Consider the following 54,265-nt stretch of genomic DNA (forward strand, 5'->3'; position numbering starts at 1 on the left):
AGGGCGGCACTTATACCTTCTATGTCGCCACCGAGGGCAGGCCGTACATCCTCAAGACCGTCTACAAGGGCGCCGACCTCGACACCACCACCACGTTCAGTGCCTTCGACGAGCCCCTGGCCGTACGGCCCCCGGCGAAGGTCATAGGTTGATCGCGTACGCCTTGCGCAGCGTCTCGTGCACCGTCCACGTCGTACGGTCGCCCTCGCGCAGCACCGCCATGTCCCCGGGCCCGACCCTCAGCGTCGCCCCGCCCTCGACCTCGATCGTGGCCGAGCCGCTGATCACGACGAACAGCTCGTCCGCCTCGGTGTCGGTGACGATCCCGGGCGTGATCTGCCAGATCCCGCGGACCTGACGACCGTCGTCCGACTCCCACACCACCTTGCCGGTCACCTCGGGCGTCCCGGAGACGATCTGCTCCGGGGCGAGCGGCTCGGGGGCGAGTTCGGCGTCGGGGATGTGGAGTACGAAGCTGTGGGTCATGGGGCGACCCTAGCGAGGGTGATCGTCGGGCGGCGCCGACACAGTGTGGGGGATCGGGCCACGTGGACGGACACTTCGTCGTGTGGCGAGTGGCGGGGACGAAGGTGCCGGGTGATCGTTTACGGGACACTTCGTACGCCCGTGAAATGAGCACCCATGGTGGCCGAACCGGCGTCCCTCCCCGCAACGTCCCCGCACGACACGCGGTCGGCCGTGCTGTTCGGGGGCGTCTACGGATCCGTGCTGGCCTGCGCCATGGTCGCCGCGCTGACCCAGTACGGCCACGCATCCCGCGCGAGCCGCCGCTACGACGCCCTCTGGCTGCTGGTGACCGCGCTCGCCTCCGCCCTCGCGCACGGCTACGCGCACATCATCGCCGAGCGCGGACCGCACCGCGGCTGGGCCGCCCTGCGCTCGGTGCTGCGCACCCTCCTCGACGAGTGGCCGCTGGTCACGGCCGTACTCCCCACCGTCGTCATCCTCGCCGGAGCGGGCTGGGGCTGGTGGCCCCCGAACGGCGTCGAGTACCCGGCGTTCGTCCTGAACATCACCCTCCTCTTCACGCTGGGCCTGGTCACCGCCCGCTGGGCGGGACGCGGCTGGGGCTCCGCCCTGTTGATCGGCGTGGCGGACGCGATGCTCGGGCTGGTCGTCGTCGTGGCGAACGCGGTCATCAAGTAGGGCCCTCTCGCCCGTCGGCCTTCCGGCCGGACACCGTCCAGGCCCGCGCAGTGAGCCGGACGGAGCCGTCCGGCGAGCTGGGGACAGCGGCCCTGAGCCCGTCCCGCAAGCGGTCCCGGTCGGCGGGGGCGAGGGCGGCCACATAGCCCGGCGCGGGCCCCTGTCCGGCGAGGAACGGCTGCCACAGGTCGGTGAAGTCGGCGAAGACGGTGGGCACTTCGACGGGAGCGACGGATACGTCCACGAGGCCCGCGCCGGTCCACAACGCGCGGAGCGGTTCCGGGCGACAGACGGGGAAACGGCGGCCCTCGTCGAGTGCCACCGCTGCCGGGTCCAGCGCGACGGCGGTGTCCCAGAAGCGGCGCAGGAACTGCATGCCTTCGGCGTAGTCCCACACATAGGCCGCGGCCAGACCGCCGGGCCGCAGCGCCCGGACCATCTCGGCGACCGCCCTGGCCGGCGTCGGAAGGAAGTTCAGCGTCAGACCGCTGACCACCACGTCGTACGCCGCACCCCGCACCGGAAGGGACAGCGCGTCCGCCACGACGAAGTGCACCGGGCCGGGAACCGTCGCGCGGGCCGAGCCGACGAACTCCCGCGACCGGTCGCACGCCACGATCCGACGGGGCCGGCGCCTGGCGGCCACGACCGCCGACAGTGCGCCCGTACCGCAGCCCACGTCGAGCCAGCGCAGGGCGTCCGCGCAGTCGAGCCCCGCGACGAACTCCTCCGCCACCGGTCGGCTCCACCGGCCCATGTACCGCTCATAGGCGGGCCCCGCAGCCCACACGTCGAACCGCCGCCGGTCCTTCATGGCTCCACGATCCCGGGAATTCCGGTCGCGAGCGCCACGCGGCCCTGAAATGAATGATCCATCCATGGTTCGGTTGACTTTCGGCTGAGCGATCCAGAGGATTCCAGGGGTGACCCACATCGAGCGCACGCCCCTCAGCCCGGCTCTGCCCTCCGACCTGGACGAGGCGGTCCACCGCTGCCTCGTCGCCGGCTTCGACGGCACCACGTCCGTCCCCGACACGCTCAAGCGGCTCATCGACCGCGGCCTCGGCGGGGTCATCCTCTTCACCCGCAACGTGCGGGACGCGGCGCAGGTCCGCGAACTCACCGACACGCTCCGGGCGTTGCGCCCCGATCTGCTGGTGGCCATAGACAACGAAGGCGGCGGCATCGGGCACCTGGTGAGTGCCGGCGCACCGGAAGCACCCGGCAGCTACGCCCTCGGCGTCGTCGACGACCCCGAGCTGACCGCCCGCTGCGCCGACGCCCTCGCCGGCCATCTCGCTTCGCTGGGCATCACGGCCTCGTACGCCCCGGTCGCCGACCTTCAGCACCAGCCCCTCAACCCGATCGTGCGTACGCGTTCCTTCGGCGCCGACCCCGGCGTGGCCTCCCGGCACCTGGGCGCCTGGATCGCTGCGACCGAGGCGCGTGGGATCGCCTCGTGCGCCAAGCACTTTCCCGGGCACGGGGGCACGGTCACCGACAGCCACCACGAGACGGCCGTCGATCCGCGGCCGTACGACGAACTCGACCTTGCGCCGTTCCGGGCCGCGGTCGCCGCGGGGGTGCCGATGCTGATGAGTGCGCACGTCGTCTTTCCGGCGTTGGATGCCGACCGGCCTGCCACGCTCAGTCCGCGCATCCTGAGCGGGCTGCTCCGGGACGAACTCGGCTTTGAGGGCGTGCTGGTGAGTGATGCGCTGGAGATGAAGGCGATCGCCGACCGGTACGGGGAGGCCGCGGGGGCGCGGCTCGCCCTGGATGCCGGCGCGGATCAAGTCATCGTGGCTGTACCGGATTTGGGGGTCACGTTGGCCTGTCGGGATGCGGTGCTCGATGCGCTGCGGAGCGGGGACCTGCCGGAGGGGCGGGTGCGGGAGGCCGCGGGGCGGGTGCGGTGGCTGGCGGAGCGGTATGCCACACCCCGTGGAGTGGTCGCCGAGTGGGATGCCGGGGTGGGGCTGGAGGGGGCTCGGCGGGCCGTGCGGGGGCGGGGAGCGCCGATGGGGGTGCGTGGGGCGTATGTCGTCGATCTGTTTCCGCCGCCGCATCCGGCGCTCAACTGGGGTGGGGAGGATTTGTTGAGCGCGGTGCGGGGGGTCGACGGTACGGCTTCGGGGGTGGCGGTTGCTGGGGAGCCGGTGGATCACGGTGCGTTGGTGGACGAGGTCCTGCGGACGGCTGGTGACTCGCCTGTCGTCGTTGCCACGTGTGATGCCGGGTTGTATCCCTGGCAGGAGCAGGTGCGGGATGTGTTGGTGGGGCGGCGGTCGGATGTGGTGCGGGTTGACACCGGGCTGCCGGAGGGGGGTGCGTTGTGTTCGTTCGGGCGGGGGCGGGTCAATTTGCGGGCGGTGGCTGAGGTGCTGTGTGGGGTTGTGTGAATGGTGCGGGCCGGTGGGGGCTGGTCGCGCAGTTCCCCGCGCCCCTAGGCAAGCTGGTGTGTGCCTTCGTTCAATTGGGCCGTACCACCTCCTTGATTCCCCGCTCCGCCAAGTAGGTGCCGTCCTGCGCCCGTTCCGCCAGTACCACCGCCGGGCGTGCGCCCTCCTCGCGCATGCGCATCCACGCCTCGAAATACGGGCCTCCCGGACCGGAGACAGAGCGTGTCGACGGCGTGCACTCCAGCAGCAGGGCCGCTTCGCGCGGCGGTGCTGAAGGCGGCTCGGCGCGCAGTTCGGCGACCGTGTCGGCGAGTGCCCTCGCGATCGGCTTTGGCCGGCCCGACGCGTCGAACAGGCCCAGGGTGTATTCCAGTTCGGGGTAGTCGGCCAGGGCGCGGTCCACGTCGTGGGAGCTCCACCAGGTCACGCCCCACAGGCCGGCGCAGTCGGCCGCGTTGAGCAGGGTCGCGCGGGCGAAGGCCGGGGCGTCGGCTGCGGGGATGTGGGGTTCGGGGGCGCCCGTCTCCTGTACCCAGACCGGCCTCGCCGGGTTCTCGGCGTAGGCCTTGGCGAGTTCCGTGCCGTACTCGGCGAGGCGCAGCACCTGGGGCGATCGGGGGCCGTAGCGGCGGGCGCAGTCGCCGGAGAAGACCCAGGGGTGGACGGTCGTGACGTCGCCCTTGCGGGCGGAGGCCTCGGGGGTGAAGGGGTGGTCGTCGCCGTACCAGGCGGCGTCGTAGGCGGAGTGGGTGACCAGGTGGTCCGCGGCGGGCAGGGACTCCCCGGCGGCCGTGAGGAGGGTGTCGAGGTAGTGGTCGACCTCTGCGACCGTCACCGGGTTGTGCTCGACCAGGTTGTTGAGTTCGTTGCCGAGTTGGAGGCCGATGAGGTTGGGGCGGTCGGCGAGGGCTCGGCCCAGGGTCCGTAGGAGCTGTGCCTGTGCCTCGATCGCCTCGGTGTCGGTGAACACGTTGCGGTGATGCCAGCTGCGGGTCCACTCCGGATAGAAGTCGAAGCTGGAGAGGTGGCCCTGGACGCCGTCGACGAGGACGTCGAGGCCCGCCTCGGCCGCGAGGTCCACCAGCTCGACGAGCTGGTCCACGGCCGTGGTGCGGATGAGCGTGCGGTTGGGCTGGAGCAGTGGCCAGAGATGGAAGACGCGGACGTGGTCGAGGCCCAGCTCCGCTATCTGGGCGAGGTCCTCGCGGGCGTGTTCCGCGTCGAAGTCGTGCCAGGAGTGGAACCAGCCGCGGCGGGGTGTGTAGTTGACGCCGAAGCGGGGCGTGGGTGCGCTCATGGGTCCTCCTCGGACGGCGTCGGGCCTTGTCTCCGGCGAATGTATCAACCACCATGGTCGGCGATGAGCAATAATTTGAACCAGCATCTCGTGGTCGGCCTGGACGCCGGCGGCACCAGGACGCGCGCCGTCCTGGCGTCCGCCCGCGACGGTCTGCCGCAGGGCGAGGGCACCGGCGGACCGGGCAACGCCCTCACCGTTCCCGTGCCGGAACTCACCGAGCACCTGGCCGAGGCCGTCGCCCAGGCGGTGCCGGAGGCCCTGCGTGCCCGGGTCGGGGCCGTCGCGGGCGGCTTCGCCGGCGCCTCGCGGACCGCCACCGACGAGCCCGGGCGGCTCAGGGCGCAGTCCGCCCTCACCGCAGCGCTGGGGCAGCTGGGCATCGCCGCGGTGTCGGTCGAGATCTACAGCGACATCGAGGCCGCGTTCGCCTCCGCCCCGGGCTTCCCCGCCGACGGCCTCGCCCTGGTCGCCGGCACCGGCGCGGTCGCGGCCCGGATCACCGGACGCCGCTGCATCGCGACCGCGGGCGGCGACGGCTGGCTGCTCGGCGATGACGGCAGCGGCTTCTGGATCGGCCGCAGCGCTGTCCGGGCCGCCCTGCGCATGGCCGACGGGCGCGGCAGCCCGACCCTGCTGGCCGCCGCGATCGGGCGGGAACTGGGCCTGCCGGACGAGGTGCTCCCGTACGGCGACGAGGAGTGGACCCGGGAGCAGTGCGAGGTCTACCGCATGCACGTCCTGCCCGCCGTCATGGCGCGGCCACCCGTGCAGCTCGCCCGCCTCGCCCCCTTGGTAGTGGAGGCGGCCGGCGAAAAGGACGCCGTCGCCGAGGCGATCCTCCAGGCGGCGGCCGACCAACTGACCCACACGCTGGGCGCGTTGGAGCCGCGCCGGAGCGAGCGGATCGTCGTCACCGGAGGGCTGATTGATTCGCTGCTGACATCCCTGACCGACCGGTTGCCCGGCTTCACGGTCGACCAGGTTGCCGACGGCTGCCCCGGAGCAGTCGCCCTCGCCCGACTGGGGCACGGACGGTGACGACGTACCGAGACCCGTCCGCCCCCGTCGACGCCCGCGTCCGCGACCTGCTCGCCCGTATGACGCTGCGGGAAAAGGCCGGTCAGCTCAACCAGCGCATGTACGGCTGGGACGCCTACCGCCGCACCCCCGACGGCGCCTTCGAACTCACCGACGCCCTGCACGCCGAGACCGAGCGCTTCGCCGGACTCGGCGCCCTCTACGGATTGCTGCGCGCCGACGCCTGGTCCGGCGTCGACCACACGACCGGTGCCGGTGCCGCCGACAGCGCGGAACTCGCCGATCTGGTGCAGCGGCACGTCGTCGAGGCCAGCCGACTCGGCATCCCCGCACTGTTCGTCGAGGAGGTGCCGCACGGCCACATGGCCCTGGACGGCACGGTCTTCCCGGTCAACCTGGCCGTCGGCGCCACCTGGCACCCCGAACTGTACGAGCGTGCCGCCGCCCACGCCGCCGCCGAACTGCGCGCCCGCGGCGGCCATGTCGCCCTCGTCTCCGCGCTGGACATCGCCCGCGACCCCCGCTGGGGCCGCACCGAGGAGTGCTTCGGCGAGGACCCGTACCTCGCCGCCCGCCTCACCGAGGCACTCGTCCGCGGCATGCAGGGCCAGGGAGAACGCTTCGCCGCCGACCGGGCCCCCGTCGTCCTCAAGCACTTCGCCGGACAGGGCGCCACCGTCGGGGGACGCAACTCGGCCGAGTCCGAACTCGGGCAGCGAGAACTCCACGAGATCCACCTCCCCGCCGCCCGTGCCGGAATCCGCGCCGGAGCCGCCGCCGTCATGGCCGCGTACAACGAGGTCGACGGCCTGCCCTGTGCCGGAAACCGTCCGCTGCTCCACGGACTCCTGCGCGAACGCTGGGGGTTCGAGGGGCTGGTCATGGCGGACGGACTCGCGGTGGACCGGCTCGCCCGGATCACCGGCGACAAGGTCTCCGCGGGAGCCCTCGCCCTCAACGCCGGGGTCGACCTGAGCCTGTGGGACGAAGGCTTCACACACCTGGAGGAAGCGGTCGAGCGGGGACTGGTGAGCGTGGAGGCACTGGACGCCGCCGTCGCGCGAGTCCTGCGCCTGAAGTTCCGGCTCGGGCTGTTCGAACAGCCCTACCCGTCAAGGCAGTTGGCGCCATCGGACGGCCGCCGGCTCAGCACCGCCCTCGCCCGGTCCGCCATCACCCTCCTCCACAACGACGCCGACGTCCTGCCCGTCCGCCCCACGGTCTCCCGTATCGCCGTGCTGGGCCCGCACGCCGCCACCAGCGCCCACCAACTCGGCGACTACACCGCCCCGCAGCGCCCCGGCACGGGAACGAGCGTGCTCGACGGCCTGCGCCGCCTCGCCCCGCCCGGCCTCGACCTCCGCCACGCCCGCGGCTGCGCCCTCACCGGCGACGACCTGTCGGGCATCCCCGAGGCGGTCGCCGCGGCCGCCGCCTCCGACCTGGCCGTGCTGGTGCTGGGCGGCAGCAGTGCCCGCACCCCCGACACCGAGTTCGCCGCCAACGGCGCCGCCCTGACGGCGGTCTCCGAGATGACCTGCGGCGAAGGCGCCGACCTCGCGGGACTGCGGCTCGGCGCAGCCCAGCACGCCCTGTTGGACGCCGTCGTCGCGACCGGTACTCCCACGGTGGTCGTCCTGATCCAGGGCCGTCCGCATGCCGTCCCCGAGGCCGGACGTGCGGCGGCCCTGCTCACCGCCTGGTACCCGGGCCCCTGGGGCGGCGACGCCATCGCCGAGGTGCTGCTCGGGCTCGCGGAGCCGAGCGGTCGGCTCCCCGTCTCCGTCCCGCGCTCGGCCGCCCAACTCCCCGTCCACTACAACCACAAGGACACCGAGTACGGCGGGTACGTGGACGAAAGCGCCGAGCCGCTCTACTCCTTCGGGCACGGGCTGTCGTACACGAGCTTCGAGTACGGCGCACCGCGCCTGTCAGGGCGGACGGTCGAGGTCGACGTCACCAATACCGGGGACCGGTACGGGCGTACGGTCGTGCAGGTCTATGTGAGACGCCTGATCACGTCCGTCTGGCCGCGCACCCTCGAACTGTGTGCGTTCGAGGGTGTGGGCCTTGCGCCGGGCGAGCGCCGTACGGTCAGACTGGCCCTCGGTGCCGACCTGACGGGCGCCGTCGAGATCCGCGTCGCCGAGTCGTCGCGGGCTGCGCTGAGAGCCGTACCGCTAGAGCTTCACTGCTCCTGACGACACACCCTTGTAGAACCACCGCTGGGTGATCACGAACAGCACCAGTACCGGGATGACGGAGATCACCGACCCGGCCATGACCATCCGCTGGTCGTAGCCGAAAGACGAGCTCTGAAGCCGGGAAAGCCCCAGCGTCAGAGTCATGTTGCTCTCCGAGCGCAGCACGATCAGCGGCCACAGGAAGTCGTCCCAGGCGCTGATGAAGGTGTTGATGACGACCACCAGGATCGCGCCCCACGCGGACGGCAGATACAGGTGTCTGAAGCGCTGCCACTCGTTCGCGCCGTCGAGCATGGCCGAGTCCTCGATCTCGCGCGGTACCGCCAGGAACGCCGCGCGCATCAGCAGGACGTTGATGGCGCCGACGAAGCCGGGCAGCCACACGCCCGCCAGGCTGTCGACGAGCCCCAGGTCGCGGATGCTCAGGAACAGCGACACCATGATCGACTCGAAGGGGAACATCATCGAGGCGACCAGCACCACCCAGACCGCCTTGCGGCCCTTCCAGCCGGGCTTGGAGAGCATGTAGCCGGCCGTGGTGGAGAACACCAGCTGGCTGGTGACCGACAGGACGACCACGATCATGCTGTTCCGGATGTACGTGCCCACCGGGACCTGCTCGAAGACGGTCCGGTAGGCCCGCAGGGTCGGGTCGTGCGGAAGCAGGGTCGCGTTCGCCCCGAAGACGTCCTCACCCGTGCTCTTCAGCGAGGCCAGCAACTGCCACAGCAGCGGCCCGACGGTGAGACCGAGTACGAGGAACAACAGCAGGTAGCGGACGACCAGTTCCCGGGGGCGGCCGTAGTCCCGCCAGCGCGGCAGCAGGCGCCGACGCTTGGCCGAAACAGCGGTCGTCGTCATGCGTCGTCCTCCTTCGTCAGGCGCTGCGCCAGCAGGGTCAGCCCCAGCGTCAGCAGGAACAGGGCCACGCTGACGGCCGAGCCGTAACCGGCGTTGCCGGTGATCGGGTCCAGGCCCACGTCCCGGATGTAGAAGGGCAGGGTGCGGTCGGCGCCGCCGGGGCCGCCGGTGGAGCTGCCGAGCATGTAGATCTCGGTGAACACCCGCAGCGAGCCGATGCCGGTGAGCGTGCCGACGAGCATCATGGCCTGCCGGACGCCCGGCATGGTGATGTGCCAGAAGCGGCGGATCGCGCCGGCGCCGTCCATGGCCGCCGCCTCGTGCAGTTCCTTGGGCACGTTCCCGAGGGCGGCCAGGTAGAAGATCATGTACCAGCCGAGCCCCTTCCACAGCGTCAGGCCCATCGCGGACAGCAGGATCAGCCATGGGTCGGACAGGAAGGGGATGGCGTCCCGGATCAGATGGGCCTTCTCCAGCCAGGTGTTGACCAGCCCGTCGTCGGCCAGCAGCCACTGCCAGCTCAGGCCCACGACCACGCTGGAGGCGAGGACGGGCGTGTAGAAGGCAGAGCGGAAGAAGCCGATGCCCGGCAGGTTCTTCTCCACCAGGACGGCCAGCATCAACGGCAGCAGCACCATCAGCGGTACGACGATCAACGCGTACAGGATGCTGTTGCGGGTCGCCAGCCAGAAGTCGGAGTCGTCCAGCATCCGCGTGTAGTTGTCCAGCCCGACGAAGCCCGCGGCGCCGCCGAGCGGTTTGGCATCGGTGAACGACAGCAGGAGGGTGTTGAGGAACGGGAACACTCCGAAGACCACCGCGCAGCCGATCGCGGGAGCGGTCCACAGCCAGGGCAGCCACCAACGGCGGTACATGGCCGCTCCGTTGGCACCGGGAGCGGGCCCGGGCAGCAGGGCCCGGAGCCGGGAGGGGTTCGCGCCCGGCGCGGAGTCCGTGCGCTCCGCACCGGGCACGGACACCGGCTTCGTGATCTGCGTCGCCACCGTCAGCCTGCCTGCTTCAGCAGCTCGTCGACCTTGTCCTGGGCGTCCTTGACGGCCTGTTCGGGGCTCTTCTTGCCCTGCATGGCCAGCTGCACCTGGCCCACGATGGCGTTCTGCGCGGCCGTGGAGAGGTTGGTCTGGTAGGCGGTGGCCGTCTTGAGCTGCTCGGCGACGAGCTTGCGGGCCTCGGAGAACGGGTCGTCACCGCTGACCTGCTGGAAGAACGGGTCGTCCAGCGAGGCCGTGGTCGTCGGGAAGATCACCACGCTCGGGTCCTTGCACCAGGCCGTCTGGTTCTCGGCGTTGGTGAGGAACTTCGCGAACGCCAGCGCCGTGGGCGCGTTCTTGCTGGTCGCGGCGGCCGCTATGTACTGCGGGGCACCCGTGGTATGGCCGAGCGCGTCGAAGGGTTGCTGACCGACGCCGGTCTTCGCGTAGATCGACGGGCTGTTCTGCTTCACGAAGCGCACGAAGCTCGGGTTCGTCGAACCGTAGGCGACCTTGCCCTGGCTGTAGAGCGTGGAGGGGTCGTTGCTGGAGGACAGCGAGTCCTTCGGCATGGCGCCCTCCTTGTACAGCTTCGCCATCCACTCGACCCACTGCACGGTCCGCGGATCGTCGGCGAAGACGGCGGACTTGCCGTCGGCGGAGAGCGTCTTGATGTTCATCTGGTCCCAGTCGGCCGGGATCCGCCACACCGGGTTGGCCATCGTCGCGTAGTACTTGCCGTCGGCCGCCTCGGCGATCTTCTCGTAGTCGGCGAACAGCCCGAACAGGGACGTCGGGGGCTTCGCAGGGTCGATGCCTGCCTTCCTCAACAGGTCGGTGTTGTACGTCAGGAGGACGCCGCCGGTGTACCAGGGCAGCACGCTGTGCACCGAGGTGCCCGAGGAATCCTTCATGGTGCTGGACTTCCAGAACGCCGGGACGAACGGCTCGGCCGCGTCGGGGTCCTTGACGCCCAGGTTCAGCAGATAGCCGGCCTTGGTGAGGGCGGTCGCGGTGGGGGAGTCGACGTTGATCACGTCCGGCAGGGTGCAGGCCTGGGCATCGGCGACGGTGCGCTGGTTGAAAGTCGCGTCGCCGGGGTCGTCGATCCACTTGACCGAGGCGTCGGGGTGGGCCTTCTCGAACGCCTCGATCACTCCGTTGAAGAAGTCCCCGAAGTCTTTCTTGAGGTTGGTCGTCTGGAAGGTGATCTGGCCCTTGACCTCGCCGGAGAGCTTTCCCGATCCGATGTTTCCCTTGTCGACCGAACAGCCGCCCGCGGTGGCGCCCCCGTCGTCGGAGCCGCCGGACAGGCCGCAGCCGGCGGCGGTGAGGATCAGGGCGACGAGCCCCGCAACGGATCCGGTCAGTCTTGTAGCGCGCATCGCTGCCCTCCTGCGACCAGCAAGCTGCTGGTTCAATTAACCAACTTCGACTCCGATTGATGAAAAGGTGGACCAGAATTCATCGGAGGTCAATGGGTTGCCATGTTGCTTTTAGGTTCCGCCGGTGTTGAGTTGGGCGGTCAGTGCCGGTGCTCGTGGTCCGGATGGGAGGGGTCGCCGGGGTGCTCGTGGCCTTCTGCGTACTCCACGCCGGCGCGCGCCCGGTCGAACCAGTCGAAGAAGGCCCGTCGCCCTGCCGCGCGCCCCAGTTCGCGTGCGATGTCGTCGCGGACGCGCGCGTACGGCAGGACATCCTCCGGCGCCGTCGTGCCGAACGGGTCGACGCCGCGTCGCAATGCCTCCGGTGTGAGGAAACGGTCCCGGTTGCGGGCGTAATAGTCCCGCAGTGCCTCCTCCGGTACCTGTTGCTCGGCCTCCAGTTGGGCGAGCAGGGTGCGTGCGGCCGGGGAGTGGGCGAGCGTTGTTGCGACGATGCTGCCGAGGTCGGCGACGTCTGGCTCGGCCACGGTGAGCACGCGCGTCGGTGATGCCTCCTCGGGGGGCGTCAACCCCCGTTCCTTGCATGCCCTGCGGGCCAGCTCGTCCGCGACGACCACCTGGGTCGCCCAGCGTCGTCGTTGTCGTTCGTCTGCGGATTCGTTGTGGCTGGTCGCGCCCACGCGGCGGAGCCGCATATCGACACTGCCCGCGCCCCTAAAGGGCGCTGTCGAACCGGAGATCGCCAAGAAGGCGTTCACCCGCTGCTTCGGGAGCACTTCGCCGTGCACTAGAGCCGCGTGTTCCGTCATGGGGTTACCTCCAGCTCCACCGCCTCCGTATAGGCCACGCAGCCGTGCCACGCGATCTTTGCCATCAGCCAGTACGAGCCCGGCGGCATCGCCGCGCCGTCCACCTCGATCACGCATTCCAGATGCTCCCCGGCGGCCACCGTGAAGCCCTGGCAGCCGGGGGTGACTCCGGACCAGGTTCCCCAGGAGGACACGGCCCACAGGGTTCCGTTGACGGGCCCGCGGGTGGTGTTGTGTACGGTCACCGGAACTCGGACGCGTTCACCGCGATGTACGACGACCCGCTCAACGCCCAGGTCGGACACGAGAGTTGGACCCGGACGGACGCCCGGTACATCGAGGGCCACGACATCCTCGTACACCTGTCCGCCGTGCGACAGCCGGGCCGCGAGCCAGTGCCGTCCCGGCTCGGCGTCGGGTGGCGGTGTCACCGTGACCTCGGTGAGGGTGAACCCGCCGGGGCCCAGTGTGTACGGCAGTTCGGCGGGTGTGGTCGACCAGCCGGGCGGTACGTGCAGGGTCACGGTGCCCCATGCGGGCGCGTCGGTGAGTTCCGAGCCGATCCGGACGGTTGCCGTGACGGGGCCGGTGGCGGTGAGTGCGGTGGGTGAGAGGTAGACCGAGACCGGCATGTTGCCGCGGGGGGCGGGGCCGGAGTTGTGGAGCCAGTAGCGGGTGTGGATCGGCTGGGCGGGCTCGTGGGCGGCGATGGAGGGGCCGCCGGATGTCCGGGCGGCAGTGGCCTTGGCCAGGACCGTGGCGACCTCGAAGCCGGTGAGGTCCAGGTCGAGACCTCCTTCGCCGTCCGGTGTCAGGGGTTCGCCCGGCGTCTCGAGTACGTTCGCCCGCGCGCCTTCCGTCCAGTCGCGTGGCCCCTCCACGCGCGCGTGCACCGGCCGTCCGTTGACCTCGTGCATCCGCACGACGACTCCGCGCCCCGGGTCCGCAGGTGCCGCGCTGCCCCGGGCGAGCGGGGAGCCGAGCGGTTTGAGTGCGTCGAGGAGCACCTCGCCCGCGGGTTCGAGGGAGAGGAGCGTCGCCTTCCTCGGTATCCCGGGTTCGTCGGAGGACCGGCGGATGCGCGCGGTGAGCGGGTGGTTGAACTCATGCCCGGCACGTGGCAGCCCCAGCTCACGCCAGTCGCCCTCACCCGCGACGACGGCGTACTGGAACGTGTGGGACCAGCGCTGGAGTTGGAACGCCGAGCCGTCGGGGGTGGTGCGGCGCGGTGGGTCGATCCAGATGCCGGACGGCCAGCCCGTGCAGGAACGCATCAGGGACATGTAGAGGTCGCCGGAGGCGGTGACCACGCAGCCCGGCGTGCCCCGATTGAGGACCGCGAAGCCGTGCCCGTCCCAGGTGTCGCCCGGCGGCAGTGCCTCGCCGCCGCCCGCGGCCGTGGCCTGTACGACCGCGTCGTCCAGGTCGGCGATCAGGGCGTCGACCGCCTTGGCGTCGTCCTCGGGGCGGGCGCCCGCCACCACGAGCAGCGGCAGCCGTTCGAGGTCGCGCAGGTCCGCTCCGGGCACCCACTCCTCGCGCAGCCCGGCACGCGGCGCCACCCACACGACCGCGACCCCCCGCTCGGCCAGCTGTCGCCGCAACTCGCGCCCGGCGGCGGGATCCCAGCCGAGGGCCTCGGCGGCCAGGGAGTTGCGGTCGGGGCCGCCGACGGCGATCCGGATGTCGGGCAGGTTGGAGTCCACCTCCAGGTCCCCGTACCGAGGCCCGTCCGCGATCGTCGACGTCGCGGTGACACCGGCACGCACGAGGGCCGCCGCGAACGGGGTGCCCAGCTCCCCGGCCTCGTCCCAGTCCGCGTACACCAGCTCGGCGACCCCGATCGACCGATGCCCGATGAACCGTCCCGTGTCGTCGCTCAGCGCGACCCGTGCGGTGGACCCCAGGCCGAACCACGTGTTCGCCGGGTTGTCCAGCGTCCATGGGAACCGCTCGCTGTCCACCTCCACGAACCCGAAGCCCCGCCCGATCACGGCATCCGCCACCTCGTGCACCGGCAGCCCGCCCTGGACGTTCGACGGCCAGCGGACCCGGATGAGCCGGTCGGCGCCGTCGTACCCGTCGATGGTGGTGGACACGTCCAGCCGGTCGACGCCCTTCCACAGCAACAGCCGCTGCGTGTAGCGGAAGAGGCCGAGGTCGGCGCTGACGGTGATCCGCGACCCCGCGGGGGACTGCTCGACTTCGATGCCGGCGCGTACGTCCCGGCTGCGGGCGGCGGTGGTACCGGTCGGGGTGAGATGCCAGGGGCCTTCACCGAAGCGGGGGTGCCTCGGGTACTCCTCCTGGACGACGAGTTCGTTGCCGATGTCGCCGGGGCGCAGCAGCTCCCGGCCGCCCTCGGTCAGTGCGCGCAGGCTGCTGACGGCGCCGCCGCGCGCGGGGTCGACCGTCACCTCGTAGAACTCGTTGCGAATGGTGGTGCCTTCGCGGCTGGTCCACCCGGGCACCGTGCCCTCGGCGAGAGGGAGCGCCTTGAGGCCCATGCCGGGCAACTCCGGTACGACGATGTGCAGTTGGCCGTCCTCGCGTACCGCAGGCAGGGGCCGGCCGGTGTCGTCCAAGGGGATCAGCCCGGGATCCCCGACCGTAAGTACATCCCTTCGCTCCCAGGTCGCCGAGTTGAAGACGACCAGGTCCGTCGCCTCGCCGGGCGTCACGGCGTCGGCGAGGGCCTGCGTCGCGTCGGCGTGCACGGTCTCGGCGAGGTCGTACAACTCCCGCCAGCCGGTGAGCAGATCGATGTAGACCTGGTCGGACTCGGAGCCGGTGATGGCGTCGTGATGGGCGCCGTAGACGAGCTGCCGCCACGCCTTGTCCAGGGCGGCGTCCGGATAGGGCCGCCCGGTGATGAGCGAGGCGAGCGTCGCCCAGGCCTCGGCGTCGGCGAGCAGCGTCTCGCCGTACCGCTGGGCCTGCTTGGTGTCGATGTAGGAGACGTCCTTGCCGGTGTAGACGGGGTTCATGTCCCGCGTCTGCGGCGAGGCCTTCCGTCCCTCCGCCGCCAACTCGGCCCGCACGGCGGCGAAGAAGTCGCGCGGCACGGCGCTGATGAAGCGCGGCCAGACGTAACGGGCGTTCCAGTCCCGGTGGATGTCCATGACCCAGCGGCACGGCGGGGCGTAGTCGCCGCCGACCGGGAGCAGGACGTTGCGGGTGAGCGCGACCTTCTTGAGCCCCTGGAAGAGCTTGTACGCGGCCGTTTCCGCCTCCGGCAGCGTGGGCGCGTTGTCGATCGCCCAGCCGGCGCCGTAGTGGTTGACCATGTACGCCGTGAGGAGCCCGCGCCCGGACGGGGCGATCCAGCTGAACTCGGCCGGGAACTGCATCCGTCCGGGATCCCGGGGCTCCTCGCCGAACACGGAGAGGGTCGGTCCCCACTGATGGAACGGCCCACGCGCCCAGGAACTGGAGGAGATCCCCGCGTCCGCCATGAGCCCTGGGAACTGCGGATCGTGCCCGAAGGCGTCCAGCTGCCAGGCCGTCTCGGGGGAGGCCCCGAGAATCCCGCGCTGGAAGCCGTCGCCGTAGACCGCGTTGCGGATGGTCGCTTCCGCACCGGTGAGATTGGTGTTGGGCTCGTTGTAGGTGCCGCCCATGATCTCGATCCGCCCGGTGCGCAGCAACTGCCGTAGAAATGCGCGCTCTTCGGGGAAGGCGTCCCAGTAGGGCTTGAGGTAGTCGACCTCGGCGAGCACGAAGGTGTACGCCGGATCGCGCCGCGCCAGATCGCAGTGGGCCCGCACGAGACTCATCCCGGACTGGCCGCGTGAGTCGAAGGTGCGGGCCGGGAGTCCGGTCGTCGCCGGGTCGTCGGCCACGTCCCAGGTCTCGGTGTAGGCGGCCTGGGTGTTCCACCAGACGGGGTCGTAGTGGAAGTGGCTGACCATGAACATGGTCCAGCCGGACTCCGCCACCGTGAACTCGGCGGTGTGCCGCGCCAGTTGGTCTCCGTCGGTGGCGGTCACCGTGATCTCGCGACGGTCGCCGGGCGCGAGGCCGTCGGTGGTCACGGGTATCTCGACGCGTACGGTGCCGTCCTCGCCGACGGTGGCGAGCGCCTCCCCGCTCACGTCCGCACCCGCTACGGCGAGGCGGACCGGCCTGCCAGGGACGTGCTCGACCCCGGCGCTCACCACCTGGTGCGGCTGCTCGACAGTACCGACGAAAAGTTCGGTCGACTCGACGATGAGGACGCGCATGGGGCTCCTACGAGTGCTCGGCGGAGCCCCATCCTGGCACCGAGGGGATGATTCAAACAACCATCCTTATGTTTTCTCGGTGGTTCATCCATGCAGAGTCGATCGCGCTCAGCGGGTGCGCCGGGACTTCACCGCATGCTGCGGAGTGATGTGGTCGGTCAGCGCCAGGGAGGCGCTCGCCCGCTGGTAGGAGAGCTGGGCGACCCGGACGTACAGACAGTCGATGAGGAGCAGGGCGGAGTGCCGGCTGCCGATGCTCTCGGTGCGGAAGCTGGTCTCCGAGGGGGAGATGATGAGCCGGATGTCGGCGGCCTTGGCGAGCGGGGAACGGGGGTCGGAGGTGACCGCCACCGTGGTGGCGCCGCGCTCCTTGGCCAGCTCGAACGGCTCGATGGTCTCCCGGGTCGCCCCGGAGTGCGAGATACCGATGGCGACGTCCGCCGGGGTGAGCAGGGCGGCGGAGGTGGCCGCGGCGTGCACCTCGGTCCAGCCGCGCACCGCGCAGCCGATGCGGAACAGCCGGGTCTCGGTCTCCTGTGCCAGGGCCCCGCTGCCGCCGACGCCGTACACGTCGATACGGCGCGCACGGGCGGTGGCCTGGGCCGCGCGCTCGACGGCGTCGAGGTCGATCCGGTCGATGGTCTGCTGGACCGCGCGCAGGTCCGCGGTGCCGACGACCTGCACGACCCGTTCCAGGCTGTCGTCGGGGGAGATGTCGGGGCCGATCTCGGCGGTGCCCCAGTCGGAGACCTCGCCGCGGCCGCGCTCCTGGGCGAGTTCGATCAGCAGATGCTGGTAGGAGTCGAGCCCGATGGCCCGGCAGAAACGGGTCACCGTCGCCTGGGAGGTGCCGGTGCGGCGGCCCAGCTCGGCGGCCGAGCAGTGGGTGACGGCGGCCGGATCCTCCAGGATCAGCTCGCCGACCTTCCGCAGCGAGCCGGCCAGCCGGGGCAGCTCGGTGCGGATCAGTGTGGTGACGTCCGTCGGAGGCATGCGAAGAAGGTATCAGCCACCCTTGATGGCACGATTTGAATTGCAGGACCCATCGACGGGCCGGCGGGGCGCTCGTTGCCCGCGGCCCGGGGGGTGTGATTTATTGATTCACCTGTGGTGTTGTGTGAGGTGGTTCAATCCACCGGTGGGGAGTGTCCCGTGTCCGTCGAGTCCGTGAACGCCAACGGCTTCGCCCGCGAGAGTATGACCGTCCTCGACCGCATCACCGAGTCCGCCCGCGGCGAGGTGACGCGCGCCGCCGAACTGATCGCCGCATGCGTGCGCTCGGACGGCGTCATCCAGGCCTTCGGCACCGGCCACTCCCAGGCCATCGTCCTCGAACTCGCGGGCCGCGCCGGGGGGTTGGTACCCACGAACCGGCTGAGCATCGCCGACCTCGTCCTCTACGGCGGTGACGCGCCGAGCGTCCTCGACGACCCGCTCCTGGAGCGCCGGGCAGGAGTCGCCCAGCGGCTCTACGACCTCGCCGCCCCCCGCCCCCAGGACCTCTTCGTCATCATCTCCAACTCCGGCGTCAACAACGTAGTCGTGGAGATGGCCCTGCACGCCAGGGAACAAGGCCACCGCCTCCTCGCCATCACCTCCCTCTCCCACACCCGGGCCGTCCCCGCCGCCCACCCGAGCGGCAAGAAGCTCGCCGACCTCGCCGACGTCGTCCTCGACAACGCGGCCCCGCGCGGCGACGCCCTCCTCGAACTCCCCGGCGGCGGCGCCGTGTGCGCCCTGTCCACCCTCACCGGCGTGATGCTGGTCCAGATGGCGGTCGCAGAGGCGGCGGCACTCCTCCTCGCCTCCGGCGACCGCCCACCGGTGTACGTCTCGGCGAACGTGCCCGGCGGCTTCGAGGGCAACCTGGAGCTGGAGAAGCGGTACGCCGGACGGATCCGACGCACCGCGAGCTGAAGCCTTGAGCGGTTCGGCAGCGCCCGCAGGGGCGCGGGGAACTGCGCGACCAGCCACGACGGCGCCGCAGCCGGCCGACTGCACATCGCGCCACCCCCAGCGGAGCTCAGGGCACGGACACCGGCGTCAGCGCCACCGCCAACGGATAGGCGCCGGTGGTGAATGCCGCCCCGGCCGCGCCCGACGACGTGTCGACCGGCAGCAGCGCGTTGCCGTCGGCAGTGGTGACGTACGCCGTACCGCCGTTCCAGTCCAGGCCGACGTCGAAAGCCGACTTCCCGACCGTCACCTGCTTGCCCGGGGCGCCGGTCACCGTGTCCACGGGCGTGACGCTGTCGCCGTTGCTGGGGCTGACCCACAGGGTGCGCCCGTCCGGCGACAGGCCCAGCCCGTACGCCTGGCCCGTGACCAGGAGTGCCGCCTCTGTTTCGTGTGTGGCGGTGTCGATCGGAGTGACGGTCGAACCACCGGAGTTGGACACGTACACCGTCCTTCCGTCGGGAGCGGCCACCACGTTGAAGGGCCTGGGGCCCACCGGAATGACGGCACCGCCCTTCTTGCTCGCCAGGTCGACCGGAGTGACCGTGTCGTCGTTGATGTTCGCCACGTACAGCGTCCGCCCGTCCGGTGTGATCGCCATGTTCTCGGGACCGGAGCCCACAGGGACGGCCGTACCCGCGCTGAGCGTGGTGGTGTCCACGGGCTGCACGGTGCCGTCGGAGTAGTTCGCGACCCAGAGCGTGCCGCCGTCCGGCGTGAGCGCGAGCCCGGCCGGGACGCGCCCCACGGCCACGGTGGCGGTGACCTCGCCGCCCGCCACGTCGATCACACTGACCGTGTTCGAGCCCTGGTTGGCGGCGTAGGCGGTGCGCCCGTCCGCACTCACGACCACCTCACCGGGGTTGTTGCCGACGGCGATGTCAGTGCTCTTGCCGGAGGAGAGGTCGATCGAACTGACCGACGCACCACTGAAGTTGGCGGTCAGCGCTCTGGACGAGCCGGAGCCGTCGGTGACTTGGACGGGGATCGCCCGAGGGACTGCCCCGGTGCCGGTGGCGACCACGGACCGGACGCCTTCCGGGGCGTCCTCCTGCGCCGACAACGTGATGGTGGCGGAAGCGCTGCCGCCCGCCGGGACGGTGACGGTGCCCTCGGCGGGTGAGGCGGTGACACCGTCGGGTACGTCGAGCTTCCAGGAGACCGTCTTCGCGGTGGTCGAGCGTTCGTCGGACAGGGCGAGGGCGACCGTCTCGGACGCACCCGGCTTCAGGGTGAGGGAACCGGGCCCGAAGGACAGGTCGACACCCGGATCGGGGGCGGTCTCCAGCATCGTCGTGTAGAGGAACTGGTCCATCACACCCGGCGAGACCTGCTGGGGGACGGAGTCCAGCTCCTTGCGCTCGGTCCCGAGCCTGTTCCAGTACGCGGTGACCGCGTCGGTGTCGCCGCGCTTGTCCGCCAGCAACAGTGCTACGGCCGTCCGTCCCGCGGTGCCGTAACGGCCGAGCTTGTCCAGCCAGGCCGAAGTCTCCTCAAGGAAGCCGGGGTTGTGGAGGCGGGCGCGCAACTGCGCCGGTGTGGCGGCCATGTCCGTGAAGTACGCCCTGAGCGCGGCGGCGGCCCGGTCGAGACCGCTGTCCTGTTCGTAGGCCTTGCGGAAGGCCGCGATCAGCCGGCTCAGCGTCGGTGATTCGGTCGGGTCGAGCTGTGACGAGTAGTTGCTCTCCGCGAAGATCCGCAGCCACTTCGCCGCCTCGGGTCCGCCCAGGTCACGGACGGAGGCGAGGAACGCGGCCCGTGGGTCGTAGCCCCGCGGGTTCCACAGATAGGCGGCCGAGGTGAACAGCGCGATCCGGCTCGCCTCGCCCTGGACCATCGGATTGGCGGTCACCCCGGTCGCCGCCTCGGCCACGCCGGGCTCACGGCCGGTGTAGGGGCCGAGCAGCAGACGGGTCGTGACGTAGTCGTTGACGGGATAGTTGTCCCAGATCAGGATCGGGTGGCCGTACACCTCGCGGGCCTGCCGCACCTGCTCGGCGGTGATGGTCGGGGCGATCACGCCGACGCCGGTCCACTCGACCACGACCGAGGGGTCCAGCTTCTCCCGCAGCGCGGTCTTGTAGGGCGAGTCGGCGAGGTCCGAGTACTCGGTGGGAACCATCTCCAGCGGTTCGAGACCGGGGTGCGTGGCGGAGAACTCCTGCCAGACCCGGTTGAGGAGATGGGCCTGGGCCGCGCCGGCCGCTCCGCCTCCGGTGCCGAACACGTCCTCATCGGCGGGGCAGTTCCACTTCGTGTAGCTGATGTCGTCCAGCGGTATCGCGAAGGCACGGACCCCGATGTCGTACAGCGAGTCGAACTTGGCGGTGAGCGCCTTGATGTCGGCGTCCGCGGAGTAGCAGACCGACAGCCCGGGGGAGAGGGCGTAGGTGAAGCGGACGTGGTTGGCGCCTGCCCGGTCGACCAGTTCCTTGAGCCGGGCCAGCTCGGCGGGCGGGTACTCGTCGCGCCAGCGGGCACGCAGATAGGCGTCGTCCTTGGGGGAGTAGACGTAGACGTTCTGTTTCGTACGGCCGTAGAAGTCGAGTTGGGCGAGCCGCTCGGCGTGCGACCAGGGAGTGCCGTAGAAGCCCTCGATGACGCCGCGCAGCGGTGCCGTCGGCCAGTCCCGCACGGTGACTTCGGGGAGGGCGGAGCGGGATCCGCTTGCCCTGACGACGAGTTGGCGCAGGGTCTGGGCCGCATAGAACGTGCCCGTGGTGTCGACGCCGGACAGCGCGACCAGGGCCCGCCCGTGCTTCCGGCCGGACGCCAGGACGTAGCCGCCCGACGGCAATCCGTCCGGTGGGGTGACGCCCAGTTGTTTCAGGGCCTGCCCGGTGGCGCTGTTCTCGCCGGGTCCGCCGACGTAGACGGTGAGCGCGGCCGACGCGGGAGGTGTGCCGGTGGTGACGATCTCGTCGGCTCCGGCGTCACGCAGGACGGATTCGACGAGGCGACGGGCCGAGGGGTCGGTTCCGGGGCCGACGACCTCGACGACCCGCTCGGGCACGGCGAGTCGGCCCCGGCCGGTACTGAGGTGCTGCGGGGCGGGCCACACGCGCGGCGCATCCCCTGAAGGGCCGGGCGAGGCCGTCGCGGGCGTCGGGGCGAGGGCGAGCGTGAGAGCGAGCGCCAGGGTGGCGGCCGGATGTCTGAGGCGAATGGCTGGGAACACGGGGCAATCCCCTTCCAGAACCATGGATGGATGAATGGATCCACCGCGTGATGCTAGGTTCGCTGAATCAGACATTCAAGAGCGAGGTCGTTCGGCAGAGCGCCCCGTCAGAGGCGCCTCGATGCCTCTAGTCGAACGTCACGACAACCTTCTCCGCAGCCCCCGGCGTCAACGTCAGCTCAAAGGCCGACTCCACCTCGGAGAACGGCACCCGGTGACTGATCAGCTTCGCGAACCGCTCCTGATGCTCGACGAGTTCGGGCGTCACCTCGAAGATCTCCGTCGGGTACCCCTGCGAGGCGATCAGCGTCAGCTCACTCCGCAGCATGCCGCCGAGATCGATGGCGTCGGACTTCTTCTGTACGGCGACCATGACCAGCTTCGCGCCCCACTTCGCGGACGCCACCGTGGCGTTGAAGACGGCGGGCGCACCGGCCGCGTCGATGTAGATGTCGGTCCCGGCCCGCGGCTGCCCGAGCGCGTTGGCGGCCGGCCCGTGCAACTCGGTCAGCCGGGCCGTGACGTCCTCGGTGGCCGAGTTGATGACGGCGTCCGCGCCGACGGCCAGGGCCGTCTCCAGGCGCTCGGGGATGACGTCGGCGACGACCACGTGCTCGACCCCGCGCAGCTTCAGCCAGATCGCGGCGCCGAGGCCGATGGGTCCGGCGCCGAACACGACGACCTTGTCGGTGGGCTTGGCCCCGGACCGGTTGACGCAGTGCCGGGCCACCGCCATCGGCTCGTTCAGCGCGGCCACGTAGAAGGGGACCGTGTCGGGAAACACCGCCACGCTCTTGCCCACCTCGACATCCTCGATGAGCAGGTACTCCATCATGCCGCCGAGCCTGCCGCCGCAGCCGATGATGCCGGAGGGTGCGCCCTGGGGATTGACGACGACCCGGTCACCGACCTTCAGGTCCGTGACCTCGGCGCCGACCTCCACGATCTCGCCCGCGGGCTCGTGCCCGAGCGGGATGGGGATCATGGCTCCGCCGGGCCCGAACGGGGCGCCGCCCATGTGCAGGAAGGTCACATCGGTGCCGCAGATGCCGCAGGCGCGGATCTTCATCAGTGCGTCCCTGGGGCCGGGCGCGGGACGCTCGACGTCCACCACGTCGACGGCGTTCACGGCGCCGGTCTGTACGGACTTCATCGTGGCCATGGGGTGCTCTCTTTCTGGAGTGAGGTGACCGGAGCTGTATGGGCATCACCGGCCCCGGCGACGGAACGGGGGGAGTTGTTCCGCCTGCCGGGGCCCGGTGACCGCGCCGTACCCCGTCCCCACGGGCTCGGCGCCAGGGGCCGCCTCCGCTCAGGGCGGCCCCGGCCTGTGGACCGGCTTCCTTGACTTAGGCAAGCATAGATGCGTTACTTAAGTCAAGCAATCAATCGTATTGCTTAAGTTAGGCAACGACATCTAAGGTGCTCGCATGCCAGCGCAACCCTCCGCAGTACGCGGCACGGCGAACGTGGTCGAGATCGAACGTCAGCTCAGTCGGCTCGCCTATCTGGCCGGCCGGGCCCGGCAGCACGAACGCCTCATGCACATGGCCGGGCTGACGCTCGACCGTGCCGCCGTGGCAATCCTGCGGGGCATCGCCGAGAGCGAGCCGTTGCGCCCCGGCGTGCTTGCGGTGCGGCTCTCGGTGGAGGCCTCCCATGTCACCCGGCAGCTACGGCAGTTGGAGGCGGCGGGCCATGTGATCCGGGTCGCGGACCCGGACGACCGCCGCGCCCAGCGCATCCAACTCACCGACGCCGGGCTGGCCGCCGTGGAAGCGATACGGGAGGCCAGCCGCCAGGGCCTGCACATGGTGTTGGCGGACTGGTCGGCCGAGGACCTGGAGCGGCTTTCCGGCCTGTTCCGGCGGCTGGTCGAGGACTTCGTCGCCCACGCCGAGGACACCGCGCCCTCCGGGTGACGGAGCCGAGCTCTTCCGTGAAGCGCAATCCCATCCGAAGGGTCCTGTGATGTACGCGAACCTCCTGGAGAAACCGTCGCCGCCGCGCGGGAACGGACAGCACGTCCTGGTCGTCGTGGACGACCCCGGTGTCTGTGAACATCTCGCCACCGCACTGGAGTTGGCGGGCTACCGGGTCGGCACGGCGGACACCGGAGTCCAGGGGATGACCCGGCTCGCCGAGCAGCGGTTCGACCTGGTCGTCTGGGACGCCACGCTGCCGGACGGGCAGCACTTCGGCCGGGGCCGCCGGATCGCGCCGGTGGACCGGCCCCGGCTGCTGTTCCTGACCACATGCGACTCCCTCCCCGGGCTGGTGCCCGAACTCGCCCCGGGGGAGGGGGACTACGTCACCAAGCCCGTGCGGATCGCCGAGGTCCTCGCCAGGGCCCAGGTCCTGCTCCGCGATGTGCGGCCCGGGCCAAGCGACGCCTCGCCCCGCTACGGCGACCTGGTCCTGGACGACGCCACCTGCCGGGCCCGGCGGGGAGCCCGGCCGCTGGACCTCACACCCGCCGAGTACCGGCTGCTGCGCCACCTGCTGGCCAACTCGGGGCGGGTGCTGTCGAAGGAGCAGATCAGCCGGCACGTGTGGGGCGAGTTCCGCGCCCACCAGGCCATCGAGAAACTCGTCTCCCGCCTGCGCGGCAAGGTGGACCGCGAGGAGCCCGCGCTGATCCACACACGCAGGGGCTTCGGCTACTGGCTCGGCTGAGTGACGATGCCGAGCGCGTTCGCGGCGACGACGGCCGTGATGCCGGCCCACTCCGTCCACCCCAGCCCCTGACCGAGAACGACCCACCCGACCACGGCGGCGAGCACGGGGTTGACGCTCATGAACAGACCGAACGCCGGCGCAGGCACCCGGCGCAGCGTGAACAGGTCGGCGAGATACGGCACCGCCGAGGACAGCACACCCGCGGCCACGGCACACCCCGTGGCCGCCAGGGTCGGCGACTGCTGGACCACCACCACGATCCCGACCGGCACGAACATCAGCGCGGACAGCCCGGCGGCGGCTGCCGAACCCTGCGCTCCCGGGATGCGCCGCCCGACGGTCCGGTTGAGCAGGATGTACGACGCCCAGCACAGGGCCGCCAACAGGGCCAGCCCCATGCCGAGATAGTCGGCCGACGGCCGCGGCCGCATCAGGACGACGACGCCCGCCGCGGCGAGCAGCGCCCAGCAGGCGTCCAGGCGCCGCCGGGTGGCGGCGAGCGCGATGCTCAGCGGGCCCAGGAACTCCAGCGTCACCGCGAGCCCGAGGCCGACGCGGTCGATGGCGGTGTACAGGGAGAGGTTCATGGTCCCGAACACCACGGCCAGCAGCAGCACCGGCCACCACTGCCGCCAGGTGAAGGACCTCAGGCGGGGCCTGCCGACCGCCAGCAGTACGGCCGCGGCGACGTACTGGCGCACGGCGACCACACCGAGGGGTCCGATGACAGGGAAGGCGAAAGAACCGATGGCCGCTCCGACCTGGTTGGACAGTCCGCTGCCGGCCATGGTGGCCACCCCGGCGAAGGGCGAGCGCTCGACGGCCTGGAGCGGTGCGGCAGGAGACGTGGATGCGGCGGGGCGTGCGGGTGCTCCTTGCATGCTCCGATCGTGCGCCGCTTCTCCACTTGCGAAAAATGCATTCAACGGCCGATCTATACGCTGGACGCATGGATGTGGAACTGCGGCAGCTGCGCTGTCTCGTCGCGATCGTCGACGAGGGAACCTTCACCGACGCCGCTTTCGCCCTCGACGTCTCCCAGGCCGCCGTCTCCCGCACGCTCGCATCGCTGGAAAAGGCCCTGGGCGTACGGCTGTTGAGGCGGACCTCGCGCGAAGTGACCCCGACCGGGACCGGGCTGCGGGTGGTGGCGCACGCCCGGCGGGTCCTTGCCGAGGTCGACGACCTGGTACGGGAGGCCACCTCGGGCCACGCCCGGGTGCGGATCGGCTACGCCTGGTCCGCGCTCGGCCGGCACACCGTCGCCTTCCAGCGCCGCTGGGCCGACCTGCATCCGGAGACCGATCTGCATCTCGTCCGCGTCAACTCGGGCACGGCCGGTCTCGCGGAGGGCGCCTGCGATCTGGCCGTCGTACGGCGACCCGTGGACGACCGGCGCTTCGACTCGGCCATCCTCGGTCTGGAGCGGCGGCTGTGCGCGGTGGCCGCCGACGATCCGCTGGCCCGGCGCCGCTCGGTCCGGCTGGCCGACCTCGCCGGACGCACACTCCTCGTCGACCGCCGTACCGGCACCACGACCGCGGACCTGTGGCCGCCGGACTCCCGCCCGGCCATCGAGGAGACGCACGACATCGACGACTGGCTCAACGTCATCTCGGCCGGCCGCGGCATCGGCATGACGGCCGAATCCACCGCCAACCAGTATCCGCGGCCCGGCGTCGTCTACCGGCCGGTGCGTGATGCGGAGCCGATAGCCGTACGTCTCGCCTGGTGGCGGGGCGACCCGCATCCCGCCGCGCAGGCCGTGCTGGAACTGGCCACAGAGCTGTACCGCACGGGCTGAAGCGCCGCCAGGCGCCGAAGTATGTGCAGGCAATACGCCGGACAAAATTGTTGACAATTCTGTTTGGCTAGATTTACGTTCGACAGGCACTCACTCAGGGAGGGCAACGATGCCGAAACAAGCCCGTCCGAGCACCGGGGAGCAGGCCAAGCAGCATGCGTTCGCGCAACTGCGGCAGGCGATCCTGCACGGCGAGATGGCACCGGCACAGCGACTGGTGGAGAACGAACTCGCCGAGCAGTTCGGTGTGACACGGGCGAGCATTCGTGCGGCGCTCATCGATCTGGAGGCCCAGGGCCTCGTCGAGCGGATCCGAAACCGCGGCTCGCGGGTGCGGGTGGTGACCGTGGAGGAAGCGGTCGCCATCACCGAGTGCCGCATGGTCCTCGAAGGACTGTGTGCGGCGAAGGCCGCCATCGCGGTGAGCGACGAGCAGCTGACGGAACTCACGGACCTGGGCTCGGCCATGAGCAAGGCCGTGGCCGACGGCGAGCCGCTGACGTACTCCGAACTCAACCACGAACTGCACGCCCGGATCCGGGAGTACTCCGGCCAGCAGACGGCGCTGGAACTGCTGGAGCGACTCAACGCCCAACTGGTGCGTCACCGCTTCCAGTTGGCGCTCAGGCCGGGGCGTCCGCAGCAGTCCCTGAATGAGCATCTGGCGATGATCGAAGCGATCAGGGCCAGGGATCCGCAGGCGGCCGAAGCGGCCGTCCGCGCCCACCTCACCAGCGTGATCGGCGCGCTGCGCGACTGATGCACGCGGGGCGGGCGCCCCACCTGTCCACCAAGGAGAAACCCGCCATGACGCACGCCAACGCGCCCGCCTGTCCACCACGGTCGACCCTCGTCGTCACCGCGCACGCCGGGGACTTCGTGTGGCGGGCCGGTGGAGCCATCGCGCTGGCCGCCTCGCGGGGGGAGAAAGTCACCATCGCCTGTCTCACCTTCGGCGAGCGCGGTGAGTCGGCCAAGGCGTGGCGCGAGGGCAAGCAGCTCGACGAGATCAAGGCGATACGCCGGGACGAGGCCGAGCGTGCCGCCGACACCCTCGGCGCCGAGGTCCGCTTCTTCGACGCCGGCGACTACCCGCTCGTCCCCACCGCCGAGTTGACCGACCGACTCGTCGCCGTCCACCGCGAGACGCAGCCCGACGTTGTGCTCACCCACCCGGTCGAGGACCCGTACAACGGCGACCACCCGGCCGCCAACCGCATGGCCCTGGAGGCCCGCATCCTCGCGCAGGCCATCGGCTACCCGGGCGACGGCGAGATCATCGGCGCCCCGCCGGTCTTCTTCTTCGAGCCGCACCAGCCCGAGATGAGCGGCTTCAAGCCCGAGGTCCTGCTCGACATCACCGAGGTGTGGGACGTCAAGCGCAAGGCGATGGAGTGCCTCGGCGCCCAGCAGCACCTGTGGGACTACTACACCGACCTCGCCGTCCGTCGCGGCGTCCAGCTCAAGCGCAACGCGGGGCCCAACCTGGGCCTCGCCCACAAGACCATGGCCGAGGCGTACATGCGTCCCTACCCGCAGATCGCGAAGGAGCTGGCATGAGCGGCGTCATCGTCACCAACCCGCCGAAGGCCGACGTCAAGGACGTCGAGGCGCTCGCCGGGTACGGCGTCGCCACGGTGAGCGAGGCGATGGGCCGAACAGGGCTGCTGGGGCCCGGGATCCGGCCCGTCCAGCAGGGCGTACGGGCCGCCGGCACCGCGGTGACCGTACTCGGCTGGCCCGGCGACAACCTCATGATCCATGCCGCCGTCGAGCAGTGCGGCGAGGGCGACATCCTGGTGGTCACCACCACCTCGCCGTGCACGGACGGTCTGTTCGGCGAGTTGTTCGCGACCGCCCTCCGGCAGCGCGGTGCGCGCGGTGTGGTCATCAACACCGGCATCCGCGACACCCAGGAGCTGCGGGAGATGGGCTTCGCCGCCTGGTCCCGCGTGGTCTCCGCGCAGGGCACCGTCAAGGCCACCGGGGGTTCGGTCAATGTGCCGGTCGCCATCGACGGCCAGGTGATCCGTCCCGGTGATGTGATCCTCGCCGACGACGACGGTGTCGTGGTCGTGCCCCGCGAGCGGGCCCGGGCGACGGCCGAGGCGGCCGAGGCGCGCGAGGACAAGGAGGCCAAGACCCGTGCCGCCTTCCTCGACGGCGAACTCGGCCTGGACCGCTACGGGTTGCGGGAGACGCTGAAGCGGCTCGGCGTCGAGTACAAGACCTACGAAGAGTACGCAGCGGACCAGGGGGAGCGGTCGTGACCGGGCGGCTCGCGGAGGTGCCCTGCATGCTGATGCGCGGCGGCACCTCCAAGGGCGCCTACTTCCTGGCCGAGGAACTGCCCGCAGATCCCGGTGAGCGCGACGACCTGCTGCTGCGTGTCATGGGCAGCCCCGACCAGCGCCAGATCGACGGCCTGGGCGGCGCACATCCGCTGACCAGCAAGGTGGCCGTGGTCTCCCGCTCGGCCGACCCCGAGGCGGATGTCGACTACCTGTTCCTCCAAGTCGCCGTCGACCGCCCCGAGGTCACCGACCGGCAGAACTGCGGCAACATCCTGGCCGGGGTCGGCCCCTTCGCCGTGGAACGCGGTCTGGTCGACGCGGACGGCGCCGAGACGACCGTACGGATCCGGATGCTCAACACCGGAGACCTCGCCGTCGCGACCTTCCCCACCCCCGGCGGCCGGGTCGAATACACCGGCTCCGCCGAGATCTCCGGGGTGCCGGGCACCGCCGCGGCCGTCGTGATCGAGTTCCCGCAGGGCGCCGGCCCGCTGCTGCCCACCGGCCATGTCCGCGACACCGTCGCCGGCACCGACGTCACCTGCGTGGACAACGGGATGCCGACGGTGCTGATCCCCGCCACCGCCCTGGGTGTCACCGGCTACGAGGCGCCCGAGGACCTGGAGGAGAACGGCGCCCTCGCCGGCCGGCTGCGGGAAATCAGGCTGGAGGCAGGGAAGTTGATGGGCCTCGGCGATGTGGAGGGCACCACGGTGCCCAAGCTCAGTCTGCTCGCGCCGCCCCGGGACGGTGGCGCGGTGACGACCCGGACCTTCATCCCCGTCCGCTGCCACACCTCCATCGGCGTGCTGGGCGCCGCGAGCGTGGCGGCGGGGCTGCTCGTTCCCGGTGCCGTGGGGGAGGGGATCGCCGAGCCCCCCGCGCGGAGCGACCGCATACGCATCGAGCACCCCACCGGATTCCTGGACATCGAAACCGGTGTGGACGCCGGATCCGGAGAGACCTCTCCCGTGGTCCGCCGCACCGCAGTCGTGCGCACCGCACGAAAAATCTTCGACGGCACCGTTTTCCCCCGGTCCGCCGCGACCGCACCGATCCCGCACAACCTCTTGGAGGTCCACGATGACTCCGCCGCTCGGTGACATCGCCCATGTCGGCCACGCCCAGCTGTTCACCCCGGACCTGGACGCCAGTGTCGCCTTCTTCACCGACTACCTGGGCCTGACCGTCAACGGGCAGCAGGGAGACACCGTTTACCTGCGGACCTTCGACGACTACGAACACCACAGCCTGGTGCTCACCGCCCGCGAACAGCCTGGCCTCGGCCGGCTCGCACTGCGCACCTCCAGCGAGGAGGCGCTCCAGCGCCGGGTGAGGGCGGTCGAGGAGGCGGGCGGCTCCGGCCACTGGATCGAGGACGAGCCCGGCCTCGGCAAGCTCTACGTCACGACCGACCCGGACGGTCATGAGCACGCGTTGTACTGGGAGAGCCAACACTACGAAGCCCCCGAGGAGTTGCGGCCCGCGCTGAAGAACCAGCCGCAGGCCAAGCCCAACCGGGGCGTGGGCGTACGCCGGCTGGATCACATCAACTTCCTCGCCGCCGATGTGCTCGCCAACGCGGAGTTCCAGGAACAGCTCCTGGGCGCCCGCCCCACGGAGCAGATCCGGCTCGACACGGGGAAGATCGCGGCTCGCTGGCTGACCTTCACCAACAAGTCGTACGACGTCGTCTACACCTCGGACTGGACCGGTTCCACGGGCCGGCTGCACCACATCGCGTTCGCGACGGACACTCGCGAGGACATCCTGCGCGCCGCCGATCTCGCCATCGACACGGGCGTGTTCATCGAGACCGGACCGCACAAGCACGCCATCCAGCAGACGTTCTTCCTCTACGTCTACGAGCCGGGCGGCAACCGTATCGAGCTGTGCAATCCGCTCACGCGCCTGGTCCTGGCCCCCGACTGGCCGCTGATCACCTGGACCGAGGCCGAGCGGGCCAAGGGGCAGGCCTGGGGTCTTCAGACCATCGAGTCGTTCCACACGCACGGCACGCCGCCGGTCGGCTGAGCCGGCCCGCGGGGAGCCACTCCCCACTCATCGTCGATGAGATTGTTGACAAAAGCGTTGACACTCTTCGGGTGGCTCCTTAGCGTCTTCCGCACACCGGGTCGGCCGCACGAGCCGCATCGACCCTCCCCTCCCGAGCTCCAGAGGAAAACGAAGATGTCCTCCTCCCTCTCCCTGTCCGCCCGCGGCGGCAGACTGGCCTTCCTGGTCGTCGGACTGTGCTGGCTGGCCGTGCTCTTCGACGGCCTCGACATGTTCATCTACGGCTCGGTGCTGCCGCACCTGCTGGAGACGAAGACCTTCGGCCTCACCCCGGACCAGGCCGGCGACCTCGGCAGCTACGCCACCTTCGGCATGCTGATCGGCGCCCTGGCCGCGGGCACGATCGCGGACCGGATCGGGCGCAAGAAGCTGATGGTCACCTGTGTGATCGTTTTCTCGCTGGCCTCCGGCCTGTGCGCGATCGCGGACAGCGTCGCCGTCTTCGGCCTCGGCCGGACCCTGGCCGGTATCGGCCTCGGCGGTCTGCTGCCGACGGCGATCAGCATGGTCTCCGACTACGCCCCGCGCGGCCGCGGCGCCATCATCATCGGCCTGCTGATGACCGCCCACCACGCGGGCGGCATCCTCTCCGCCTACGTCGCCAAGTGGCTGGTGGAGCCGGTCGGCTGGCGCGCCGCGTTCTGGGTCTGCGTGCTCCCGCTGCTCTTCGCACCGGTGCTCGCCAAGTTCCTGCCCGAGTCGCTGAGCTTCCTCGTCGCCAAGGGACGCACCGACGAGGCCCGTGAGCTGGCCGCCCGCTACGACGTCGAGCTGCCCGCCGCCAAGTCCGGCAAGCAGGGCGCGGCCGACCGCTGGACGAACCTGGTCAACCTCTTCCGCGGCGGCGAGTGGAGCCAGACCCTGCTGTACTGGCTGGCCTCCTTCGGTGGTCTGCTGCTCGTCTACGGCGTCGCCACCTGGCTGCCCACCCTGATGCGCGCCGAGGGCTACGAGCTGGGCTCTGCCCTGTCCTTCGTGGTCGTCTTCAACCTCGGTGGCATCGTGGGCATGCTGGTCGCGGGCCGGGCCGCCGACCGGTTCGGCGCTCCGCGTATCTCGGCGATCTGGTTCGCGCTGACGGCCGCCGGGGTCTTCCTGCTCAGCGTCCACATGCCGATGAGCGTGACGATGATCATCGTCTTCTTCACGGGTGTCTTCCTCAACAGCGCCCAGACGATGATCTACGCGACGGTCTCGATCCGCTCCACCCCGGACAGCCGCGCCACCGCGGTCGGCTGGACCTCCGGCATGGGCCGCTTCGGCGCCGTCTTCGGACCATGGCTCGGCGGCCAGCTGCTTGCCGCGGGCAACGGGGACTGGGGCTTCACCGCGTTCGCCATCGCCGGTCTGTCGTCCATGGTCTTCATCGGTGTCGCGGCCCTGCGGAGTCCCAAGCAGGGGGCTAGCAGCGGGAGCGGTCAGGAGCTGGCCGGAGTGCACTGACTGCCGTGTTGTCCGTCGGGTGCGGGCCCGGTGGGGGCTGGTCGCGCAGTTCCCCGCGCCCCTGAAGGGGCGCTCACCAGCACGTACTTAAGGGGCGCGGGGAACTGCGCGCCAAGCCCCCACCGGGCCGCGGCCGAGATCAGTCCTTGCCCATCTGGTCCTCGGCCGAAAGGTGCTCCACCGTCTTGCCGGTCTCGGTGAACGTGCGCGTGACATAGCCGGACGAGTACACCCACAGGATGCGCAACGGGGTGTCTCCGATGTTGCGGAACAGATGAGGGATGGGGGAGGGGACATACACCGTGTCGAACTGCTCCAGCTTGGTCACCTCGCCGTCCACCCACACCTCCGCCTCCCCGTAGAGGATCGTCACGTGCTCGTCGCAGTTGTGCGAGTGCAGGGGCGCCCCCGAGCCCACCGGATACACGCTCATCCCGCTGGTGATCCGGTTCTCCCCGCCGGCCGAGGGCGTGGTGATCAGCGGTGTCGTCACGACGGCCCCGCCGCGGTCGAGCTGGGGCACGGACGCGACCTTGATGATCGTGGTCATCCGGAAAATCCTCTCCATGTCAGGGCGCTGCGTCGAACGACGTTAGGTCGCGCCCCGGCGAATGGGTGCCCTCCGGCGTGCAGGTTTACCTTGCAATCCGAGCGGGGGTGAGCAGCTCGCACCCGGCTGTACCGTCGGCACGCATCGCACGGCGTCCCGTTCCGTGCCCGCAACGCGCCGGAAAGAAAAGGCAGGTACGGCCAGATGAGGCTCCCCGTTCTCAGCGATGAGGAAATGACCCCGCGGCAGCAGGAGCTGGCCGCTCGTATCGCCGGCCGGCGCGGTGCCGTCCGCGGCCCGTTCCGGGTCTGGCTGCACAGCCCGGAGATGTGCGAACGGGCCGAGTCCCTCGGTGCGTTCGCCCGCTTCGACTGCTCCCTGCCCCGGCATCTGCGTGAACTCGCGCTGCTGATGGCCGCCCGGAACTGGGACGCGCAGTACTCGTGGAACGCCCATGCGCACCAGGCCGTCGAGGCCGGTCTCCCGCAGGCCGCGGTCGACGCCGTCGCCGAGAAGCGCGAGGCCGTCTTCGACAGCGAGGCGGACCAGGCCTTCTACCGGTTCTGCCGCGAGATCCTCGAGGACCACTTCGTCTCGGACGAGACCTTCGCCCGCGCCCACGAGCACTTCGGCGGCAAGGGACTCGTCGACACCATCGGTGCGCTCGGCAACTTCACCATGCTCGGCATGTGTCTGAACGCCTTCCAGGTGGACCTCCAGGCCGACAGGGAACCGCCCTTCCCCGACGTCCGCGGCTTCGCACGCGTGGCCGTCGACGACGATCGGGTGCGGTCGTGACACCTCTGGTCCGCGTGCGCGGCGTCATCAAGAGCTTCGGCGGAGCGGCCGCCCTCAAAGGCGTCGACCTCGACGTCCACCCCGGCGAGGTGCACGCCCTCATGGGTATGAACGGCGCCGGCAAGTCGACACTGGTACAGGTCCTTTCCGGCATCCACCAGCCCGACGCCGGCACGGTCGACATCGACGGCCAGGCACATGCGGGGCTGACCGTGCGCAAGGCCCGCAAGCTCGGCATCTCCTCCGTGCCGCAGCGCCGCGAGCTGGCGATGGGGCTGACCGTCGCCGAGAACGTCATGCTGGGCGACCTGCCCACCCGGCACGGCACGGTGGACTGGACCGCGGTCCGGGACCGGGCCCGCGCGGCGCTGCACGACCTCGGCATCGACATCGACGTCCAACGCGTCGCGGGCTCCCTCACCGTCGCCGAGCAGACCATGGTCGAGGTGGCGCGCGAGGTCCGCCGCGGCGGCCGGATCCTGATCCTCGACGAGCCGACCGCCTGTCTGAGCGCCAAGGACGCGGGCCGGATCCGGGCCCTGGTGCGGATCCTGCGTGACGAGGGCGTCGCCGTCGTCTACATCTCGCACTACATCGACGAGGTCATGGCCGTCGCCGACCGCCTCACCGTGCTGCGGGACGGCGCCGTCGTGCGCACCGCTCCCGCCGCGGAGCTCGACCCGGCGTCACTGGTCCGCAGCATGGTCGGCCGGGACGTCGTCTCGCACCGGCCCGAACGCCCCGGCCCGAAGGACGAACTCGGCCTGGCCGTACGCGGACTGAGCCAGAGCCGGGCCGTGCAGGACTTCACCGTCGAGGTGCGCAAGGGCGAGATCGTCGCCGTCCTCGGACCCGCGGGCGACGCCCAGTCCCGGCTGTTCGACCTGCTGTCCGGGCGGCAGCGCCCCGACGCGGGCGAACTGAACGTCGACGGCCGTGCGGTGCCCTTCGGCCGAGTCCCCGCCTCGCTCGCCAGCGGCCTGCGCTGCGTCACCGGCGACCGACGCACCCTCGGCCTGGTCCCCGGGCTGTCCCTCGACGAGAACCTGATGCTCGCCGACGACCGCTTCGCCCGCCGCCGACTGCACCGCCGTAGCGAACTCGCCCGTCGCGCCCGGTCGCGGCGACAGAGTTACGGCGTCGTCGCGCTCGCCGGGAACCCGCCGGTGAGCGCCCTGTCCGGCGGCAACCAGCAGAAGGTGCTGCTCGCCAAGTGGCTGGAGACGGAACCGGTCGCCTGCTTCCTGGAGGACCCCACCAACGGCGTGGACGTCGCGGCCATGGCCGACATCCACAGCCTCGTCGACGACCTCGCCTCACGCGGGGTGGCCGTGCTGCTCGCCTCCTCGTCCGCCGAGGAGGTCATGCGGCTGGCCGACCGGGTCGTCGTCGTCAGCGCCGGCCGCAGGGTCGCCGAACACGACATCACCGCCATCACCCGCGACGAGCTCGTCGCCACCGCTCTCGGAGGTCAACCCCAGTGAGCCTCAAGACCCCCTCCGCCTCCCCGGACGCCGTGGCCCGCCCACCCGAGGGCGGCACATCCCGCCTTTCGCCGCAGGCGCTGCTGCGGATACCGCACGGCGGACTGATCGTCGTCCTCGTCCTGGTGTGCGTGTTCACCGCCCTCAACGCGGACTCCTTCACCACCCAGCAGAACCTGCTCAACGTGCTGCGGCAGATCAGCGTGACCGCCGTCATCGCGGCCGGGCTGACCCTGCTGATGACCGCGGGCGGCATGGACTTCTCCATGGGCAGCAACGCGGCCGTCACCGTGTCGGTGGGCGCCGTCCTGCTGTCCGACGGTCACTCCACACTCGTGACGGTGGTCCTCACCCTGCTCCTCGCCACCCTGATCGGCCTGGTGAACGGCCTGGTGGTGACCTTCACCAGGGTCGCCCCGTTCGTCGCTACGCTGGCCTCCGCCATGCTGCTGGACGGCGTCGCCCTGCTCGTCCTCAACGGGGAGAGCATCACCATCGGCGACAAGCTGTTCGCGCTCGGCAACTCCAAGTTGCTCGGTATCCCGTACCTGTTGATCGTGGCGGTCCTCGTCCTCGCGGTCATCGGGCTTGCGATGCGGTTCACCACGTTCGGCCGCGACGCGTTCGCGATGGGCGGCAACGAGAACGTGGCCCGGCTCAGTGGCATCAACGTCCCCGCCCGCAAGCTCGCCCTGTACGCCCTCGCCGGCGCCCTCGCGGGCCTGGCCGGGCTGATGCTCCTGTCCCGGCTCGGCGCCGCCGCCCCCAACACCGGTGGTCTCCAGACCCAGTTGACCGCGGTCGCCGCGGTGGTCATCGGCGGCACCTCGCTGGCCGGCGGTCACGGCAGCATCTTCGGCACGGTCCTCGGCTGTGTGCTGCTGGGCGTCGTCGCCAACGCACTCAACCTGCTCCAGGTCAACAGCTATTACCAATACGTCGTGACGGGCGGAGTGCTGCTGATCGCCGCCGTCGTCAACGAATTCCAGCGCAAATCCGCGCCCGGACACTGACGCCGCGTTCGCGAATTGCGTACATGCACCTTCTCTTCAATGACGCAGGAAAGGCGTAATCCATGATGCCCACCGCCCGATCCGCCCGCGTTTGCGCGGCCGCGCTCGTCAGCACCGCAGCCCTGGTGCTCTCCGGCTGCGGCTCGGCGAACGGCGCCGGCTCCGCCGACTCCGTTTCCCTCGGGTTCGTCAACGGGGCCAACACCCACTTCCACACCTGTCTGCTCAAGGCGGTCGAGCAGACGGCCAAGACGGAAGGGGCCACGGTCTACTCGGCCAACTCCAAGCAGGACGCCGGGACCGAGCTGTCCAACATCGAGGACATGATCGCCCGGAGCGTGGACGCCCTGATCGTGCAGACGGTCAACGTCGATGCCCTGGAGGGCGACATAGCCAAGGCCAAGGCCGCGGGCATCCCGATCTATCTGACCTCCGTGGCCACCGACGACATGTCGGACGTCCTCGGCGTCGCCAAGGTCGACCTCAAGAAGGCCGGCGCACTGGACGCCGGGTGGATCGAGAAGGACGCGGGCGGCAAGGACGTGACGGTCGGCATCGTCGCGGGTGCCCCCGGCGCCGCCTCCGACCTGCTGGTGGGCGGCTTCACCGGCGCCCTGCCGGCCACCGCGAAGGTGGTCGCGAACCAGCCCGGCATGTTCAACCCGGTCAAGGCCCAGGACGTCGCCGAGAACATGATCCAGGCCCATCCCGACCTGGACTACGCCTTCGTCGCCAACGAGGAGATGGCCTTCGCGGTGCGCAAGGCGTTCGACGCGGCCGGCGCCAAGGACGTCAGGATCGTGTCCGTCAACGGCACCGAAGAGGGCCTCGCCGCGGTCAAGGACGGCCGGTTCTCCGCCACCGTGGCCAACTCGGCGATGACCATCGGGCAGACCGCGGTCAAGAACACGATCCGCCTGCTCGACGACGACAAGACCGTTGACAAGATTGCCAACATTCCTCTTGTCTTGGTCGACAAGAACAACGTGAGCGAAGCACCCCAGTACTGCCCCAAGTAGGGGGCCCCACCGGGAACCGGTGCCGCCCGGAGGAAAACATGGATCGTCTGCTCCTCATGCACAGCTTCGTCACTGTCGCCCAGGTGGGCAGTTTCAGCGGAGCCGCCAAAAAGCTGGGCTCATCGGGCTCACTGGTGTCGCGGCACGTCGCCGAACTGGAACGGCAGGTCGGCGTGCGCCTCGTCAACCGCACCGCCCGTTCGGTGAGTCTCACCGAACCGGGCCAGCGGTACGCCGAATTCGCCGCCCGTATTCTCGACGAGATCGAGGCCGAGGACGCGGGCATAGCCCAGCTCCACGACCGCGCCGAGGGCACCCTCAGCATCATCTGCCCCAAATGGATCGGCAGCCTGGATCTCGGTGACGCCATCGCCGCATTCTCGGCGGCCCATCCGAAAATCCAGGTCAGATTCGAACTTGGTGGAATGTCCGACCGCACCTACGATTTCCTGGACGGCGGATTCGACGTCGCCTTCCACACCCGGGATCTGCGCGACTCCAGCGTCCGGCTCAAGAAGATCGCCTCCCTGCCCTTCGTGCTGTGCGCATCCGAGGAGTACATCAAACGTCGGGGCTCGCTCGCCCATCCCAACGACATCGCCGCCCACGACTGCCTGGTGCACGTCAACGACCCGGTCTGGCGCATCGGTCACGGTCACGCGAGCACCCTGCACAAGATCCGCAACATCGCCTTCTCGTCCAACTCCTACCTCGCGCTCCAGAAAGCGGCCGTGCATGGGCGGGGTCTGGCGCTGCTGCCGCAGCGTCCGGCCTACGACGACCTGGTCTCCGGTGCGCTCCAGGTGCTGCTGCCCGAACTGGCGGTGCCCGACCGACCGCTCTATGCCATCTACGGGCCGGGTGCGGACACCCCGCGCAAGATCAGCGTCTTCCTCGACTTCCTCGCCGAATGGTTCTCGCAGAATCCCATTCCCGCGATCCGGCCGTCGGCGAAAGAAACGATTGCGAAGTAAGAAATGAGGAACCATGGGAATCCAGAGGATCGAATCGGTAACCTATGGAATCAACGACCTCGCTCAATGTGTCGGGTTCTTCGACGACTTCGGTCTGTTCCTGGTGGAACGCACCGACGAACACGCGGTGTTCGAGACACTCACCGGGCAGACCCTCCGTCTGGACACCGACCCCGGCTCGCTGCTGCCACCCCCCGTGGAAAACGGCCCCACCCTGCGCGAGGTCGTGTGGGGTGTCGACACTCCGCAGGAACTGCACCGCCTCGCAGCCGAGCTGGGCCATGACCGCAAGGTCAGGTCGAGTGCCGACGGCGTCCACCACACCGTCGACGAGACCGGCTTCGGCGTCGGCCTGACCCTGGCCCGCCCGAAGCCCGCACCCGTCACGCTCCGCCCCGCCAACGCGCTCGGCGGCGTCAACCGCTGGAACACCGCCCTGGAGCCGATCACCAGGGTCCGCCCCCTGCGCATGTGTCACGTCGCGCTCAACATCCCCAAGCACGGAAAGGACGAGGCCGTCGCCTTCTACACCGAGCGCCTCGGCTTCCGGCCGACCGACGTCGTCGAGCCCATGGGCGTCTTCATGCAGGCCCCGGGCGACGACGACCAGCACACCATGCTGCTGTGCCACCGCCCCGACAACGCCGGCGTCAACCACATCGCGTACGAGGTCCCCGGCTTCGACGACGTGGTGGAAGGCGGCAACTACATGATCGAGCACGGCTGGCGGGAGGCCCGCAGGCTCGGCCGCCACACCATCGGCTCGAACGTCTTCCGCTTCCTGCACGCGCCGTGCGGCGGCCGGGTCGAGTACGCCGCAGACATGGACCGGGTCGACGACCGCTACGAGACCCGCGTCCATGAGTCGACCCCGCCCCACCACATCTGGGCCCTGCGCACCAACCGCGACCAGGAAGCCCCCGCCCAGTCCTGACTCTGAGAGGGCACCCACCCATGACCACCGACCACGGCTACCCCGCCGTCCGCATGTACATCGCGGGCGAGTGGTGCCAGGGCGGCACCGGACGTACCGCCCCGATCGTGAACCCGGCCACCGAGCAGGTGATCGGAGCAGTCCCGCTCGCCACCACCGCCGATCTCGACCGCGCGCTCGCCGCCGCCGAACAGGGCTTCAAGGCCTGGCGTGACACGCCCATAGCCAGGCGTACGGCGATCCTGCACACCGCCGCCGACCTGCTCACCGAACGTGCCGCCGAAGTCGGCCGGATCATGACGCTGGAGCAGGGCAAGCCCCTCGCGGAGGCGACCGGTGAGGCCCGCCGGGTCGCCGACACCCTGCGCTGGCACGCCGACGACGCCCGGCGCGCGTACGGCCGCATCATCCCGTCCGCGCCCGGCACCCTGCTGACCGTGCGCCGCGAACCGATCGGCCCCGTCGCCTCGTTCGTGCCGTGGAACTTCCCGGCGGGCGGACCGATGCGCAAGATCTCCTCGGCCCTCTCCGCCGGCTGCTCGATCATCATCAAGGCCTCCGAAGAGACCCCCGCCACTGCCTGCGCCCTGGTGCGCTGCTTCGCGGACGCCGGTGTCCCGGCCGGGGCGCTCAACCTCGTCTTCGGAGAACCGGCGGAGGTTTCCGCCCACTTGATCGCCTCCCCGGTCACCCGTCTGGTCGCCTTCACCGGCTCGGTTCCCGTGGGCAAACTCCTCGCCGCCGAGGCCGGCAAGGTCATGAAGCCCTCGCTGATGGAGCTGGGCGGCCATGCCCCGGTCATCGTGTGCGCGGACGCCGACCCGGCCGTGGCCGCCCGCCGCGCCGCCCAGGCCAAGTTCGTCAACGCCGGCCAGGTGTGCACCTCCCCGAGCCGCTTCCTGGTCCACGAGAGCCTGGTCGAGGACTTCACCGCCGAGTTCGTGAAGGCCGCCGAGGCGGTCGTCGTCGGGGACGGGCTCCAAGAGGGCACGACCATGGGGCCGTTGGCCAACGAGCGCCGGCTGAAGGCCATGGAGCGCCTCACCGCCGATGCCGTGTCCCGTGGCGCCAAGGTGCTCGTCGGCGGCGAACGTCCGGACCGCGCCGGGTACTTCTTCGCGCCGACCGTCCTGACGGACGTACCGCCGGACGCGGAGCTGATGCGCGAGGAGCCGTTCGGGCCGCTCGCGCCCATCGTCCCCTTCACCGGCATCGACGAGGCGCTGCGGACGGCGAACGAGCTGCCGTACGGCCTGGCCGCCTACGGCTTCACCGAGTCCGCCGCGACCGCCGAACGGCTGGTGAGCGGGCTGGAGGCCGGGATCCTGTCCGTCAACCACTGCGGTGGCTCCGTGCACGAGGCACCCTCGGGTGGCGTCAAGGACAGCGGATACGGCAGGGAGGGCGGGCCCGAGGCACTGGACGCCTACCTCGTCACCAAGCGCGTCTCGCACCTGCTGGCGTCATGAGGTACACGCGCGTGTCGGTCGACGGCCGGGCGATGTGGGGCCGGGTGGGGGAGGAGGACATCGAGCTGCTGTCCGGCTCTCCGCTCGACGGCGAACCGACCGCCGTCGGAACGGTTCCGCAAGCCACCGCCCGCTGGCTGCCGGTCGTCGTCCCGCCCGTGTTCTACGCGGTCGGCATGAACTACCGGCGGCACATCGAGCACGCCGGCGCCGAGATGCCGACCCGCCCCGAGGTCGGCTACCGGGCCAACAACGCGCTCACCGGCCACGGTTCGCCCATCGTCAAGCCGCGCGAGGTCGAGGGCCGCTTCGAGGCCGAGCCGGAACTCGTCGCCGTCATCGGGCGTACGGTCCGCCGCGCGTCGTACGACGAAGCGCGCAAGTGCGTCTTCGGCTGGACGATCGGGAACGACGTCAGCGCCCGCACCTGGCAGCACCAGGACCGCACGTTCTGGCGCAGCAAGAACAGCGACACGTTCAAGCCGATGGGGCCCTGGATCGAGACCGACGTCGACGCGCTCGCCCAGACCACCACGCTCCGCGTCAACGGCGAGTTCCGCGCGGCGTTCCCGACCGGCGACATGGTCTTCGACCCCTTCGCCTACATCGTCGAGATGACCAAGCACCTCACCCTGCACCCCGGTGACGTGCTGTGGATGGGTGCCGAGGCCACCTGCCGGATCGACCCCGGGGACACCGTGGACGTCGAGATCAGCGGCATCGGGGTGCTCTCCAACCCCGTACAACTCGAAGGGAATCAGTGATGAGCAACGCCCCCCGCTACATCCACCACGTCAACTTCCCCACCACCGACCCCGACCGCACCGCCGAGTGGTACACGAAGGTCTTCGGCATGAAGCGGATCATGCCCAAGTCCAACACCCGTGTGGTGCTGATGACGCGCGGCAACTTCGACCTGCACTTCACGCCGGTCGAGGAGATGGAGCGCATGGCGCCCTACCACTTCGCCGTCGAGGTCGACGACTGGGACGACTTCCTCACCCACCTCAAGGACCTGGGCATCCGCCACACCCGGCCGATCGAACGGCCCGAGAACCAGTCCAAGTTCTGCTACATCCACGACCCGGACCACACCATGATCGAGCTGGTGTACCACGGCCGCCGCCCCAACTAAGCGCCCACATACGGGAGTTCACCCTCATGCCCATTGCCGAATCCAACGGCATCTCCATCTACTACGAACGCCACGGCAGCGGTCCGGCGATCCTCTTCGTGCACGGCAGCGGCGGCCACCACGCCGCCTGGTGGCAGCAAGTGGCCGCGCTGCGCGAGGAGTTCACGGTCGTCACCCTGGACCTGCGCGGCTTCGGCAAGTCCGACTCGTCGATGTCCGAGTTCGACGGCCAGGACTTCCCCGGGGACGTCGTAGCCGTCCTCGACACCGAGGACCTCACCGACGTCATGCTGGTGGGCCAGTCCATCGGCTCCGTCGCCGCCCTGCGTGCCGGTCTGCTCCGCCCCCAGCGGGTCTCGTCCGTCGTGCTCGGCCACTCCCTCGGCGGCATCAGCCACCCCGAGGTGAAGGAACTTGCCGCCGCCGACCGCGCGGAGGCCGTCAAACTCCCCGTCATCGACCGTCTGTTGACCAAGCCGTTCCAGCAGGAGCGTGCCGACCTCACCTTCCTCTTCCAGCAGATGGGCACCTTCAACGTCGCGAAGATGGCCGACCTGCGCAACCTCGACACCAACGGCCCCTCGCTGGAGGACATCCAGAAGTCGGGCGTCAAGGTCGCGTTCCTGGCGGGCGAGAAGGACGCGGTGCTCAGCGTGAAGACGGTGACCCGCGCCCACGAACTGCTGCCGGGCTCCCATCTGGAGATCGTTCCGGGCGCCCCGCACTCCATGTACTGGGAGACGCCCGAGCCGTACAACGCGGCCGTCGCCCGGCTGCGCCACACCCTCAGCACACCGAAGGAAGCCGTATGAACCTCGACGCCGCCGAAGAGATCATCGATGCCGCAGTCAAGCGCGCCCAGTCCGTCGGCAAGGCCGTGAGCGTGGCGGTCGTGGACGCGGGCGGTTTCCCCGTCGCCATCCGCCGCTCCGACGGAGCCCGACCGCTCACGCCGGACATCGCGCGCGCCAAGGCGTACACCGCGGCCGTGATGCAGCGCCCCGGCAAGATGCTGAAGAAGTGGCAGGAGAGCCAGCCCGTCTTCTTCGCCCAGCTCTCCCAACTCCCCGGCGCGGCCCTGCCGATCATGGCCACCGAGGGCAGCGTCACCATCAAGAAGGACGGCGAGATCATCGGCGGCCTCGGCATCGCCGGCGGCACCGCGGACGAGGACCAGCAGATCGCCGACGAGGTCCTCGAATCCCTCGGCTACGAGCTGGAGTTCGCCGCCTGGGGTGTTACCGGCAAGCCCGCGGGAAAGGAAGCCTGAGCCATGGCCGACACGTTCAACTACCGCATCGACCACCACGGCAGCCTGGTCCGCCCCATCGGCCTGTCCCTCGACGACCCCGAGGCCATGGAGACGGCCGTACGAGACGCGGTCGCATACCAGCGCAAGCTGCGCTCCACGGTCGTCACCGACGGGGACTTCCCCCGCGAGGACTTCCGCAGCGCCGTACTCGACTCCGTATCCGGTTTCCGTCGCACCGACGCGTCCGACGATGGCCTGCCGCGCTGGGTCGCCGAGGCCCTCCCCAAGGCGAACGGTCCGCTGGTCGCCGACGGGGCGACCCTGCTCGCCCAGCTCACCGTGATCGCCCCCAAGGTCTCCCTGCCGTCCCCGGCCTACCTCGCGGCCACCACTTTCGAACCGGGCCTCGGCCCCGCCTCGGCCCGCGAGCTCGGCGAAGCTCTCGCGGAGATCGTCCACGCGGAGATCGAGCTGCTGGTGTCCCGAGGCGTCCGCCTCATCCAGCTCAACAACCCACTGCTCCTCGCCCCGCCCGCCGACAGCCCGCTCTCCTTCGAAGACGCCCTGGCCGTAGAGGCGTTGGCGGTACGGCTGGACGAGCGCCCGGAGGGGGTACGCATCGGTATCTGCCCGGGCTGGGCGGCGCCCGCCACCGTGGACCGCGCACGGACGGAGCGGCTGTACACCGGCATCCCCGCCGACCGCTGGATCCTGCCGTACGACCAGGGAACCGACGCCGAACGCGACCTGCTCAAGACACTGCCCGAGGACCGCGACGTCTGCCTGGGCGTGGTGGACGCGACCGTCCCGGAACTGGAGGACATCGACACGGTGCTGGCGAGGATCGACGCGGCGGCGGAGGTGAAGGACATCGAGGACATGGCCGTATCACCGTCGAGGGGCTTCGCGGACAGGGCGGACAGGCCCCTGCTCACTGCCGAGGAACAGCGCCAGAAGCTGGTCTTGGTGGAGACAATCGCCCGTTACTGCTGGGGCAACGAGTTCTAACCCCGCCAGGGGCGCGGGGAACTGCGCGACAAGCCACAGACAACCCGCACCCGCCGACGCGCACAAGCCACGCAGACGCTAAAGCACCTGGCAAAACGTAACGGTACGTTCAGTCAGCAGCGGCCGCACGATCTCCACGATCAGCTCACCGAAGTAGCCCGCGGCAGCGTGCGCCTCGAACCCGGCACGGTCGCCGTACCGCTCGTACAGCAGGAACCCTCCGGGCTCGCCCTCTTCGGCGTGCACCTCGTACACCAGATTCCCCGGCTCCGCACGGGTGTGCTCGCGCATCTTGAGCAGCGCGGCACGCACCGTGTCCGCATCGGCGGGCGCGCAGCGGTAGTGGGCGACGACTACGTAGGCCATGGCATGTCTCCTTGCGGGATTTCGGCCCGCCGATTCCAACATGGATCACCCCACCGACCACCCGCGCGCTGCGCAATCAATGCCTGCCGCACATGGGCTGGTGGCCCGCTCCCACATGGTGTGTTGTCACAATCCGGCCTGCACGAAGGAAGTGATCTTGATGCGTTCCCTGGAAACCCTCTCCGGCGGGGGCTGGGTGACGACCGGCGAGTGGATCGACGTCCATGACCCCTCCGATCTGCGCACCCCCGTCGCCCGCGTCCCCGCGCTGAGCGCCGCGGACGTCACCCGCGCCTACGATCACGCCGAGCAGGGCTTCGCCGTCTGGAAGCGCACCAGCCCCTTCGAACGGGCCCGGATCATGACCGAGGCGGCCCGGCTGCTGCGGGAGCGCGCCGCGGGCATCGCCGTGGACGTCAGCACCGAGATGGGCAAGACCCGTGCGGAGGCGACCGGTGAGACGATCAAGGCCGCCGACTTCCTCGAGTACTACGCGGGCATCGCGCGGCAGGGCTACGGCACGCTCGTGCACGACGTACGCCCCGACACCCGCACCAGCCACCAACGTGAGCCGATCGGCGTGGTCCTGGCGATCACCCCGTGGAACGACCCGCTGATCACCCCGGCGCGGAAGCTGGCGCCGTGCCTGGCGGCGGGCAACGCGGCGCTCCTCAAGCCGGCCACCGACACCCCGCAGTCTGCCCTGCACTTCGCCCGCGCCCTGCATGACGCGGGCCTGCCCGCCGGGGTACTGAACGTGGTCACCGGCCGGGGCGCGGAGATCTCCGAGGCACTGATCACCGACCCGCGCCTCGCCGCGCTCACGTTCACCGGCAGCAACGAGGTCGGCGAGGCGCTGCGTGCGCAGCTCGCCTCCCGCAACGTCCGCTTCCAGGGCGAGCTGGGCGGCAAGAACGCCACCGTCGTCCTCGTGGACGCCGATCTGTCCGCCGCCGCCAAAGCCGTCGCCGCGGCGGGCTTCGCGCAGGCCGGGCAGCGCTGCACCGCCACCAGCCGGGTGATCGTCGAGCGGTCGGTGTACGAGGAGTTCACTTCGCTGTTGCTGTCGGAGGCCGCCGCTCTGCGGGTCGGCCCCGGTCTCGCCGCGGGTACGACGATGGGGCCGCTGGTCAGTGCCCGGCAGCGGGACGGCGTCCTCTCCGACGTCGAGCGCGCCGTCAAGCAAGGTGCGCGCGTGCTCGTCGGCGGCGACCAGCCGCGCGACGAGGCGCTGAGCCATGGCTGCTACGTCAACCCGACCGTGCTCGGCGATGTGACGGCGGAAATGGACATCTGGTACGAGGAGGTCTTCGGCCCGGTCGTCGCGCTGCTCGCCGTGGACTCCTTCGACGAGGCCGTCGCGGCCGTCAACGACTCGGACTTCGGGCTCGCGGCGGCCGTGTTCACCCAGAACCTCGGCGCCGCGTACCGCTTCGCCGACGAGGCCGAGTGCGGGCAGATCGCGGTGAACACCACCACCTCCGGCTGGGACGTCCACCACCCCTTCGGCGGCTTCCGGGACTCGGGGTCGCCGTTCAAGGAGCAGGGCGAGGAGGCCCTGCGCTTCTACACGCGCGTGAAGACCGTCGCCGTCCACTTTGGCTAGGCGCTCCGCTGGGAATGCGGGTTGTTTGTTCGCGGGCCGGTGGGGGCTGGTCGCGCAGTTCCCCGCGCCCCTTACGGGGCGTGATTCCTCACCCGACTTGACCGGTTCCGCTTAGGAAAGGAGGTCGTCCATGGCAGACCAGACGATCGGCATCGTCGGCGCCGGCATCGTGGGCCTGGCCACGGGGCGCGAGATCGCCCTGCGTCGCCCGGGTACGCGGGTCGTGGTGCTGGAGAAGGAGCGGGATGTCGCCGTCCACCAGACCGGCCACAACTCGGGTGTCGTGCATGCCGGGATCTACTACACGCCGGGCAGCCTCAAGGCGCGGCTGTGCACCAGGGGCATGGGACTGATCCGTGAGTACTGCCAGGACCGGGACCTGCCCTACGACGAGTGCGGCAAGCTCGTCGTCGCGGTCACCGACGCGGAAGTCCCGCGCATGGAGGCGCTGTACGCCAAGTCCCTGGAGAACAAGGTGCCCGGCGTACGCCGCGTCTCCGCGAGCGAGATCCGCGAGATCGAACCGCACGCCATGGGGAAGGCGGCCATCCACTCCCCGCGCACCGCCATCACCGACTACACCGCGATCGCGAAGTCCTTCGCGAAGGACATCGAGGAGTCCGGCGGCGAGGTACGGCTCGGCTTCCCGGTCACCCGCATCACCCGGCTGACCGGCGGCGGCATCGAGGTCGCCTCCGGCGCCGAAACGCTCACGGTCGACCGGCTCGTCCTCTGCGCCGGACTCCACAGCGACCAGGTCGCCCGCCTCGCCGATGACGGCGACGAACCGCGGATCGTGCCCTTCCGCGGCGAGTACATGACGGTCTCCGCGGAGAAGGCGCACATGGTGCGGGGCCTCGTCTACCCGGTGCCCGACCCGCGGTACCCCTTCCTGGGCGTGCACTTCACCCGCCGGGTCACCGGCGAGGTCGAGGTCGGCCCCAACGCCGTCCTCGCCTTCTCCCGCGAGGGATACCGCCTCTCCACCATCGACCCGCGCGAACTGCGCCGCATCGCCGCCTTCCCCGGCATGTGGCACCTGGCGAAACAGCACTGGCGCACCGGCATCAAGGAGATGCGCGGCTCGCTGTCGGTCAGGTCCTACATGAAGGACGCCATGGCGTACATCCCCGGCATCCACGCCTCCGACGTCGTTCGCGGCGGAGCCGGCGTACGGGCCCAGGCGCTGGGCCGCGACGGCTCGCTCGTGGACGACTTCGCCATCCACCACGTGGGCGCCGTCACCGCCGTACGCAACGCCCCCTCGCCCGCGGCGACTTCGTCGATGGCGATCGCGGAGCACATCGCGGACGCCACCCTCCGAACCACCTCCGAAGAACTCTGAACCACCTCAACGAAAGCGAGCTCACGGCATGTTCGTCGTCGACACCCAGATCCACATCTGGACGGAAGAGACCCCGGACCGCCCCTGGGTCCCGGGCGCCCGCGAGCGGATCCGCCTCAACGGCCACCGCGAGGACCCCTTCTCCTACGAGGAGGCCCTGGAGCTGATGGACGAGGCCGGCGTCAACCGGGCGCTGATCCTGCCCCCGTCCTGGGAGGGCAACCGCATCGACTACGCCATGGAGGCCTGCGAGGCCCACCCGGACCGCTTCGGCATCATGGCCCGTGTCCCGCAGGACAACGAGGCCGAGGGCACGGCCCTGCTGAAGGACTTCGCCGAGAACCCGCACATCAAGGGCACCCGGCTCACCTTCCACCGGCCGCAGGACCGCAACTGGATGATCGACGGCACCAACGACTGGTACTGGCCGATCGCCGAGCAACTCTCCATCCCCACCATGGTCCACGCCCCGATCTGGAAGCGTGAGCTCGGCGAGATCGCCGCCAAGCACCCCGGCCTGAAGATCATCATCGACCACATGGGCATCATGGCCCGCTGCGTCGACGACGCGATCGGCTACTGGGTCCAGGAGACCGCCGACCTGCACGTCCACCCGAACATCTACGTCAAGGTCTCGGCGCTCCCGGGCTACTCCACGCAGCCCTTCCCGAACAAGAACATCGAGAAGTACGTGCGCGAGATGGTCGACAGGATGGGCCCGCAGCGCTGCTTCTACGGCACCGACATCACCCGCCTGCTCGGCCACGGCATCACCTACACCGACACCATCGAGCAGTTCACCAAGCACTGGGACTTCACCCCCGAGGAGCTTGAGTGGATCATGGGCCGCGGTATCTCCGAGGTCCTGAACTGGCCGATCGAGGGCTGAGATGACCGACAACGACACGCCCCACGGCGACGGCGGTGATGCCGTCGTCACCGCCTTCAACGCCGTCGGCGCGGACTACGTCTTCTGCTCGTCGGGGTCCGAATGGGCCCCGGTGTGGGAGTCCCTGGCCCGGCGCCACCGGGACGGGCTTCCCTGCCCGCGGTATCTCGACCTGACCCACGAGACCGTCGCCGTCGGCATGGCCACCGGCTACGGCCTCGTCGAACGCCGCCCTCAGGGCGTCCTGCTGCACGCGGCGCCCGGCCTGCTCCAGGGCTCCATGGCCGTCCACGGGGCGCTGCTCGCCGGTGTCCCGATGGTGGTCACGTCCTCCGAGTCCACCACCTACGGCGACGGGCCCGGCCCCGATCCGGGCGGCCAGTGGTACCGCAACCTGTCCATCGTGGGCGGCCCGCACGGCGTCGCGAGTCCGTTCACCAAGTGGTCCACCGAGGCGGCGAGCGTGCACACGCTGCCCACGATGATCACGAGGGCGGCGGAACTGGCCTGGCGTGCCCCGGCCGGTCCGGCGTATCTGAACATCCCGCTGGAGATCCTCCTTGAGGAGTGGGACGGCCGCGAGGCCAGGCCGATCGTCCCGCCGGGCGCCACGCACAGCTCGCCCGAAGAGGTCGACCCCGTCGCCCAGCTGATCCGCGAGGCCGACAACCCCGTGATCGTCACCGAGACCGCCGGCCGCGAGGCGGGCGGCTTCGAGGCGCTGGTCGCCTTCGCGGAGGCCTGGAGCATCCCGGTCGTCGAGCCCGACTCGGCGGTCTGCGGCAACTTCCCGCGCACCCATCCGCTGCACGCCGGCAGCGACATCGGCCCCTGGATCGACGAGGCGGACCTGATCCTCCTCGTCAACTGCCGGGCGCCCTTCTACCCGCCGTCGCGCCGACCCGCCAAGGCGAAGGTCGTCGTCATCGACGAGGTGCCACAGCGGCCGCACGTCGTCTACCAAGTCCTGTTCGCGGACCGGTACTTGGAGGGCAACGTCGCCAACACCCTGCGCCAGCTGGCCAAGCGGGCGAAGGGCCTCGACGAGGCGGCGGTGACGGCGCGGTACGCGGAGCAGGCGCAGCGCCATGCCGACGAGCAGGCCGCCATCGCCGCGGCCGAGGCCAAGGCCGAACAGGCCGAGGGCATCGATCCGGTGTTCGTGGCCGCGACCCTGCGCACCCTGCTCGACGGCAAGGACGCGGTCGTCGTCGACGAGACCATCACGCACAGCCGTGTCCTCAAGCGGCACGTCCGGACCGACGCACCCGACTCGTACTTCTACGTACAGGGCGGCCTCGGCCAGGGCATCGCCGTCGCCCTCGGCGTCAAACTCGCTGCCCAGGAACGCCCGGTGGTGCTCACCATCGGCGACGGCGCCTTCGCGTACAACCCGGTCATCCCGTCGTACGACGCCTCGAAGGCATACGAACTGCCGCTGCTGATCGTGGTGTTCAACAACCGCACCTACAAATCCATGAACCTCAACCACCGCAGGTTCTACCCCGACGGCGCGGCCGCCGAGACCGGCGAATGGCTCGGCACCGACCTGCACCGACTGCCCCGACTGGACCGGTTCGCCGAGCCGTTCGGAATGCACACCGAGTCCGTCGACGCGCCCGGGGCGCTGGCGCCCGCGCTGGAGCGCGCCCTCAAGGCCGTGACGGAGGGCACCACGGCCGTCGTCGACGTCCTCGTCACCCGATGAACCAGGAGGCATCCGCCACCATGTCCGACACCCCCAAGAAGGTCCTGGTACCCGCCGACGACCTGCGGACCTTCTCCGCCGCCCTGCTCGAGAAGGGCGGCCTGAGCCCCGGGCACGCCCGCACCACCGCCGACGTGTTCGTCTGGGCCGCGCTGCGCGGCGTCGACTCCCACGGCATCGCGCGCGTCCCGGCGTACCTGGAGTTGCTGGCCAAGGGCGTGGCCAACGCCCGGGCCGAGATCACCGTCGAATCCACCACCCCGGCCGCCGCCGTCCTGGACGCTGACCGCGCGCCCGGGCCGGTCGCGCTCAGCGCCGCCGCCGAGGAAGCCGTCAAGCGGGCCAAGGCGACCGGAATCGCGTCGGTCGGGGTGCGCCGTACCGTCCACACGGGCGCCATCGGCTACTACGTGTCGAAGATCGCCGAAAAGGGCCTGGTCGGGCTCGGGTTCGTCGCCGGCATGCCCAACATGGGCTACACCGGCGTCAAGGGCGCCGCGGTCGCGACCAGCCCGCTCGCCATCGCCGTACCGGCAGACAGCCATGCCCCACTCCTCCTCGACATGGCCACGGCCACCGTCGCCCTCGGCAGGATCCGACAGGCCAGGGTGAGCGGCACACCGCTGCCCGAGGGCGCGGCCGCCACCGAGGACGGCACGCCCACCACCGACCCTGAGAAGGCCGTGATGCCGCTGCCGCTGGGCGGCGCCAAGGGCTCCGGTATGTCCCTCGCGTTCGAGCTGCTGACCAGCGTGCTGGTCGGCGCGCCGATCTTCGCCGCGTTCCACTCGGACGATCCGCAGGGCCGTAGACACCGCCAGAACGCCCTCCTCATCGCTGTCGACCCGGCGGCGTTCGGAGACCCGTCCGTGTTCACCGCCGCCGTCGGCACGACCCTGGGCACGCTCAAGTCCCTGCCGGTGGCGGACGGGGCGGACGGGGTGTTCTACCCCGGTGAGCGGAGTGCGGCGGTGGCCGTGGAGCGGGGGGAGACGGGGGTGCCGGTGGCGCCGAAGGTATGGCGTGAACTGACGGAGAGCGCGGCCAAGTTCGGGGTCGAGGTGCCGTCCGTCTGAGGGCTCAGATGCCGACGGCCTGACGAATGTGACGGGCCATCAGGGAGTACGTCTCCCTGGCCCGTTCGTCGTCCTGGCCGTCGTACCCGTGGTCGGCGCCCGGCACGTCGTGGTGGCCGGCCAGGGCGCCCGCCGTTCGCAGCCGGTCGGCGTAGGCCACGGCCTCGGACTTGAGGAGGTCGTGTTCGGCCGTGACGATCAGCGCCGGGGCGATGCCCTTCAGGTCCGCGGTGTCCGACGGATGGGCGGGGGAGACGAGCCGGTCGGCGCGCAGTCGTGGGTCCGGGACGTACGAGGTGTCGAAGACGTCGGCCATCCACGGTCGCAGCATCGGCCTGTCGATCGCGGCCCGCTTCTTGCGTGCGTCGGTCGCCAGATCGAGCGGGGGATAGTGCAGGACCTGGAGGGCGATCGGGGGGTCGCCCTCCTCCAGCGCCTGGCGGGCCACCGCCGCCGCAAGCCCGCCGCCCGCGCTCTGCCCGCCCACGGTGAGCCGTCCGCCGTCCCAGCCCTGTTCGGCCCCGTGCTCCGCGACCCAGCGCACGACCTCGAAGGCCTGGCGGGGCGGGGCGGGAAACGGGTGCTGGGGGGCGACGACATAGTCCACGTTCGCCACGGCCACGCCCGCCTCGGCGGCGAGGAAACGGCACAGCGGGTCGTCGATCTCCGTCAACGCCATGACGTAGCCGCCGCCGTGGAAGTTGATGTGCACGGGGGGAGTCCGGTCGGCGGACGGCAGGTACACCACGACGCGGGCCGGTCCGACCGACGTGGGGACGGTCAACTCGCGGACCTTGCGCGGGTATTCGGGGAAGCGGGCGTGCGAGGCGGCGTCGGAGCCGCGCCCACCCGAGCGTCGGGCCGCCGCTTGGGTCGCCCGCTGCATGGTCTTGGCGACGAGTGCGGCCACCGTGGGCCGGGCCAGGAGGGACATGCGGCTCCGTTCGCTGGGACTGCGGGCCCGGCCCGACAGGGGCGATTGCTTGAGTTTGGCAATCGTACGGCAAATGGCCCTGATCGGGGAGAGGTGGTGATCGGGGAGTGCCTCAGCCGCTGGTCCGCACGCCGTCGAGGGCGATGGACAGAACGCGGTCCCGCTGGGCGTCGTCCGCGAAGTTCGTCGCGGTGATGCCCGCGACCATGCGCAGCAGATCGCTGATGTCCATGTCGGTCCGCACCACTCCGGCTCGCTGCGCCCGCTCCAGCAGCGGGGTGCCGGCGGCGTACATCGAGTCGCGGCAGGCGTCGAAGATCTCCGACTGGTCGTCGAGTGCCTCGCGGACGGCCCGCTTGGTCACCATGTAGTCGGTGAACCGGTCCAGCCATGACGTCAGGGCTTCCCACGGCTCCAGCCCGGCGACCTCCTGCGCGACCCGGCACAGGTCGTTGACCTCGCCCGCGTACACGCTCTCGAAGAGATCGCGGCGGGTGGGGAAGTTGCGATAGAGCGTGCCGATGCCGACGCCCGCTCGCCGGGCGATGTCCTCCAGGGAAGCCTCCGAGCCGTGCTCGGCGAACGCCTCGCGGGCGGCCACCAGCAGCGCGTCGTAGTTGCGCGCGGCGTCCTTACGGTGCGGCCGGCGCGACGCGACGATCTCGCTGATGGGGTACGGCTGGGCCGTCACTGCTGCCTCCCGGGCGGGCTCGGTTGAAGCGGAGGATCACCTCCGCTACAGTGGAGGGGTACCTCCACTTTAGCAGTGCGGGGTCCGTTCGCCGTGGACGCGTGACGTCGCCGGCGCCAAGCCCCCTCATGCTCGTCCGCGACCGGACGCTGTCGGCCGCACCCTGCTCGGATTCGGAGAGGCTCTCCATGCCCCGCACCTCCACCCGCCTCACCTTCGCGGTTCTCGCGAGCGGAGCCGGCGTGTTCGCGATGCTCCAGTCGCTGATCGCGCCGGCCCTGCCGACCGTCCAGCACGCGCTCAACACCTCGCAGTCCACCGCGACCTGGGTGATGACGGCGTATCTACTGTCCGCCTCGATCTTCACGCCGATCCTGGGCCGCGTCGGCGACCTGATCGGCAAGAAACGCACGCTCGTCGCCGTCCTGTTCGTCGTGGCGGTCGGCTGTCTGGTGGCCGCGCTCGCACCGACCATCGGCGTACTGATCGCCGCCCGGGTCGTGCAGGGCGTCGGCGGCGCGCTGTTCCCGCTCTCCTTCGGCATCATCCGGGACGAGTTCGCCGCGTCCCAGGTCAGCGGCAGCATCAGCAATCTGTCGGCCGTGATCGCCGCGGGCGGCGGCGTCGGTATCGTCGCGGCCGGACCGATCGTGTCCGCGCTCGACTACCGCTGGCTGTTCTGGATCCCCGTGGCGATCGTCGCCGTCACGACGCTGATAGCCCTGCGCTATGTGCCCGAGTCGCCCAACCGGGCCGCGGGCAACGTCAATTGGCTCGGCGCCGGGCTGCTCTCGGCCTGGCTCGTGGCGCTGCTGCTGCCGCTCAGCCAGGCGAGCGTCTGGGGCTGGGGCTCGGCCCGGGTGATCGGCCTGTTCGCCGCCGCAGTCGTGCTGTTCGCGTTGTGGTTGCTGGCGGAGGCACGCTCCCGCACGCCGCTGATCGACCTGCGGGTGATGCGGCTGCCCGCCGTGTGGACCACCAACACCGCCGCGTTGCTCTTCGGCGCGGGCATGTACGCGATCTGGTCCTTCCTCCCCGGATTCGTACAGACCCCCAGCTCCGCCGGGTACGGCTTCGGATCGAGCGTCACCGCCGCCGGACTGCTCATGCTGCCGATGCTCGTCGCGATGTTCTTCTCGGGCGTGCTGAGCGGCCGCCTGGAACCCGTTCTGGGCGCCAAGACGCTCCTCACGACCGGTGCGGCGCTCGGCGCGCTCGCCTGCGGCTTCCTCGCCCTCTGGCACGACAAGCAGTGGCAAGTGGCCGTCGTGGCAGGCGTGTTCGGCCTCGGCATCGGACTGGCCTTCGCCTCGATGGCCAACCTGATCGTGGGCAGCGTCCCCGCCGACCAGACCGGCGCCGCGACCGGCATGAATGCCAACATCCGCACCATCGGCGGATCCATCGGCGCCGCGATCACCAGCGTCCTGGTCACCGGCCACCTCCAGCCCTCCGGCCTGCCCTACGAGTCCGGCTACACCCACGGCTTCACCCTGCTGGCCGTACTCCTCCTGGCCGCGGCACTGGCGGCACTGCTGGTCCCGGCCCGCCGGTCCGCGGCCCTGACCGCCCGGGCACGCGCCGCCACCGCGGACCCGGCGGAAGCACCCGTCCGCGTGCGTTAGGGTTGACCTGCGCGTTCTCGCGGGAAACCGCGGGACGCGCGCCGGGACGTGGCGCAGCTTGGTAGCGCACTTGACTGGGGGTCAAGGGGTCGCAGGTTCAAATCCTGTCGTCCCGACAGTTCGATGAACTGTCATCGCAGGTCAGGGCCTTGGATCACTTCGGTGAGACGAGGCCTTTGATCGTTTCTGGGGCTCTCGTCTCACAATTTCTCACACGACAAGAGAACATCACTCTGTGTTGCCGCACCTGTACTGAGCGACCGCGTACCCATATCCTCTTGCCCGAGCGGGCCACGCTGAAAGTGTGGTTGCCCCATCTGGTTCACGCCAACTTCTTGGACGTGAACGGGCAGTTCAAGCCGCGATGACCTGACAAGGAAGGCCTCAGCGCCCATGAGTACCAGTCGATATCGGCTGGGCGGACGGGCATCTGTGTCCTGACCGCTCCAGCCTTAAGCAAGTTCGAGTTGAAAGGTTGGAACGAACAACAATGTCAGGACACAACAAGGCGTTCTTGCTTCTGGGAGCGGGGTTGGCGTCGCTCGTGGTTGCCATCGTAGCCGGAGTGATCGCTGTGC

At 70.3% G+C, this 54,265-nt stretch carries 49 protein-coding genes and 1 tRNA gene (1 of these 50 running past the window's edge); 34 read left to right on the forward strand and 16 right to left on the reverse strand.

What is annotated here, in order from left to right; all coding sequences use genetic code 11:
• Positions 1–152, forward strand: the 3' portion of a protein-coding gene (locus tag KCH87_RS37985) for a hypothetical protein (protein ID WP_308299014.1). It extends 481 nt beyond the left edge of the window; only the last 152 of its 633 coding nucleotides appear in the window; its start codon lies off the left edge, out of view; its stop codon occupies positions 150–152.
• Here KCH87_RS37985 and KCH87_RS37990 read toward each other — a convergent pair.
• Positions 142–486, reverse strand: a complete 345-nt coding sequence (locus KCH87_RS37990) for a cupin domain-containing protein (RefSeq protein ID WP_210592423.1) — start codon at positions 484–486, stop codon at positions 142–144. The two genes, KCH87_RS37985 and KCH87_RS37990, sit on opposite strands and share 11 nt — an antisense overlap.
• Before the next feature lie 156 nt (positions 487–642).
• On the opposite strand from KCH87_RS37990, the gene KCH87_RS37995 reads away from it, so the two are divergent.
• Positions 643–1,167 (forward strand): hypothetical protein, encoded by a 525-nt coding sequence (locus KCH87_RS37995; protein WP_210592424.1) that lies wholly within the window; start codon positions 643–645, stop codon positions 1,165–1,167.
• Here KCH87_RS37995 and KCH87_RS38000 read toward each other — a convergent pair.
• On the reverse strand, positions 1,160–1,981 hold the full coding sequence (locus KCH87_RS38000; protein ID WP_210592425.1) for a class I SAM-dependent methyltransferase: 822 nt from the start codon (positions 1,979–1,981) through the stop codon (positions 1,160–1,162). The two genes, KCH87_RS37995 and KCH87_RS38000, sit on opposite strands and share 8 nt — an antisense overlap.
• A gap of 109 nt (positions 1,982–2,090) precedes the next feature.
• On the opposite strand from KCH87_RS38000, the gene KCH87_RS38005 reads away from it, so the two are divergent.
• Complete coding sequence (locus KCH87_RS38005; protein ID WP_210592426.1) at positions 2,091–3,569, forward strand: glycoside hydrolase family 3 protein; 1,479 nt, start codon at positions 2,091–2,093, stop codon at positions 3,567–3,569.
• A 70-nt stretch (positions 3,570–3,639) separates the two neighbouring features.
• On the opposite strand, the gene KCH87_RS38010 is transcribed toward KCH87_RS38005, so the two are convergent.
• Positions 3,640–4,866: a cellulase family glycosylhydrolase gene (locus KCH87_RS38010; protein WP_210592427.1), complete on the reverse strand. Its 1,227-nt coding sequence runs from the start codon at positions 4,864–4,866 to the stop codon at positions 3,640–3,642.
• 63 nt (positions 4,867–4,929) lie between these two features.
• Here KCH87_RS38010 and KCH87_RS38015 point away from each other — a divergent pair, with 63 nt between their 5' ends.
• Both KCH87_RS38015 and KCH87_RS38020 read left to right on the forward strand, forming a co-directional pair.
• Positions 4,930–5,907, forward strand: coding sequence for an N-acetylglucosamine kinase (locus KCH87_RS38015; RefSeq protein ID WP_210592428.1), 978 nt, complete (start codon positions 4,930–4,932; stop codon positions 5,905–5,907).
• Complete coding sequence (locus KCH87_RS38020) at positions 5,904–8,108, forward strand: glycoside hydrolase family 3 N-terminal domain-containing protein (RefSeq protein WP_308299015.1); 2,205 nt, start codon at positions 5,904–5,906, stop codon at positions 8,106–8,108. Before KCH87_RS38015 ends, KCH87_RS38020 begins: the two co-directional genes overlap by 4 nt.
• On the opposite strand, the gene KCH87_RS38025 is transcribed toward KCH87_RS38020, so the two are convergent.
• The 6 genes from KCH87_RS38025 to KCH87_RS38050 form a co-directional block, all read right to left on the reverse strand.
• Entirely contained in the window at positions 8,088–8,972 is an 885-nt protein-coding gene (locus KCH87_RS38025) for a carbohydrate ABC transporter permease (RefSeq protein WP_210592429.1), read from the reverse strand. The genes KCH87_RS38020 and KCH87_RS38025 overlap by 21 nt on opposite strands.
• A complete protein-coding gene (locus KCH87_RS38030) occupies positions 8,969–9,976 on the reverse strand; it encodes a carbohydrate ABC transporter permease (RefSeq protein ID WP_210592430.1) in 1,008 nt (335 codons plus the stop codon). Before KCH87_RS38030 ends, KCH87_RS38025 begins: the two co-directional genes overlap by 4 nt.
• 2 nt (positions 9,977–9,978) lie before the next feature.
• Positions 9,979–11,349 (reverse strand): extracellular solute-binding protein, encoded by a 1,371-nt coding sequence (locus KCH87_RS38035; protein ID WP_210592431.1) that lies wholly within the window; start codon positions 11,347–11,349, stop codon positions 9,979–9,981.
• 140 nt (positions 11,350–11,489) lie between these two features.
• Positions 11,490–12,158, reverse strand: a complete 669-nt coding sequence (locus KCH87_RS38040) for a peptidyl-prolyl cis-trans isomerase (protein WP_210592432.1) — start codon at positions 12,156–12,158, stop codon at positions 11,490–11,492.
• Positions 12,155–16,381, reverse strand: coding sequence for an NEW3 domain-containing protein (locus KCH87_RS38045; protein ID WP_210592433.1), 4,227 nt, complete (start codon positions 16,379–16,381; stop codon positions 12,155–12,157). The genes KCH87_RS38040 and KCH87_RS38045 overlap by 4 nt, the downstream gene beginning before the upstream one ends.
• Before the next feature lie 108 nt (positions 16,382–16,489).
• The gene (locus KCH87_RS38050) at positions 16,490–17,374 is read right to left on the reverse strand and encodes a MurR/RpiR family transcriptional regulator (protein WP_210592434.1); all 885 of its coding nucleotides are present in this window, start codon (positions 17,372–17,374) and stop codon (positions 16,490–16,492) included.
• A 159-nt stretch (positions 17,375–17,533) separates the two neighbouring features.
• On the opposite strand from KCH87_RS38050, the gene KCH87_RS38055 reads away from it, so the two are divergent.
• On the forward strand, positions 17,534–18,298 hold the full coding sequence (locus tag KCH87_RS38055; protein WP_210592435.1) for a sugar isomerase domain-containing protein: 765 nt from the start codon (positions 17,534–17,536) through the stop codon (positions 18,296–18,298).
• A 106-nt stretch (positions 18,299–18,404) separates the two neighbouring features.
• Here the strand turns inward: KCH87_RS38055 and KCH87_RS38060 are convergent, their stop codons facing one another.
• Positions 18,405–21,515: a beta-N-acetylglucosaminidase domain-containing protein gene (locus KCH87_RS38060; protein ID WP_308299016.1), complete on the reverse strand. Its 3,111-nt coding sequence runs from the start codon at positions 21,513–21,515 to the stop codon at positions 18,405–18,407.
• Between the two features lie 127 nt (positions 21,516–21,642).
• Positions 21,643–22,677 (reverse strand): zinc-binding dehydrogenase, encoded by a 1,035-nt coding sequence (locus KCH87_RS38065; RefSeq protein WP_210592437.1) that lies wholly within the window; start codon positions 22,675–22,677, stop codon positions 21,643–21,645.
• Positions 22,678–22,945: 268 nt separating this feature from the next.
• On the opposite strand from KCH87_RS38065, the gene KCH87_RS38070 reads away from it, so the two are divergent.
• Both KCH87_RS38070 and KCH87_RS38075 read left to right on the forward strand, forming a co-directional pair.
• Complete coding sequence (locus KCH87_RS38070; RefSeq protein ID WP_210592438.1) at positions 22,946–23,437, forward strand: MarR family winged helix-turn-helix transcriptional regulator; 492 nt, start codon at positions 22,946–22,948, stop codon at positions 23,435–23,437.
• Between the two features lie 49 nt (positions 23,438–23,486).
• The gene (locus KCH87_RS38075) at positions 23,487–24,191 is read left to right on the forward strand and encodes a response regulator transcription factor (RefSeq protein ID WP_210592439.1); all 705 of its coding nucleotides are present in this window, start codon (positions 23,487–23,489) and stop codon (positions 24,189–24,191) included.
• Here KCH87_RS38075 and KCH87_RS38080 read toward each other — a convergent pair.
• A complete protein-coding gene (locus KCH87_RS38080) occupies positions 24,176–25,075 on the reverse strand; it encodes a DMT family transporter (protein WP_210592440.1) in 900 nt (299 codons plus the stop codon). The two genes, KCH87_RS38075 and KCH87_RS38080, sit on opposite strands and share 16 nt — an antisense overlap.
• A gap of 68 nt (positions 25,076–25,143) precedes the next feature.
• Between KCH87_RS38080 and KCH87_RS38085 the strand changes: the two genes are divergently transcribed.
• The 7 genes from KCH87_RS38085 (at position 25,144) to KCH87_RS38115 (ending at position 31,811) form a co-directional block, all read left to right on the forward strand.
• Positions 25,144–25,998, forward strand: a complete 855-nt coding sequence (locus KCH87_RS38085; protein ID WP_210592441.1) for a LysR family transcriptional regulator — start codon at positions 25,144–25,146, stop codon at positions 25,996–25,998.
• Between the two features lie 109 nt (positions 25,999–26,107).
• Positions 26,108–26,758, forward strand: coding sequence for a GntR family transcriptional regulator (locus KCH87_RS38090; protein ID WP_210592442.1), 651 nt, complete (start codon positions 26,108–26,110; stop codon positions 26,756–26,758).
• A 47-nt stretch (positions 26,759–26,805) separates the two neighbouring features.
• Complete coding sequence (locus tag KCH87_RS38095; RefSeq protein ID WP_210592443.1) at positions 26,806–27,558, forward strand: PIG-L deacetylase family protein; 753 nt, start codon at positions 26,806–26,808, stop codon at positions 27,556–27,558.
• Complete coding sequence (locus KCH87_RS38100) at positions 27,555–28,268, forward strand: 4-carboxy-4-hydroxy-2-oxoadipate aldolase/oxaloacetate decarboxylase (RefSeq protein WP_210592444.1); 714 nt, start codon at positions 27,555–27,557, stop codon at positions 28,266–28,268. The genes KCH87_RS38095 and KCH87_RS38100 overlap by 4 nt, the downstream gene beginning before the upstream one ends.
• Positions 28,265–29,395, forward strand: a complete 1,131-nt coding sequence (locus KCH87_RS38105) for a 4-oxalomesaconate tautomerase (protein WP_308299017.1) — start codon at positions 28,265–28,267, stop codon at positions 29,393–29,395. The genes KCH87_RS38100 and KCH87_RS38105 overlap by 4 nt, the downstream gene beginning before the upstream one ends.
• Complete coding sequence (locus tag KCH87_RS38110) at positions 29,376–30,326, forward strand: VOC family protein (protein WP_210592445.1); 951 nt, start codon at positions 29,376–29,378, stop codon at positions 30,324–30,326. Before KCH87_RS38105 ends, KCH87_RS38110 begins: the two co-directional genes overlap by 20 nt.
• A 36-nt stretch (positions 30,327–30,362) precedes the next feature.
• Entirely contained in the window at positions 30,363–31,811 is a 1,449-nt protein-coding gene (locus KCH87_RS38115) for an aromatic acid/H+ symport family MFS transporter (RefSeq protein ID WP_247197411.1), read from the forward strand.
• A 139-nt stretch (positions 31,812–31,950) separates the two neighbouring features.
• Here KCH87_RS38115 and KCH87_RS38120 read toward each other — a convergent pair whose 3' ends face one another.
• Complete coding sequence (locus tag KCH87_RS38120) at positions 31,951–32,361, reverse strand: cupin domain-containing protein (RefSeq protein WP_210592447.1); 411 nt, start codon at positions 32,359–32,361, stop codon at positions 31,951–31,953.
• A gap of 234 nt (positions 32,362–32,595) precedes the next feature.
• Between KCH87_RS38120 and KCH87_RS38125 the strand changes: the two genes are divergently transcribed.
• The 12 genes from KCH87_RS38125 (at position 32,596) to KCH87_RS38180 (ending at position 43,447) form a co-directional block, all read left to right on the forward strand.
• On the forward strand, positions 32,596–33,159 hold the full coding sequence (locus tag KCH87_RS38125; protein ID WP_210592448.1) for a carboxymuconolactone decarboxylase family protein: 564 nt from the start codon (positions 32,596–32,598) through the stop codon (positions 33,157–33,159).
• A complete protein-coding gene (locus KCH87_RS38130; protein WP_210592449.1) occupies positions 33,156–34,643 on the forward strand; it encodes a sugar ABC transporter ATP-binding protein in 1,488 nt (495 codons plus the stop codon). Before KCH87_RS38125 ends, KCH87_RS38130 begins: the two co-directional genes overlap by 4 nt.
• Positions 34,640–35,656, forward strand: coding sequence for an ABC transporter permease (locus tag KCH87_RS38135; RefSeq protein WP_308299018.1), 1,017 nt, complete (start codon positions 34,640–34,642; stop codon positions 35,654–35,656). Before KCH87_RS38130 ends, KCH87_RS38135 begins: the two co-directional genes overlap by 4 nt.
• A gap of 62 nt (positions 35,657–35,718) precedes the next feature.
• The gene (locus KCH87_RS38140) at positions 35,719–36,675 is read left to right on the forward strand and encodes a sugar ABC transporter substrate-binding protein (RefSeq protein ID WP_210592450.1); all 957 of its coding nucleotides are present in this window, start codon (positions 35,719–35,721) and stop codon (positions 36,673–36,675) included.
• A gap of 38 nt (positions 36,676–36,713) precedes the next feature.
• Positions 36,714–37,649: a LysR family transcriptional regulator gene (locus tag KCH87_RS38145; protein ID WP_210592451.1), complete on the forward strand. Its 936-nt coding sequence runs from the start codon at positions 36,714–36,716 to the stop codon at positions 37,647–37,649.
• Positions 37,650–37,662: 13 nt separating this feature from the next.
• The gene (locus KCH87_RS38150) at positions 37,663–38,583 is read left to right on the forward strand and encodes a VOC family protein (protein WP_210592452.1); all 921 of its coding nucleotides are present in this window, start codon (positions 37,663–37,665) and stop codon (positions 38,581–38,583) included.
• 20 nt (positions 38,584–38,603) lie between these two features.
• Complete coding sequence (locus KCH87_RS38155; RefSeq protein ID WP_210592453.1) at positions 38,604–40,052, forward strand: NAD-dependent succinate-semialdehyde dehydrogenase; 1,449 nt, start codon at positions 38,604–38,606, stop codon at positions 40,050–40,052.
• On the forward strand, positions 40,049–40,816 hold the full coding sequence (locus tag KCH87_RS38160; protein ID WP_210592454.1) for a fumarylacetoacetate hydrolase family protein: 768 nt from the start codon (positions 40,049–40,051) through the stop codon (positions 40,814–40,816). Before KCH87_RS38155 ends, KCH87_RS38160 begins: the two co-directional genes overlap by 4 nt.
• The gene (locus KCH87_RS38165) at positions 40,816–41,187 is read left to right on the forward strand and encodes a VOC family protein (protein ID WP_210592455.1); all 372 of its coding nucleotides are present in this window, start codon (positions 40,816–40,818) and stop codon (positions 41,185–41,187) included. Before KCH87_RS38160 ends, KCH87_RS38165 begins: the two co-directional genes overlap by 1 nt.
• Before the next feature lie 26 nt (positions 41,188–41,213).
• Positions 41,214–41,999: an alpha/beta fold hydrolase gene (locus KCH87_RS38170; RefSeq protein WP_210592456.1), complete on the forward strand. Its 786-nt coding sequence runs from the start codon at positions 41,214–41,216 to the stop codon at positions 41,997–41,999.
• Positions 41,996–42,457, forward strand: coding sequence for a heme-binding protein (locus KCH87_RS38175; protein WP_210592457.1), 462 nt, complete (start codon positions 41,996–41,998; stop codon positions 42,455–42,457). The genes KCH87_RS38170 and KCH87_RS38175 overlap by 4 nt, the downstream gene beginning before the upstream one ends.
• A 3-nt stretch (positions 42,458–42,460) precedes the next feature.
• Complete coding sequence (locus KCH87_RS38180; protein ID WP_210592458.1) at positions 42,461–43,447, forward strand: methionine synthase II (cobalamin-independent)-like protein; 987 nt, start codon at positions 42,461–42,463, stop codon at positions 43,445–43,447.
• A gap of 78 nt (positions 43,448–43,525) precedes the next feature.
• On the opposite strand, the gene KCH87_RS38185 is transcribed toward KCH87_RS38180, so the two are convergent.
• A complete protein-coding gene (locus KCH87_RS38185) occupies positions 43,526–43,813 on the reverse strand; it encodes a putative quinol monooxygenase (RefSeq protein ID WP_210592459.1) in 288 nt (95 codons plus the stop codon).
• Between the two features lie 160 nt (positions 43,814–43,973).
• Here KCH87_RS38185 and KCH87_RS38190 point away from each other — a divergent pair, with 160 nt between their 5' ends.
• The 5 genes from KCH87_RS38190 to KCH87_RS38210 all read left to right on the forward strand — a co-directional run bounded on the left by KCH87_RS38190 (position 43,974) and on the right by KCH87_RS38210 (position 50,437).
• Positions 43,974–45,419, forward strand: coding sequence for an aldehyde dehydrogenase (locus tag KCH87_RS38190; protein WP_210592460.1), 1,446 nt, complete (start codon positions 43,974–43,976; stop codon positions 45,417–45,419).
• A gap of 130 nt (positions 45,420–45,549) precedes the next feature.
• On the forward strand, positions 45,550–46,764 hold the full coding sequence (lhgO, locus tag KCH87_RS38195) for an L-2-hydroxyglutarate oxidase (protein ID WP_210592461.1): 1,215 nt from the start codon (positions 45,550–45,552) through the stop codon (positions 46,762–46,764).
• Between the two features lie 28 nt (positions 46,765–46,792).
• Complete coding sequence (locus KCH87_RS38200; protein WP_210592462.1) at positions 46,793–47,653, forward strand: amidohydrolase; 861 nt, start codon at positions 46,793–46,795, stop codon at positions 47,651–47,653.
• Between the two features lies 1 nt (position 47,654).
• Entirely contained in the window at positions 47,655–49,361 is a 1,707-nt protein-coding gene (locus tag KCH87_RS38205) for a thiamine pyrophosphate-dependent enzyme (protein ID WP_210592463.1), read from the forward strand.
• 20 nt (positions 49,362–49,381) lie between these two features.
• Complete coding sequence (locus tag KCH87_RS38210; protein ID WP_210592464.1) at positions 49,382–50,437, forward strand: Ldh family oxidoreductase; 1,056 nt, start codon at positions 49,382–49,384, stop codon at positions 50,435–50,437.
• 4 nt (positions 50,438–50,441) lie between these two features.
• Here KCH87_RS38210 and KCH87_RS38215 read toward each other — a convergent pair whose 3' ends face one another.
• Together KCH87_RS38215 and KCH87_RS38220 are read right to left on the reverse strand one after the other, a co-directional pair.
• The gene (locus tag KCH87_RS38215; RefSeq protein WP_210592465.1) at positions 50,442–51,371 is read right to left on the reverse strand and encodes an alpha/beta hydrolase; all 930 of its coding nucleotides are present in this window, start codon (positions 51,369–51,371) and stop codon (positions 50,442–50,444) included.
• 112 nt (positions 51,372–51,483) lie between these two features.
• On the reverse strand, positions 51,484–52,062 hold the full coding sequence (locus KCH87_RS38220) for a TetR/AcrR family transcriptional regulator (RefSeq protein ID WP_210592466.1): 579 nt from the start codon (positions 52,060–52,062) through the stop codon (positions 51,484–51,486).
• Positions 52,063–52,250: 188 nt separating this feature from the next.
• Between KCH87_RS38220 and KCH87_RS38225 the strand changes: the two genes are divergently transcribed.
• Both KCH87_RS38225 and KCH87_RS38230 read left to right on the forward strand, forming a co-directional pair.
• Entirely contained in the window at positions 52,251–53,687 is a 1,437-nt protein-coding gene (locus tag KCH87_RS38225) for an MFS transporter (protein WP_210592467.1), read from the forward strand.
• Between the two features lie 42 nt (positions 53,688–53,729).
• Positions 53,730–53,803 (forward strand) — tRNA-Pro (locus KCH87_RS38230).
• The last annotated feature ends 462 nt before the right edge of the window (positions 53,804–54,265 follow it).

It is taken from the genome of Streptomyces sp. GESEQ-35 (assembly GCF_017948485.1).
Taxonomy (GTDB): Bacteria; Actinomycetota; Actinomycetes; order Streptomycetales; family Streptomycetaceae; genus Streptomyces.

Excerpts from the sequence above, each read along its gene's own strand:
- KCH87_RS38100 (WP_210592444.1), top strand. The coding sequence starts at position 27,555 with ATGAGCGGCGTCATCGTCACCAACCCGCCGAAGGCCGACGTCAAGGAC.
- KCH87_RS37990 (WP_210592423.1), bottom strand. The coding sequence starts at position 486 with ATGACCCACAGCTTCGTACTCCACATCCCCGACGCCGAACTCGCCCCC.
- KCH87_RS38040 (WP_210592432.1), bottom strand. The coding sequence starts at position 12,158 with ATGACGGAACACGCGGCTCTAGTGCACGGCGAAGTGCTCCCGAAGCAG.
- KCH87_RS38150 (WP_210592452.1), top strand. The coding sequence starts at position 37,663 with ATGGGAATCCAGAGGATCGAATCGGTAACCTATGGAATCAACGACCTC.
- KCH87_RS38090 (WP_210592442.1), top strand. The coding sequence starts at position 26,108 with ATGCCGAAACAAGCCCGTCCGAGCACCGGGGAGCAGGCCAAGCAGCAT.
- KCH87_RS38160 (WP_210592454.1), top strand. The coding sequence starts at position 40,049 with ATGAGGTACACGCGCGTGTCGGTCGACGGCCGGGCGATGTGGGGCCGG.
- KCH87_RS38115 (WP_247197411.1), top strand. The coding sequence starts at position 30,363 with ATGAGATTGTTGACAAAAGCGTTGACACTCTTCGGGTGGCTCCTTAGC.
- KCH87_RS38175 (WP_210592457.1), top strand. The coding sequence starts at position 41,996 with ATGAACCTCGACGCCGCCGAAGAGATCATCGATGCCGCAGTCAAGCGC.
- KCH87_RS38140 (WP_210592450.1), top strand. The coding sequence starts at position 35,719 with ATGATGCCCACCGCCCGATCCGCCCGCGTTTGCGCGGCCGCGCTCGTC.
- KCH87_RS37995 (WP_210592424.1), top strand. The coding sequence starts at position 643 with ATGGTGGCCGAACCGGCGTCCCTCCCCGCAACGTCCCCGCACGACACG.
- KCH87_RS38110 (WP_210592445.1), top strand. The coding sequence starts at position 29,376 with ATGACTCCGCCGCTCGGTGACATCGCCCATGTCGGCCACGCCCAGCTG.
- KCH87_RS38015 (WP_210592428.1), top strand. The coding sequence starts at position 4,930 with ATGAGCAATAATTTGAACCAGCATCTCGTGGTCGGCCTGGACGCCGGC.
- KCH87_RS38035 (WP_210592431.1), bottom strand. The coding sequence starts at position 11,349 with ATGCGCGCTACAAGACTGACCGGATCCGTTGCGGGGCTCGTCGCCCTG.
- KCH87_RS38170 (WP_210592456.1), top strand. The coding sequence starts at position 41,214 with ATGCCCATTGCCGAATCCAACGGCATCTCCATCTACTACGAACGCCAC.
- KCH87_RS38070 (WP_210592438.1), top strand. The coding sequence starts at position 22,946 with ATGCCAGCGCAACCCTCCGCAGTACGCGGCACGGCGAACGTGGTCGAG.
- KCH87_RS38125 (WP_210592448.1), top strand. The coding sequence starts at position 32,596 with ATGACCCCGCGGCAGCAGGAGCTGGCCGCTCGTATCGCCGGCCGGCGC.
- lhgO (WP_210592461.1), top strand. The coding sequence starts at position 45,550 with ATGGCAGACCAGACGATCGGCATCGTCGGCGCCGGCATCGTGGGCCTG.
- KCH87_RS38165 (WP_210592455.1), top strand. The coding sequence starts at position 40,816 with ATGAGCAACGCCCCCCGCTACATCCACCACGTCAACTTCCCCACCACC.
- KCH87_RS38190 (WP_210592460.1), top strand. The coding sequence starts at position 43,974 with ATGCGTTCCCTGGAAACCCTCTCCGGCGGGGGCTGGGTGACGACCGGC.
- KCH87_RS38205 (WP_210592463.1), top strand. The coding sequence starts at position 47,655 with ATGACCGACAACGACACGCCCCACGGCGACGGCGGTGATGCCGTCGTC.
- KCH87_RS38045 (WP_210592433.1), bottom strand. The coding sequence starts at position 16,381 with ATGCGCGTCCTCATCGTCGAGTCGACCGAACTTTTCGTCGGTACTGTC.
- KCH87_RS38215 (WP_210592465.1), bottom strand. The coding sequence starts at position 51,371 with ATGTCCCTCCTGGCCCGGCCCACGGTGGCCGCACTCGTCGCCAAGACC.
- KCH87_RS38225 (WP_210592467.1), top strand. The coding sequence starts at position 52,251 with ATGCCCCGCACCTCCACCCGCCTCACCTTCGCGGTTCTCGCGAGCGGA.
- KCH87_RS38050 (WP_210592434.1), bottom strand. The coding sequence starts at position 17,374 with ATGCCTCCGACGGACGTCACCACACTGATCCGCACCGAGCTGCCCCGG.
- KCH87_RS38210 (WP_210592464.1), top strand. The coding sequence starts at position 49,382 with ATGTCCGACACCCCCAAGAAGGTCCTGGTACCCGCCGACGACCTGCGG.
- KCH87_RS38185 (WP_210592459.1), bottom strand. The coding sequence starts at position 43,813 with ATGGCCTACGTAGTCGTCGCCCACTACCGCTGCGCGCCCGCCGATGCG.
- KCH87_RS38000 (WP_210592425.1), bottom strand. The coding sequence starts at position 1,981 with ATGAAGGACCGGCGGCGGTTCGACGTGTGGGCTGCGGGGCCCGCCTAT.
- KCH87_RS38080 (WP_210592440.1), bottom strand. The coding sequence starts at position 25,075 with ATGCAAGGAGCACCCGCACGCCCCGCCGCATCCACGTCTCCTGCCGCA.
- KCH87_RS38095 (WP_210592443.1), top strand. The coding sequence starts at position 26,806 with ATGACGCACGCCAACGCGCCCGCCTGTCCACCACGGTCGACCCTCGTC.
- KCH87_RS38075 (WP_210592439.1), top strand. The coding sequence starts at position 23,487 with ATGTACGCGAACCTCCTGGAGAAACCGTCGCCGCCGCGCGGGAACGGA.
- KCH87_RS38010 (WP_210592427.1), bottom strand. The coding sequence starts at position 4,866 with ATGAGCGCACCCACGCCCCGCTTCGGCGTCAACTACACACCCCGCCGC.
- KCH87_RS38025 (WP_210592429.1), bottom strand. The coding sequence starts at position 8,972 with ATGACGACGACCGCTGTTTCGGCCAAGCGTCGGCGCCTGCTGCCGCGC.
- KCH87_RS38085 (WP_210592441.1), top strand. The coding sequence starts at position 25,144 with ATGGATGTGGAACTGCGGCAGCTGCGCTGTCTCGTCGCGATCGTCGAC.
- KCH87_RS38120 (WP_210592447.1), bottom strand. The coding sequence starts at position 32,361 with ATGACCACGATCATCAAGGTCGCGTCCGTGCCCCAGCTCGACCGCGGC.
- KCH87_RS38145 (WP_210592451.1), top strand. The coding sequence starts at position 36,714 with ATGGATCGTCTGCTCCTCATGCACAGCTTCGTCACTGTCGCCCAGGTG.
- KCH87_RS38155 (WP_210592453.1), top strand. The coding sequence starts at position 38,604 with ATGACCACCGACCACGGCTACCCCGCCGTCCGCATGTACATCGCGGGC.
- KCH87_RS38180 (WP_210592458.1), top strand. The coding sequence starts at position 42,461 with ATGGCCGACACGTTCAACTACCGCATCGACCACCACGGCAGCCTGGTC.
- KCH87_RS38200 (WP_210592462.1), top strand. The coding sequence starts at position 46,793 with ATGTTCGTCGTCGACACCCAGATCCACATCTGGACGGAAGAGACCCCG.
- KCH87_RS38065 (WP_210592437.1), bottom strand. The coding sequence starts at position 22,677 with ATGGCCACGATGAAGTCCGTACAGACCGGCGCCGTGAACGCCGTCGAC.